The following is a 57,671-nucleotide window of genomic DNA, read 5'->3' as shown; positions in this document are numbered from 1 at the left end:
AAACCTGAGTAAAGATTTATCAGCCGTCGAATACCAAATCGAGCTGCAACCTGAGTTTGCCAATTTAGTGCGAGCTGACAGTTACTTTGTACCTGAATCTGCCTTAAGTATCGATGCCTCCCTCGATGGCGTGTCGGTCAAAACCCGCGACTTAACCACGCTAAGTAAGGGCGCAATCAGTTTAGTCCCTGGAATGAGTACGGCACCTGTTGCTACTGCAGCAATAATGCCGATTTTCTCATCACTCGACGAAGCAAATCACTTTTTCACTAAGCTGCATCGTACCTACTACACCCTCACTAGCCCAGATGGCGCAGATGTAAGTCAAGGCTCGCCTATTTACTATAAAAAAATGCAGATCGGCAGTGTAGAGTCGGTTACATGGCAAAGCAGCAGCGAAGATTTTGCAATTAAAATTGCCATCGACAAACAGTTTCAACCTTTGCTGCAAAAACCAAAAGTCTTCTGGCGTAACAGTGCCATCGATATAAACGCCAGCCTTGGTGGAATTGATGTCAGTGTCGCCCCCCTTCAAGGCGCACTTAAGGGCAGCATCAGCCTTGGACTATTAGAAAATTCAACGAGCCAACAAACCAGTGCATTTAAGTTATATGACAACAAAGCCCTGGCATTGGCTCAAGCAGAACCCATCCGTATTACCTTACCCGCAAGTGCCAAACTCACTGCTAAGTCAGCTATTCGCTATCAGGGGCATCAAGTAGGCGAAGTCACTCAGGTGAAATTAAATTCGGATCTCAAAACCCTCACGGCAACCGCTTATCTCTATGGCGAGTACGCGGCGCATTTCACGGCCAGCGATACTGAGTATCATATGGTTGATGCGCAAATATCCTTAGCCGCAATAAAGTCCCCAGAAACCTTAATCACTGGCCCTTACCTTGGGGTCTTGCCGGGGAGCAATAGTCAGACTTCGAGCCAATTCAGCGCTCGATTAGTGGAAAGCAGCTATGCCAATGTGCCTGAAGATGCACTAAAACTGACACTAGAAGATGCGGCACTTGGTTCGATGAAAGTCGGCACCCCGATATTCTTTCGCGGAATTAGGATTGGTCAACTCGATGGCTACAGCTTATCTCAGCAGGGCAATAGCGTGTTGATGCAAGCCCATATCGCTTCTGAGTACCGTCATCTGGTCAATCAATCGAGCCAATTCTGGGATGCGTCGGGCATTAAAGTGGATGTGGGGATTTTCTCCGGGGCACAGATTGAAGCAGGTTCACTTGAAACCCTGCTTGCCGGGGGCATCAATGTCGCAACCAAAGATACTACGCAGGTAGACAACCTTTTGGCACAGGGCACGGTACTCAAACTGCACCGTAGGGCACAGGATGAATGGTTGGATTGGGCACCAGCTCAGTAACCAGTACCCCTAAGTAATTAATAAAGCGCACTCTACAAGATTAAATAGAGTGCGCTTTTTTATTAGCCGTAGAACCAATAACAGACGAAAATGGCGGCGAGCATACCGGCAACATCCGCAGTTAAACCGCAGGCTAAGGCATGGCGACCGTGGCGAATGCCCACAGAACCAAAATACACCGCTAGGACATAAAAAGTAGTTTCGGTACTGCCTTGGAAAATAGCCGCAAGCCGTCCCGCAAAGGAATCCACGCCATGGTGGGACATGGTTTCGAGCATCATCGCCCTCGCCCCTGAACCACTGAAAGGCTTCATCAAGGCCGTTGGCAACGCGTCCACAAAACGAGTATCAACGCCAAAAACATTAACAAGGGCTGCAATCACGGCAAGCAGATAATCTAAAGCACCAGACGCTCGCAGTAATCCAATGGCAAGCAACATAGCAAGCAAATAGGGAATTAGCTGAATTGCTTGATGAAACCCCGCTTTCGCACCCTCAATAAATTCATCGTACACAGCGACCTTTTTAAGTCCGGCTCCTATCACAAAACTAAAGATCAACAGCAGTAGTACACCATTACCCAATGCGGTCGATACTGTGCCTATGGCCTCAACGCTCAAGGTCATTAAATAAAATCCACTGGCAACTACTGCGGCGAGGAGTACTGCACCGTAACCAAGCACCACAGTATTGAGCAGTGAAATCCGTTGAACCACTGCAACAATTAGCAAGCCCACCAAAGTCGATGCCGTTGTGGCTAAAAGGATAGGTAAAAACACATCGGCGGGGGATGTCGCCCCTTGCTGGGCACGGTATAAAAATACCGTTACTGGCACTAGGGTGACCGATGACGTATTGAGCACCAGAAACAAAATCTGCGCATTTGTGGCAACGGTTTTGACAGGATTTAAACTCTGCAGATCCTGCATAGCCTTAAGCCCCAATGGCGTTGCCGCATTATCGAGGCCGAATACATTGGCGGTCAGATTCATGGTGATACTGCCAAAGGCGGGATGCCCCCTCGGTACTTCTGGCATGAGTCGATGCAATAAGGGTTCAAATACCCTCGCGATAGCGCCAACTATGCCCGCCTTTTCACCAATGCGCATCAGGCCCATCCACAGGGATAACACACCAATGAGGCCGAGGGAAATATCGGCGGCAAGCTTCGCGCTAGAAAACAGCGCCTCAACCGATGTTGACAACACATCGAGATGGCCGCTTACCAATTGCACGCCAATAGAAAGCAGCGCCACCACAAAAAAAACTAACCAAACCCGATTTAGCACGCGCTTCCCCTAACTCTGTCCATGACGGATTTATTCCTGCTTACGAGGCATTGAATTGGTCTGTGCACCGAGGGGCATGGTACAATGCTAACATCCACTCCCCGAGGGAATATGGTATACTTGCGCCAGTTCATTCGCAGCCTTTTTTCCTTATGGTTCAACTAAATCAAAATTTTATCAATACTATTGCCCAAGAAATGCCCTCACATCTGTCGATGGAGGATTTTATCGCCGCCTGTGGTCGACCTCTGAGACGTTCTATTCGAGTTAATACCCTCAAGATAAATAGCGAAGACTTTAAAAAGTTAATGCAACCCAAGGGTTGGACCTTTGAGGCAATCCCTTGGTGCGAGGATGGGTTTTGGATTAGCTACGATGAGGAGGAACAGCTAGGCAATGCCATCGAGCATATTCAAGGCCTGTTTTATATCCAAGAAGCCAGTTCTATGCTTCCGCCAACTGCATTGTTTACGCCCAATGCCAACTGGCAATACGTGTTGGATTTGGCCTCCGCACCGGGCTCTAAAACCACTCAAATGGCTGCGTTGATGCAAAATACGGGCTTGCTGGTTGCCAATGAGTACTCAGCCAGTCGTGTTAAGGTTTTGCACGCCAATGTGCTGCGTATGGGCGCGAGTCACTGCGCCCTCACCCACTTCGATGGCCGTGTATTTGGTGAATACCTGTATGAAAGTTTTGATGCGGTATTAATCGATGCCCCCTGCGGCGGCGAAGGCACAGTGCGCAAAGATGTTGATGCCTTAAAATCCTGGTCTCTCGATGAGGTGATAGCCATAAGCGACACCCAAAAGGCACTGATAGAGTCGGCTTTTCTCGCCCTTAAGCCTGGCGGCAGTTTGGTCTATTCAACCTGTACGTTAAATCGCACTGAAAACCAAGGCGTGTGTGAGTACCTAAAACAAACCTATCCCGATGCAGTGCAGTTTGAATCCTTGAGTACGCTTTTTGAAGGAGCCGATAAAGCCACTACACCAGAGGGCTTTTTGCACGTTTGGCCGCAGATATACGACAGTGAGGGCTTCTTTGTCGCTAAGCTGACCAAAACGCAATCCGTTCCGCGCTTACAACCTGAGCCCAAATTACAAAAGAACTTCCCCTTCAGCGAGGCAAGCGCTAAACAGGTTAAGGCCATTAATGCCTACTTTGAAGAGGATTTAGGGATTCAGTTACCGGATGAGCTCATTATGGTCAGGGACGATGAGTTCTGGTTATTTCCGAATGAGTTTAAAGACTTCATCGGACGCATGCGCTTTTCCCGTATTGGGGTAAAACTTGCTGATCACAGCAAGCATGGTTTTAAAGTTCGCCACGAAGCCATCATTGCTTTAGCAAACCAATCTATAAGCCAAAGTGCTAAAGCCGTCAATTTAACTGAACAGGAAGCCCAAGCATATCTGATGGGGCGAGATATTCCGCTTAATGAAGTAAGCAAAGCCAAAGGTGAAGTAATAGTCTGTTATGGCGGCGCGCCATTAGGCATGGCGAAGCATTTAGGGAATAAATTAAAAAATAACCTTCCTAGGGACTTAGTTAAAGATAAAGTCCTGCTATTACCTGTTCTGACAAACAAGTAATAAAAAGTTTATTTTTTAGCCAGAAATAACCTAAAAAAGGGGAAGTAGAAAGTCGCCCAAGTGTAAAACTCAGCTACACTGAGTCTATTGTAAAGTGCTAACGCACTTTCACCTGTAGCGCACGGCTCTTCAATGAGCCATTCCCCTAGGCCCAAACAGTCGGACTCGTTTTGGGCCTTTTTTTATGGGCAAATTTGAATACTAAGCCCAGTGCTAAATGCAGTTACAATTGATGGTTAGCGCCCGACTAATCGCGCCGCATCTTTGAATAAATTAAAGAAGTTTTCACTGGTGTACTCGGCCAACTCTTCAAAACGCTCGCCACGCAGCTCAGCAACAAACTCAGCTACATCACGCACATAGGCAGGTTGGTTCTCCTGTCCACGGTGCGGAATTGGTGCAAGGTAGGGTGAATCAGTTTCGACTAACAAGCGATCCTTAGGCACCTTTCGGATCACAGTTCGAAGCTCCCCTGCATTTTTAAAAGTCACAATACCAGAGACAGAAATATAAAAACCTAAGTCAATGGCAGCCTTTGCCATTTCCCAGTTCTCAGTAAAACAGTGTAATACCCCGCCTACTTTATCGGCCTGCCCTGATTTGAGCATATGGATAGTATCTTCACGGGCATCGCGGGTATGCACTATCAGCGGCTTATTGACCTCGACGGCTAAGGCAATTTGCTGCTCAAAGCATTGCTGCTGCAACGCTTTAGTTTCGTCGGCATAGAAATAGTCCAAACCGGTTTCGCCAATGGCGACAACTCGTGGCTCAGTGGCAAAACGGCGGATTTCATCAACATCGAGACCCTCTTTCACATCGAGTGGATGCACACCAGAGGACAAAAATACTTGCTCAAAGGCTGCCACTTTATCGCGCATGGATTCAAATCCCTGTTGACGCACGTTCACGCAAAGCATGTAATCGACGCCACGAGACTTAGCATTAGCAAGGATTTTTTCAAGGGTTTGTTGGCAAGGAGCCGCTTTTAAGCGGTCAAGATGGCAGTGTGAATCAATTAGCACAGCAATATCCAATCGAAGTGACAAAAAGGAGCACAAGGATACTCAGCATAGCTAACGAGGTCAAATTCAGCCACTCAGCTAAACACTGCCACAGGAGTCAAAGCAAAATGTAGCACTACATAGTGCAAGTTAAGTCGCTCGAAGCAAGCTCGTGGGACAATAACTTTTCAATATGGTGTTTATGACTCTCGGGTTCAGAGACAATCTTAATCCCAATCCCGACGGGCCGTCCTCCGGAAGCCCCAAGCGGATTAATCCAAACAACTACCCCACGGAACTCATTAGTGGTCGTTGAGCCAGGTAAACGATAGGCAATGTTCAGGGGTTCACCCAAATAATGGCTTTCACTGGTGGCAACGAAAAGACCCGCAGGCTTGATAAAGGGCATATAAGCGCGGTAAAGCTGATGTAACGTATCGAAATTGACGACTAAATCTACCATGGCATGCTACTTATTTGTTATTTCTCTATATTCTAAGACATAACTTTGACACAAGCCCAGAAAATTGACAGTCGGCATGACACTGAGGCTATGCGACATGGCCATAACCTTGGCCGCTAGGTTGCCAATTTGGGCCTGTGTGAACGCATCTTGATAGCTCGATTTCAACAACACTTGCCTTAGGATTAAGTATAAAACCTTAAGAGCATCAATAATTTGTTGTTCACTTACGGTTAACAAACTACCACAGAGATGTCCTGTAGACAAACTTTGTGTCCAATCTTTGCGATAGGCCAATAATGATTGATATTGGCTGGGCTGCTGTCCATCTGAAAGCAGACTTTGTGCCAATTTGATTGGACCACCTACCACACTTAAGCACCATGTGACGTCTTCTTGAACGGCGCAATGCTCAATTAGCCAAGATTTAATTTGTTGTTTAGTCGGTAATACGAAGGGAATTCGCTGACAACGGCTGCTAATGGTGGCTAGTAGAGTCGCAGGCGAATCAGATTGCAAAATGAGCAGCGTATCTTTACCCGGTTCTTCGAGAGTTTTTAGCAGCGCGTTTGCTGCTGCGGTATTTAGCCGCTCACTCTGGTGAATAATGGCAACCCGGCGACCACTTTGCTGCGCCGTGGCCGTTAAGCGCTGGCAAAAATCACGAATTTGATCGACCTTGATTTGATTGCCGTCTGCTTCTATCTGGTAAAAATCAGGATGGTTTCCCGCATCGAATAACTGACAGGCCTTACAAAAACCACATCCCCCCTCAGCTGTCGGCTGAGTGCAAATTGCGGTGCGGGCCATAAATAGCGATAACAGTTGCCCACCGTAAGCAGAATCGATTCCCACTAACTGCGCGTGGGGCATCTTACCTGTTTGTAACTGTGCTAAAAAAGCCTGTCTAGGTGAGGCTAACCAAGGCAGAGAATCAACATTAAAGGTCTGTTGGACTACCATGCCATTGCCTGTAACACGGCTAAAATATCCTTATGAACCTCTGCCATGGTTTGACTCGCATCAATTACCGCAATGCTGTCATCTTCATTGGCAAACCTCAGATAAGTCGAGCGTGCCCTCTCAAAGAAATCAATCGCCTGCTGCTCGATTCTATCCAGTTCACCACGCTTAGCCGCACGCATTAATCCCAATTTCGGATCAATATCCAAATAAAGGGTCAAATCCGGCTTAAAACCGTGAAGCGTTGCGTTACTCACAGCCTCAACCAAAGGCATTAACCCGCGGCCACCGCCTTGATAAGCAAGGGATGACAGATTGTGTCTGTCTCCTAACACCCAATACCCCTCATTAAGCGCAGGTTTTATCACGTTCGCCACCAGCTGGGCACGCGCCGCATAAATTAGCAAGCATTCAGACTCATCACAGAGGGGATCATTGGGATCGGCAATTTTAACTAGGTCTCGGATACGCTCCGCCAGCGGCGTACCACCAGGTTCACGGGTACACACTGGCGTACGGCCGGTGTGTTTTTCAATAAAATCTCTAATAAGGGCTATCGCACTCGACTTGCCAGCACCTTCAAGTCCTTCAACTACAATGAATTTGGCGCTCGATTGGGTCATTTTTTCTTTCTCTGATAAATATCAACGGCGCGGTTATGCTCTTCTAAGGTGGTCGAGAACACATGGGTGCCATCGTTACGCGATACAAAATACAAATAACTGACTTCGGCAGGCTTGGATACCGCTTCCAATGAGGCCTTACTTGGCGCAGCAATCGGTGTTGGCGGTAAACCGAAAATGCGATAGGTGTTAAATGGTGTCTCCTCGACTAAATCCTTACGGGTGATATTGCCGTTAAAACGCTCACCCATACCATAGATAACAGTCGGATCTGTTTGCAGTTTCATGCCTAAATTCAGACGATTAATAAACACGCCTGCAATCAGCCCACGCTCGCTCGCCTGGCCAGTTTCCTTTTCAACGATAGAAGCAAGGGTTAACATTTCGTAGGGTGATTTAAGCGGTAAATTAGGATTACGCTCCGCCCATGCCTTAGCCAATTCCTGCTCCATCATCTTATAGCTTTGAGTCAGGAGTACCTTCGCATCACTTTCAGCGGTGTAATGGTATGTCTCGGGGAAGAACTTGCCCTCTGGCAGTGCCGAATCATCGCCCTGCTCCATTAATACGGCGGCAAAAATCTCCTTCGACAGCACTAAATGTGGAGCACTGGCAAGCTGTTGTTCCCACTCATTAATGGTCTTTCCTTCGACTAAGGTTAAACTGAAAATCTTTACCTTGCCCTCGGATAAATCCTTAAATAAATCCGCAATGGACTGCGAAGGCGTGATTTCATACAAACCGGTGCGGATCTTTGCAAGTTCAGGTTGTAACCTTAACAGCAATTTCAGTTTCCATTTGCTTTGAATAATGCCATCGGTTTCAAGCTGCTGAGCTAATTGATTAACACTTGTGCCACGGGCAATGGTCAGCTCTTTGGGCTCAGTTAACACCAAGGGCGTTTGACCATAGCCAATAATGGATTGATAGCCCCAATAACCCAGCACACAGGCTAGTAATAGCAAGCCCAACAGAATGGAAACCACTTTAACGAGATGTTTTTTCATAATGTAAGTGAAAGTTGTTCTCTAAGAAGCGTCGTAATGGGCGAGCGTGAAAAGCTTAAAGTATCTATCTGCTTTACATCAACCACACCAAGGACACTGTTCGTAATAAAGACGGAATCAAAATCGGCAAGTTGTTTACTCTGTATCGGTAAACACTCGATATTCATACCGTTTTCGAGCAAGTTTTGCATGACCTGCTCACGCATTACCCCTGCAACACCACAATATTCGAGTGACGGGGTACTTAACTGGTTCCCCTTAATGAAGAATATGTTCGCCATGGAAGACTCAATAACCTTGTCATGGCAATCTAAGACCAACCAATCCTCGAAGCCAGTGGCTAACGGTTGGGACTTGATAAGCACTTGTTCAAGCCGATTAAGATGTTTGATACCGGCAAGCAGCGGCTGATGCCCTAGGCGAACTGAAGAAGTTTTAAGACATATCCCATCACGCTGCCAATCGGCATAATGACTCGGAATAGGATGCACTGACACCACTTCACTCACTTTGACCTCGGCAGGCGGCGCATAACCACGACCACCAACACCCCGTGTCAGAATGAGTTTGATGCAATGATGGGGATATTGTTCGGCTATAGCGTTGAGTTGATTTTTAAGTTCGTGACTTAACCCCCACTCAAAACCCAATCTTGCAGCACCTGCGGTTAAGCGAGCTTGGTGACAATCGAAAAACAATATGCCCGTATCGCCTGTACGCATGGTAGCAAATAGGCCATCACCATAGGCAAGCCCCCTATCATAAGGTTCAATACAACCCTGTGACGTCCCATTCACCCAGTGCAAAATCATCAGTCCTGACTGATGCGGCTAGCGACCGCTTCTTGCTGATCTTTGTACTTAGCGTTTTTACGCGTGTTGTAAGGTCGGGATACAGGACCGCTTAAGCGCTCGAAGTTGAGCGCACCAATGGTCATCCCTGGGCGAAGTGCCAGTGGCAATTTACCGCTGTTGTAAAATTCGAGCACGATTTTGCCCTGCCAACCCGGATCAATACGGTGGGCAGTGACGTGCACCATTAATCCAAGACGAGCCAGTGACGAACGGCCATCTAACCAGCCGACGATATCAGCAGGTAACGTCACGCTCTCAAAGGTCACCGCCAGCGCAAGCTCACCAGGGTGAAGGAAAAACGCTTCACCCTCGGGGATTTCGATGATTTCACTCATCACACGATCGAGCGCCGCTTGCACTTCAACACTTGGACCACTCAGGTCGATATAAGGCGCGGTATGATCCTTAAAGACACGAAATTGTCCACCTAAGCGCACATCGATACTCACCCCAGAGATCGCCTCATTACTTGGACGGGGTTCCATCACAATAGTGCCTTCATCGAGGGCCTGTTCAATTTCGAAATCGGTTAAGCGCATCTTGCCTTTTACTCCCTGAGTTTTTTAAGTTGTTATTTTGCAAGTAGATGTTGGATACGGGTTTTTAATATATCGGTTGCAATACGGTTTTTCCCGCCGCGGGGAACGATAATATCAGCGTATTGTTTTGAGGGCTCGATAAATTGTAAAAACATCGGCCGAACGGTTTTCTTGTACTGTGAAATCACCGACTCCATTGTACGGCCACGCTCTGCCACATCGCGGGTTAAGCGGCGAAGAAAACAGATATCCAGAGGCGTATCCATAAAGACACTGGCATCCATCAGTTCACGTAGTTTCGGATCGGTCAGCAGCAAAATCCCTTCTAAAATGATCACTTTTTTCGGTGTCATTTGAATGGTTTCTGGCATACGGGTATGTTCGGTATAGCTGTAGCATGGAACGTTTACTGCCTGACCGGATTTCAGCATTTGTAAATGCGTACATAACAGTTGGTGATCTAACGCCTTTGGATGGTCGTAGTTGGTTAACACCCGCTGATCCATCGATAAATGACTTTGATCACGATAATATGCATCTTCATTGATGACACCAATTTCATCCGTGCCTAAATCGCGACGTAATTCATCAAAAATCGTCTTGGCAATTAGACTCTTGCCAGATGCTGACGCGCCTGCGATTGCAATAATGACACACGAACTCATATGTTTAGACCTTACTCATCATCAGAAATGCTAATAGAAACTTTGGCCTGGCTCTGTTGAAGTGCCAGCTCAGCCCCGACCTTACGGGCAATTTCCCGATAAAGTGCTGCAACTTCAGTGTCGGGCTCAGCGATCACTAGAGGTGCACCGACATCCATGGATTCACGGATATTAATATGTAGCGGCAATGCACCGAGTAAAGGTACATTGTAACGCTCTGCAATTTTGCTACCACCGAGGGTACCAAATGGGTGCTCCTTATGACCACATTCAGGGCATAAGTGGAAACTCATATTCTCAACAATTCCCAACACAGGAATGTTGACCTTTTGGAACATGGTAATGCCTTTTTTCGCATCGGCAAGGGCGATATCCTGTGGTGTCGTAACAATCACAGCGCCACAAACAGGTACCTTTTGCGAGAGAGTTAACTGAATATCACCCGTACCTGGTGGCATATCCACCACAAGATAATCCAGTTCTGGCCACTGGGTTTCGTTCAGCAATTGTGCCAAAGCTCCTGCCGCCATTGGGCCGCGCCACACAGCGGCTTCATCACCACTTAACATAAAACCAATCGATTGTGCTGCAATGCCATGGGCACTTGCCGCCGACATGTGCTTACCATCGATGGATACGGGTCTAAAATTTGGAATACCCAACATCAATGGGACCGATGGGCCATAGATATCCGCATCTAAAATGCCCACCTGCGCGCCTTCTGCCGCGAGGGCCAAAGCCAAGTTCACCGCCGTGGTTGATTTGCCCACACCGCCCTTTCCCGATGCAACTGCAATCACTTGTTTTACATTCGGAATAGGTGCAATGGATGCGGTAGCAGAATGCACTTTTGGCTGAAAATCAATTTCGCATTCCACTTCATCGATGGCATCCAAAACCGCGAGTTTATTGGTAATGGCCATCACGGTATCGCGATATTGAGTCATACAAGGGTAAGGATAGACCAAGCCAAGTTGTAAACGCTTGCCTTCAATGGCCAATTTAGTTACGCAGCCCGCGCTGACTAATCCCTGTGACAAATAGGGGTCAATATAGGCATCGAGAATGGATAAAACGGGACCGAGAAGATCATCACTTAAACGATAATCAGTATGAGTTGCAGCCAAAAGAGTCACCCCCAGCGAGAAATTTGCCCAAGTGTACCAGATAATGGCAAAAACATTAGCGCAGATTTAATCCAATTGACTCAGGTTTTGATGAAAATCATCCTGTAATCGGTTAGTATCTCTACCATTATTTTTGGCCCACCACGATATTTGAGACAAGATGGCAACTTCACAACGTAAAATTCTCGTGACCAGCGCACTTCCCTACGCGAACGGACCGATCCACTTAGGTCATATGCTGGAATATATCCAGACAGACATCTGGTCGCGTTATCAAAAACTTCGTGGACACGAATGCCACTATATTTGTGCCGACGACGCCCACGGCACGCCTATCATGCTTAAAGCACAGCAATTAGGCATGGCGCCTGAAGAGATGATCGCTCAAGTGAACAAAGAGCATCAACAGGATTTTGCCGATTTTAATATCGCCTTCGATAACTATCACAGCACCCACAGTGAAGAAAACCGTGCGCTTGCCAGCGATATTTACCTCAAATTACGCGACAACGGTTATATCAAGAGCAAGACCATTTCTCAGTTGTTTGACCCAGAAAAGTCGATGTTCCTGCCTGACCGTTTCGTTAAAGGCACCTGCCCTAAGTGTAAGTCACCGGATCAATACGGCGACAACTGTGACGCTTGCGGTGCGACTTACAGCCCAACTGAACTGATTAACCCACGTTCAGCGGTATCGGGCGCGACGCCTGTAATGAAAGATACTGAGCACTTTTTCTTCGACCTGCCAGCCTTTGAAGGCATGTTAAAGGAATGGACCCGCTCTGGCGCCCTACAAACCGAGATGGCGAACAAGCTAAACGAATGGTTTGAGCAAGGCCTACAACAATGGGACATCACCCGTGATGCACCTTATTTTGGTTTTGAAATTCCAGAAGCGCCAGGCAAATACTTCTACGTCTGGCTCGATGCACCTATTGGCTACATGGGTTCATTCAAAAACCTATGTGACAAACGTCCTGAGCTGAGCTTCGATGAGTTTTGGGCCAAGGATTCGAGTGCCGAAGTGTATCATTTCATCGGTAAAGACATCGTTTACTTCCACAGCCTCTTCTGGCCAGCCATGTTACATGGCGCGGGTTTCCGTCAGCCGAACAGCGTTTACGCCCACGGTTATGTGACGGTAAACGGCGCGAAAATGTCGAAATCTAAGGGCACCTTTATCAAGGCTCGCACTTACTTAGACCATTTAGACCCAGAATACTTACGTTACTACTACGCGGCAAAACTGAGCAGCCGTATCGACGATCTGGATTTAAATCTTGAAGATTTCGTGCAACGCGTTAACTCAGACTTGGTCGGTAAACTGGTCAACCTTGCTTCGCGCACCGCAGGTTTTATCACTAAGCGTTTCGATGGCAAGCTGGCCAAGATTGCAGATACCACTTTGACCGATGCGTTTTTAGCCAAACAAGCACAAATCGCCGAATTCTACGAAACCCGTGAATACGGTAAAGCGATGCGTGAAATTATGTCTCTTGCTGACATCGCTAACGGCTTTGTCGCCGATGCAGCGCCTTGGCAGTTAGTGAAGCAGGACGATCAGCAAGAAGCGGCGCACCAAGTATGCTCAAACGCCTTGAACCTGTTCCGTATTCTAGTGACTTACCTTAAACCAGTACTGCCACGTTTAGCGCAGGACGTTGAAGCCTTCTTCCAACAAAGCTTAACGTGGGATGGTTTAGGCCAAGATATGGCAGGTCATGAAATCGCGCCATTCAAGGCTATGATGCAACGTGTTGAGTTGGATAAGGTTAATGCGATGGTGGATGATTCTAAGGAAAACCTGCAAGTAACCGCAGAGCCTGAAGCACCAAAAGGCCCATTAGCGACAGATCCGATTAGCGAAACCATCAACTATGAAGATTTCGCCAAAGTCGATTTACGCATTGCTCGCATCGTTAAAGCTGAACATGTGCCAGAGGCGGACAAGTTACTTAAACTGCAACTCGATATCGGCGGCGAAACCCGTCAGGTATTTGCCGGCATTAAATCGGCCTACTCGCCAGAGGATCTCGAAGGCAAGCTGACTGTGATGGTAGCTAACCTTGCTCCACGTAAGATGCGCTTTGGCATGTCGGAAGGCATGGTGCTAGCTGCAGGCCCAGGTGGCAGCGACTTGTGGATTTTAGAGCCACACGAAGGCGCCCAGCCTGGTATGCGCGTTAAATAAACTAGGCTAACACTCAATATTAGGGTCGCATTCGCGGCCCTTTTTATTTCTTATTGAATCTGAATTCACCGCTCAACTTAAATAATCTTCACGCTCACCGATAATTCATATCGACCCATCTCCTTTTTATATAAACTGCCTCTGAATCAGCACATTGATAAACTGCTGCATCAAAATACTTTATGGATGCGGTTTCACGGAGAGAGCATGGGAAATATCATTGAGCAATTGCAGTTTTCTGCCTCAATTACCGGCCCGATTTGTTTGATGTTAGCCCTTGGGGTCATACTCAAACGCACCAATGCGATTAATGAAAACTTTATCGATGTCGCATCAAAATTAGTCTTTAATGTCACCCTGCCCGCGCTGCTTTTACTGGGGATTTTAAAATCTAATCACGACGTGAGTTCTAGCGCGGCGTTGGTGAGTTTTGGTGTAATAGCTAATTTCAGCTTCTTTTTACTGTCGATTTTTGTCACTCGCCGCTATTTTAGCGACCCTAGGGATAAGGGCGTTATCATTCAAGGTGGCTTTCGCGCCAATACCGCGATTATCGGTTTAGCTTATGTGTCAAACGCTTACGGTGAATCAGGTGTTGCAATGGCTGCAGTTTACGTGGCCTCAATGACACTGCTTTACAATATCCAAGCTGTCATTTGCCTAACACCTAAGGGGGAGCAATCTGGTCGGCAAGCACTTGGCGTTATCATCAAAACGCTCACTAAAAACCCGCTAATCATTGCCATTATTCTCGGCATTGTCATCTCGCTGCTTGCGATCCCTATACCCAAAATGGTAACCGATGCGGGGCAATATTTCGCCAATATGACTCTGCCGCTCGCACTACTGTGCACGGGTGGTTCTTTAGATATTGGTTCCCTTAAGCACGAGCGTTATGCCACTTGGTTTGCCAGCTTTTTAAAACTCGTAGCAGCGCCGCTACTTATTACAATTGCGGCGATGATAATCGGTTTTAGGGGGATTGATTTAGCCATTGTGTTTTTAATGAGCTCAGCACCAACGGCCGCAGCAAGTTATGTGATGGCGCGCGCCATGGGCGGCAATGCCACCTTAGCCGCCAATATCATCGCCCTTACAACGGTTTGCTCGCTTTTGACCTGTACGCTGGGGATTTTTTTACTGTCGACTTTTCAATTTATATAAGAGTTCAGAAACAACAAAAGTTTTGCCAATTATAAGGCGAGCCATGCTCGCCTTATATCGTTAAATTCAATTGCCAACTGTTGATATCGTCGAATTACACCGGATTGATGATATCCACAAAGTGATGTTTAAGACCAAACTCACGGGCTAAATGGCGGCCTAATGCCTCGATGCCATAACGCTCAGTGGCATGGTGGCCTGCTGCAAAATAATGAATGCCCTGCTCTATTGCGCTGTGGTAGGTTCGCTCCGACACTTCACCGCTGATAAAAGCATCCACTCCCAAATTGGCTGCCACATCAATATAATCCTGCGCACCACCAGTACACCAAGCAAGTTGCTGAATTTTCGCATCGCTATCGCCAATATGTAGAGGCGTTCTGCCTAAGGCTTCACCTAAAAGTGATGCAAAGTCCTTGGCTGCCATCAGTAAATCGAGCTTACCACGCCATACTAACCCTTGAGCAATCTCCTCGACGGGTTCGGCATCTAATATGCCCATCTGACGGCCGAGGGTGGCGTTATTACCCAGCATTGGATGGGCGTCCAATGGCAGATGATAACCAAACAAGTTGATATCGTGGGTGAGTAACGCCTTTATTCGGCGCTGTTTCATCCCAGTAATAACCTCTGGTTCACTCTTCCAAAAAAAACCATGGTGCACCAAAATGGCATCGGCCTGTAAACGAATTGCCTCATCGATAAGTGCTTGGCATGCAGTAACACCCGTCACGATAGTGCGGATGTCATCTCTACCCTCAACCTGCAGACCATTAGGCGCATAGTCTTTAAAAGCTGAAACCTTCAAAAATTCCGCCAAATATTGAGTTAGTTCTGTGCGTGTCATTCCATCACCAATTAACGTTTTGAATTAAATATAGTTTACTACATTGCTCGGTCTACGCGAACGCTGCCCTGTAAATACACGACTCTGACCCTATCACCCACATTAAATACCATTCCTGCATCATAGTCTTGGATCACCATAATTTGGGTGCCGTCCTCTTGATTGATCATTAATTCAACCAACTTGAAAGTCTTGATCGTGCTACCACTACCATACTGATGACCAATACCGCCGCCAATGAGCGCCCCCAATACAGTGGCAACATCTTGCCCTGAACCACTGCCGATTTGATGACCCAACACCCCACCGATTAAGGCACCGCCGAAGGTTTTCCAGCCCTGATTTCTATCCTCAACGAGCTGATTTTCTGTAATATTTCTAACAGAGTCGACATCACCATAGAGTACTTTTTCAACGGGAACAGCTTGGTTGCGGTCATACCCTGCCTGTACAGGCCAAATAAGGCAGGCACAAATGAACATAAAGCTCGCTAGACTAGGTTTCAACATATGCAAATTTCCGCTAACTTAATATAAGGGTCTATTAATGAATAATACGCAATTGTGAACTCACTGTCTTTTCTGGATCACGAATTTGAAGCTTTCCCTTCACCAGAGCTCGCCTTAACCGATCCTAATGGTTTGTTGGCGATAGGTGGAGACTTACGTGTAGAGCGATTATTAACCGCTTATTATCATGGTATTTTCCCTTGGTTTAACGCTCAAGATCCCATTCTATGGTGGTCACCGGATCCCAGAGCCATCTTTATTCCAGGAAAAGTCAAAATAAGTGTAAGCCTTCGCAAATTTTTAAAACGTCAGCCTTGGCGATTCACCATTAATCATGCCTTTACCGATGTAATGGCAGGCTGTGCCCAACCGAGAGTAAAACAAGCTGAAACTTGGATAAGCCATGAAATTCAAATGGCTTATCGAGAATTACACCACACAGGCCATGCCCACTCGATTGAAGTTTGGCAAGGCGAGCGCTTGATTGGTGGCCTATATGGCCTAGCCATTGGCCAAGTCTTCTGCGGTGAATCCATGTTCCACCGTGAAACCAATGCATCTAAGGCAGCCATGGTTGTACTACAACAGCATTTGATCAAGATGGGATTTAAATTAATTGATGCCCAAGTCATGAATCCTCACTTGGAAAGTTTAGGCGCAATAGCTATCAAGCGATCTGATTTTATTCAACTTTTAACCCAATTTAGGGACAAATTTGTTAACCCAGAGGCTTGGATACCTAGCGAGGTCAAACTTGAACTCTAATGCCAGCAGCACACCTATCGCCATTGGGATCAGTCAGAGTTTCCCCTGCAGTTATCTTGAAGGACAGCAGGAACAGTTATTGGTAATTCAAGAGGAAACCCTAGATCCCATTTTATTTGAACGCTTACTCTGTATCGGCTTTCGTCGCAGCGGCAGTGCCATTTATAAACCCCGCTGCCCCCATTGCAATGCCTGTCAGCCAATCCGTTTACCCATTAATGAATTTAAACCTTCAAAACGGCAAAAACGCACCCTGGCGAATAACCGCGATTTAACTTGGCGGGTGACGAGCGAGCACACAGACAAGCAATATGCTCTCTATGAAAAATATATCCAGCAGCGACACTTTGACGGTCCAATGTTTCCGCCGAGTAAAGCACAGTACGAGCAGTTTTTGTTTTGTCACTGGTTACCCCCCACCTTTATCGAAGTCTATGATGGTGAGCGGCTGCTTGCTGTCGCCGTGACAGATACTCTGCCAAACAGTTTATCGGCCATTTACAGTTATTTTGACCCAGATGAGGCTCACCGTTCCCTAGGCGTGTTGCTCATTTTAATACAGTGTCGACTCGCAAAATTAATGGATAAAGCATACCTCTACCTTGGCTACCAAATCGATGCTAACCGCAAAATGTCCTATAAACGCTTATATCGCCCCTATCAAATTTTAACCTCCCACGGCTGGGAGTATTCCCAAGTTTGCTAAGTACTTCCCCTTTACAGCGGGGGGAATTTGGGGCATGATACGCCCGTTTTTACATTCGAAGGCTAATGGGATAATTAATTAATGGCGAAAGAAGACAACATTGAAATGCAAGGCACTATCCTTGAAACCTTGCCAAACACAATGTTTCGCGTAGAGCTTGAAAATGGTCACGTTGTGATCGCACACATTTCTGGCAAAATGCGCAAAAACTACATCCGCATCCTGACCGGTGACAAAGTCACAGTTCAGTTGACTCCTTATGATCTCACTAAAGGTCGTATCGTCTTCCGCGCACGCTAATATTGCCCCATAGTTCAAAACCCGGCACTGCCGGGTTTTTTGTTTGCGAGAGATAACAAAAATGGCTGCCAAGGCAGCCATTTTTTTGTGGGTTGACTAAAGCTATTTAGGCTTTCGCTTTATTGGACGGTTTAACTACCCTCTCTGCACGGATCACAATCTCTCCGTCTTTAGCATCGACATGGGCGATACCACCCTGTTCAAGCGCACCAAAGAGGACCTCATCCGCTAGTGGACGCTTGATAAGGTCAGTGACCACGCGCGCCATGGGACGCGCGCCCATACTCTTATCGTAACCTTTCTCTGCAAGTAAGGTACGAGCCTCGTCACTGACATCTAAGGTCACGTGTTTAGCATCCAATTGTGCTTGGAGCTCAACCAAGAATTTATCCACCACTTTAGCAATGATAGTCATATCTAAGTGGTTGAACCAAATGATGGAATCAAGACGGTTTCGAAACTCAGGTGAGAACACCCGGTTAATTTCAGACATCGCATCTTGAGTGTGATCCTGCTGGGTAAAACCAATCGATTTACGGATGGTTTCCTGCACCCCAGCGTTGGTTGTCATCACCAAGGTAACGTGCCTAAAATCGGCTTTACGGCCATTATTATCGGTTAAAGTGCCGTGATCCATCACCTGAAGCAACAGGTTATAGACGTCAGGGTGGGCTTTTTCAATTTCATCGAGCAGCACCACACAGTGCGGATTCTTAATGACCGCATCGGTGAGTAACCCACCTTGGTCATAGCCTACGTATCCTGGAGGCGCACCAATCAAACGCGAAACTGTGTGGCTTTCCATGTATTCAGACATATCAAAGCGCACCAGTTTCATTCCAAGGCAGCTTGCCAACTGGTTTGTGACTTCGGTCTTACCGACCCCAGTAGGACCGGCAAACAGGAAACTACCCACGGGTTTCTTTTCTGTACCTAAGCCACTGCGCGACAGTCGAATTGCGGCACTGAGGCTCTCAATGGCTTTGTCTTGGCCAAACACCACCATTTTGAGGTTACGTTCAAGATTGCGGAGTAAATCCTTATCTGTTGCTGATACAGACTTCTCAGGAATGCGAGCAATTTTAGCTACTATTGTTTCGATTTCTGCCTGACCAATGGTTTTTTTACGTTTACTCTGCGGCAACATCGCCATTCGAGCGCCCGCCTCATCAATCACATCAATTGCTTTATCGGGTAAGTGTCTGTCATTGATATGTTTTGCAGACAATACCGCAGCACAATTAATCGCGGCGTGGGTATAACGCACCCCGTGGAACTCTTCGTATTTAGACTTAAGTCCCATCAGAATTTTGGTGGTTTCTGCCACTGACGGCTCGTTGATATCCACCTTTTGGAAACGGCGGGCAAGCGCGCGGTCCTTTTCGAAAATACTTTGATATTCCTGGAAGGTGGTCGAGCCCATACAACGCAGATTGCCGCTAGATAACAGTGGCTTAAGTAGGTTTGATGCATCCATCACCCCACCAGAGGCCGCTCCTGCGCCAATAATAGTGTGAATTTCATCAATGAATAGAATGGCGTGTTTATCGGCAGAAAGCTCTTTTAATAAGCTTTTGAAGCGTTTTTCAAAATCACCGCGATATTTTGTTCCCGCAAGCAATGCACCTAAATCCAATGAATACACGGTAGCCTGTGACATCACCTCAGGTACTTGATGATTCACAATACGATAAGCAAGACCTTCGGCAATCGCAGTTTTACCTACACCCGCCTCGCCCACCAGCAAGGGATTATTCTTACGGCGACGGCAAAGTGTTTGAATTGCACGCTCAATCTCTTGCTCACGGCCAATGAGTGGATCAATCACGCCTTGTTTGGCCATTTGGTTCAAATTAGCAGCAAACTGTGCCAACATGCTGCGCTCTTCACTCCCCTCTGAATGGTCTTCAATACGTTCTTGATCCTGTTGGAAATCAGGATCTTCATTTTTGGAAAAACCGTGGGAGATAAAATTCACCACATCTAAACGGGTAATATCACAACGACGCAGCAAATAAACGGCTTGGGATTCCTGCTCACTAAAAATAGCCACTAAAACGTTAGCACCAGTGACTTCGTTTCGGCCAGAAGACTGCACATGGAAAACGGCACGTTGTAAGACCCGTTGAAACCCGAGTGTTGGTTGGGTTTCTTTATCATCATCTATATCGGCGATGATAGGAGTTGTTTGTTGAATGAAACTGGCGACTTCATCACGCAGTTTATCTAAATTAGCCCCACAGGCGATCAAGGCCTCTTGAGCGGCAGGATTGTCAATTAGAGCCAATAACAGATGTTCCACTGTCATATACTCGTGTCGTGCCTCTCTGGCTTGCTGGAACGCCAGATTTAAGGTGACTTCCAGATCTTTGTTCAGCATAAGCACCCCCTAAATAAACGACTGACACAGAATAAAGCGTTTCTACGCCTTTTCTAACGAACACAGTAACGGATGTTGGTTTTCTCTTGCAAATTGATTTACTTGAATCACCTTGGTTTCTGCAATGCCATAGGGGAAAACGCCACAGATGCCCTTTCCTTGGTGATGCACTGTCAACATAATATCGGTGGCTTCCTGTTCATTTTTGCGAAAGAAGAGTTGTAACACTTCAATTACGAAGTCCATGGGGGTGTAATCGTCATTATTGAGTATCACCTTATACATCGAAGGTGGCATTAACTCAGACTCTACACGCTCTTCAACGTGTTCTATATTTCCTATCTTCGCCATTTTTTAATACTAGCCTCTCGTTTTGGCCTCTTACAACTGCTTACTTGAATTTAATTTATTGTTATCTTTTTGTTAATTTTAACTTGACTTCCGCTGCTACTCCTAACATTCTGTAGCTCAGACGGTCAAACACATCCGTCTATAAATACAGGTTTTACTATCTTACTGGTAAGTAGACAACAGAAGGAAGTTGAAGTATGGCAAGCGGAACTGTTAAATGGTTCAACAACGCCAAGGGATTCGGGTTTATTTGCCCTGATCAAGGTGGCGAGGACGTTTTTGCACACTATTCTACCATTGAAATGGAAGGCTATCGAACTCTAAAAGCAGGCCAACCAGTTCAATTTGAAGTAGAACAGGGTCCAAAAGGGATGCACGCTTCAGCCATTTCACCCACAAAATAATGTGAGTGAGGCAAATAAGCTGAGAAGGCAGGGATAAGTCCCTGCCTTTTTATTTGCTCTAACCTTTAACCGGATATAACGCTATAAATCAGATTAAACATCGCCTTACTTCAGGTATAAAAAAGGATCTGCAACTGCAGATCCTTTTTGTTAGCTATCAATCGGGCTTTAAAATTAAGCGATTAACAGTTTGTTTAAGGTTTCGCTTGGGCGCATCGCTTTTTCAGCTTTAGCCGCATCTAAACGGTAATAACCGCCTAAATCCACTGGAGCACCTTGGGCATTGTTCAGCTCTGCAACAATGACTAGCTCATTCGCAGTCAGAGACTCAGCTAATGGGGTAAAGTGCGCTTGCAGCTGCTCATCTTGCGTTTGCGCAGCTAGAGCCTGTGCCCAGTACATTGCTAAATAGAAGTGGCTACCACGGTTATCCAGCTCACCCACTCTTCTTGAAGGTGACTTGTTGCTATCTAAGAACTGACCGATTGCTTGATCTAATGTATCCGCTAACACTTGTGCCTTTGGATTGCCTACGGTTTGGCTTAAATGCTCTAAAGACGCTGCTAACGCAAGGAACTCACCCAGAGAATCCCAACGCAGGTGACCTTCTTTCTCAACCTGTTGCACGTGCTTAGGTGCACTACCGCCCGCACCCGTTTCGAACAGACCACCACCGTTCATTAATGGCACGATAGACAGCATTTTAGCGCTGGTGCCCAGTTCTAAAATTGGGAACAAGTCTGTCAGGTAGTCACGCAGAACGTTACCAGTAACAGAAATAGTGTCTTTACCTTCTTTGATACGCACTAATGAGAAACGAGTCGCTTCTTCTGGAGACAGAATGCTGATTTCAAGACCATTGGTGTCATGCTCAGGCAGGTATTGTTTTACCTTAGCAATTAACTGCGCATCGTGGGCACGGTTAGCATCTAACCAGAATACCGCTGGAGTGTTGCTTAAACGAGCACGGCGAACGGCCAATTTCACCCAGTCACGGATGGGCGCATCTTTAACTTGGCACATTCTCCAGATATCACCGGCTTCAACGTTGTGGCTCATTAATACGGTGCCAGTTGAATCAGTGACGGTTACAACGCCGTCTGCAGGGATTTCAAAGGTCTTGTCGTGGCTACCGTACTCTTCGGCTTTTTGCGCCATCAGACCCACGTTTGGCACGCTACCCATAGTTTTTGGATCAAATGCGCCATTCTCTTTACAGAAAGCGATAGTTTCTTGGTAAACACCGGCGTAGCAGCGATCTGGGATCAGCGCTTTAGTATCGTGCAGTTGACCATCTGGGCCCCACATTTGGCCTGAAGAACGGATAGCCGCAGGCATAGACGCATCGATGATGATGTCGCTTGGTACGTGTAGGTTGGTGATACCTTTGTCTGAATCGACCATTGCCAGCGCTGGACGCTCGGCATATACCGCAGCGATATCCGCTTCGATTTGCGCACGCACTTCAGCAGGCAGAGTCGCGATTTTCGCGTATACGTCACCAAAACCGTTGTTAACATCAACGCCTAATTCAGCGAATAAAGACGCGTGCTTTTCGAACACGGGTTTGAAGAATGCCTTCACTGCGTGACCGAACATGATGGGATCAGACACTTTCATCATGGTGGCTTTAAGGTGCAAAGACAACAGTACGTTTTCTTCTTTAGCATTTGCGATTTCGCGCTCGAAGAAACTGACTAGGGCTTTTTTACTCATGACTGCTGAGTCGATGATTTCACCGGCTTGCAGTTTCAGGCCTGATTTTAACACCACTTCTTGACCATCAGTTTGGGTTAGCACGATGCTCACAGTGTCAGCGTTCGCCACTGTCACAGACTGCTCGCTACCGTAGAAATCGCCTTCGGTCATGTGAGCAACGTGAGACTGAGAATCCGCAGCCCATTTGCCCATGGAGTGTGGGTTTTTCTTAGCGAAGTTTTTCACAGACAGCGGCGCGCGGCGGTCTGAGTTACCCTCACGCAGTACAGGGTTTACTGCACTGCCTTTAATTTTGTCATAACGGGCTTTGATTGACTTCTCTTCGTCAGTCTTTGGCTCGTCTGGGTAGTTAGGGATGTTATAACCTTTTTGTTGCAGCTCTAAAATACAGGCCTTTAACTGAGGGATAGAGGCACTGATATTTGGCAGCTTGATGATGTTAGCTTCTGGTAGGTTTGCTAATTCACCTAATTCAGCTAAATGATCGCCAATTTTTTGAGCGTCGTTAAGGTTTTCAGGGAAGTTCGCAATCACACGGCCAGATAACGAAATATCACGGGTTTCAACCGCAACACCGGCAGCGTCGGTAAAGGTCTTGATGATAGGCAACAGAGAAAGAGTCGCCAGTGCTGGGGCTTCGTCTGTTTCAGTATAGATAATTGTTGGTGCGTTATCTTTCATGTTACATCCTACATTATTGTAAAATATGCTATTTTTATAAGAATTTTATATCATGGCGAAGGTGTATTGGCACGGCGGAATTCTCTATTGCGGCAATCGCTTCTGCCCTGTCAACGCACTCGAGCCAATACAGTTGCTTGTTTTACTTCACCAATTTTATTGGGATCCGGTACCGCTATGCCCGCAAAGCGTTTGGCATAGATCACATTTTCAGGCGGACATCATAGAGCATTCACGCTAATATTCAAATTCCACTGTTAGTCAATGCCAAGTACACTGTGTACAAATTTAGGCTCAGCCCCCCATCAAACGGTATATTGGTATCCATTCAGTTGGAGCCATCATCAACAGCATGAACAAGAATAGAATTTCGCCAAAGCGTTCAAACACAACGCCTCCGCCCACTGGCAGCATATCGCCCCGAGAAAGCAAGAGGCACAAACAGGCACAAAAGGCTGGCGTAGAGGTCAAGCAAAACAAGACTGGTCGAACCTCTTCAAAGCAGGGACTTGACAATAAAAAATATAATAAATCGGGTTCAAATTCGGCTAAACATCAACAGGCGAGTCAAGGTGTAGTGGTCAATCCGATCATAGTGTTATTTAATAAACCCTACGATGTGCTATGCCAATTTACCGACGAACAGGGTCGCCAGACCTTAAAGGACTATATCCCTATTCCTAGCGTATATGCCGCAGGAAGATTAGATAGGGACAGCGAAGGCCTGTTACTGCTCACCAACGACGGAAAACTCCAGGCCAAACTTACAGAGCCTAAAAAGAAAACCTTTAAAACCTATTGGGTGCAAGTCGAAGGTGAGCCTAGCGAAACGGACTTAGTCAAATTACGCCAAGGTGTTGAGCTCAAAGATGGCATGACGCTACCCGCAAAGGTAAAACTCATGGATGCGCCCTCTGTGTGGCCCCGCAATCCGCCCATACGTGAACGTAAAAACATTCCCACCAGCTGGCTTGAAATCCAAATCCACGAAGGGCGAAACCGTCAAGTCAGGCGCATGACCGCCCATATTGGTTTTCCGACATTAAGGCTTATCCGTTACGCCATCGGCGAGTGGTGCCTAGATGACTTAACGACAGGTGAGTATAAAAGCATTCAGTTAGGTTAATTGAGTGCATCTCACCACCCTAAGGTCATTGTAACAGACTCCATTCTAGGAATATGCATTGAATAGCCCAAACCTCAAGTACAGGTAAAACAGATGAAAGTCAGATACAAACCCAATGTCACCGTTGCCTGTATTATCCACGCACCAAACATCCACGTACCAAACGATGACAAATTTCTAATGGTTGAGGAATGGATTGAGGGCGAGCAGCGTTTCAATCAGCCAGCGGGACACCTCGAAGCCAATGAAAGTCTCATCAGTGCCTGTGAGAGAGAGGTATTAGAAGAAACGGGCCTCAGTCTAACGCCGTCTGGCCTCGTGGGGATTTATCAATTTAGTGCAAGTGCCGAGCTTTCGTTTTTGCGCTTTACTTTTTGCGTCCAAGTCGATGAGATGCAAGACACGATTCCACAGGATAAGGACATCAGCGCGTGCCATTGGCTAACACTCGAGCAAATTGAAGCGAAAGCCACACAGCTTAGAAGCCCATTAGTGCTCGATTGTCTTAGGGACTATTTGCATCATTTCCAAAACAGAAACACTTATTCCCTTGAGTTACTCAATAGTACCCGTCTCACGATAGCCCCGAGCGGCAATGCGTGCTAGAATACGCCCCCGCGTAAATAGGCGATTCAACTGAGGCTTTTCCCTCAGTTTCGTACTGTTATTTCCGCTAAACATTTGCACTTATCCTCTTTGTTCAGTGCGTCGATTGAACTTAGTTCTCGGCCAAAACCTGGACTCTGATCCTTGGGTAGAGGCCTATTGAGGATGTGCAATGCGCGAATTCGCCTTTAGCGGCTATATAGCCACAGAATCGCTAAACTTTGAAATGAGAGGCTGCACAGATTTTCATGACTCTCTCAAACCAGACCCATTTACGCGGCCTTGAAATGCCGTCGTTATACCCACATATAGAACGACGCATGCGTGATAAGTAAGCAACACATATTAAGTAGATAATACTCAACGGTTTTTAGGATCTATGACTTCAATCGAACCCACTCATTCAGGAAAAAAAGTCATCGTCGGCATGTCTGGCGGTGTTGATTCATCTGTATCTGCCTATTTGCTGATGCAGCAAGGCTATCAGGTGGAAGGCCTTTTCATGAAGAACTGGGAAGAAGACGATAACGACGAGTATTGTGCTGCCGCAGAAGATTTAAAAGACGCTCAAGCCGTGTGCGACAAGCTTGGGATTAAACTACACACAGTCAACTTTGCCGCAGAATATTGGGACAATGTATTCGAGTATTTCCTTGCCGAGTACAAGGCGGGTCGAACCCCAAATCCCGATATCATGTGTAATAAAGAAATCAAATTTAAAGCCTTTTTAGACTTTGCCGACGATATCCTCGATGCCGACTATATCGCCATGGGCCATTATGTCCGCCGCCGCGACAACGAAGACGGCTCTGTACAAATGTTACGCGGTGTCGACAACAACAAAGACCAAAGCTACTTCCTCTACACCCTAAGCCATGAGCAAGTGGCACGCAGCCTGTTCCCTGTGGGTGAACTTGAGAAACACGAAGTGCGTGATATCGCCAAAAAAATGGGCTTAATCACCCATGATAAAAAGGACAGTACGGGAATTTGTTTTATCGGCGAGCGTAAGTTTACTGAGTTTTTAGGCACTTACCTACCGGCGCAGCCTGGCAATATCGAAACCCCTGAAGGTGAAATTATTGGTACCCATCAGGGGCTAATGTACCACACCCTTGGTCAGCGCAAAGGCCTTGGCATAGGTGGCATGAAAAACAGTAATGACAACCCTTGGTACGTAGTTGATAAAAATCTTAAGCGTAATGTTTTGATTGTGGGTCAAGGTGCACATCACCCTCGCCTAATGTCAAATGCCATGGTCGTCAATCAGCTACATTGGGTTGACCGCATTGGCCCAGCTGATAAGAGCCACATTGTGGTGAAAACCCGCTACCGCCAGCAGGATATCCCTTGCACTATCACCGTTGTGGATGCAAACAGCATAAAAGTCGTGTTCGATGAGCCCGTCGCTGCCGTGACTCCAGGCCAATCGGCAGTATTTTACGACGGCGAAGTGTGTTTAGGCGGCGGCATTATCGACCAAATTATTCGAGGATAACGGGTGAACGATCAGCTGATTAATCGCACTATGGCCTTTGCAGGAATACTGCAAGCCATTGCACAAGTTCAGTATTTAGCACGCCATGGTGAGAGTGACACCGAGGAACTCGCAGCCAGTTTGAACACCATTCTGGTGACGAATCCGGATTCTGCTGCTGACGTATATCAAGATAAACAGGCCTTACAAAAGGGCTATAAACTGGTCTTGAACCAACTGGGCGACAGTAGTCAAAAAGACGTTGAAATCACCCGCTATCTAGTGGGAATTATGGCGCTGGAGCGCAAACTTGCCCGTTCTAATTCTGGCCTTGCGATGCTAAGTGAACGCATTAATCAGGTGCATCGACAGCTACACCACTTTTCCATTACCGATGAGCAAGTGATCGCCAATTTGGCGAGTATTTACAGCGATATTATCAGTAATCTTGGACCTAAGATTCAAATTTCAGGTAACCCTATGTGCCTGCAGCGTCCAATTGTACAACATAAAATACGTGCCCTGCTGTTAGCGGCAATGCGCAGTGCCGTACTTTGGCGACAACTTGGCGGTAAGCGCAGACACTTAGTTTTTGCCCGCAAAGCTATCGTCGATACGGCTAAAAAAAGCCTTACCCTACAATAAAATAAGTTTTTATCAAGGAGCTTCACATGGATCTTTCCGCACTAACTGCTATCTCTCCGGTAGACGGCCGTTACGGTAGTAAAACAGCGTCATTGAGAGGGATTTTCAGCGAGTTCGGTCTTACTAAGTACCGTGTTCAAGTCGAAATCAACTGGCTTAAACTGTTAGCCGATTGTCCAGAAATCACTGAAGTGCCACCACTGAGTGGATCTGCTATCGCACTGCTCGACGCCATCAAAGACAATTTCAGCGAGCAAGATGCGCTTCGCGTGAAAACCATTGAAAGCACCACCAACCACGATGTGAAAGCGGTTGAATACTTCATTAAAGAAAAAATCGCGGATAACGCGGAATTAGCCGCCGTGGGTGAATTCGTTCACTTCGCCTGTACTTCAGAAGACATCAACAACCTAAGCCACGGTTTAATGCTGACCGAAGCCCGCGACCAAGTGGTGCTGCCATACTGCAACGAACTACTGACCGCCATCAAAAAGCTGGCCGTTGAATACCGCTCAGTACCATTGATGTCACGTACCCACGGTCAACCCGCTTCGCCTTCAACGTTAGGTAAGGAAATGGCCAACGTTGCTGTGCGTTTAGAGCGTCAAATCAAGCAGATCGCAGCAGTTGAAGTCATGGGTAAAATCAACGGCGCCGTAGGTAATTACAACGCCCATTTATCCGCCTATCCTGAAGTCAACTGGCATGCACTGTCAGAGCGTTTTGTAACAAGTCTTGGTCTTAACTGGAACGCATACACCACGCAAATCGAGCCGCACGATTACATTGCTGAACTGTTCGATGCTATCGCACGTTTCAACACTATCCTGATTGACTTTGACCGTGACGTTTGGGGTTACATTGCCCTAGGTCACTTCAAGCAACGCACCGTTGCCGGTGAAATCGGTTCATCGACCATGCCACACAAAGTTAACCCAATCGACTTTGAAAACTCAGAGGGTAACTTAGGCATCGCTAACGCACTCATGCAGCACTTAGCCTCTAAACTGCCGGTTTCAAGATGGCAACGTGACTTAACTGACTCAACCGTACTGCGTAACTTAGGTGTGGGTATTGCCCACTCGCTGATCGCTTACCAAGCAACTCTAAAAGGTATCAGCAAGTTACAAGTAAACGAAGAGCATTTACGTGCTGAACTTGACCAAAATTGGGAAGTATTAGCAGAGCCAGTACAAACCGTCATGCGCCGCTACGGCATTGAAAAGCCCTACGAGAAGTTAAAAGAACTGACCCGTGGTAAGCGTATCGATGCACAACAATTAGCGGTATTTATCGACGGTTTAGCACTGCCAGAAGAAGTAAAAGTTGAACTCAAGAAGATGACGCCAGCCAACTACATTGGCCGTGCTGAAGCCTTCGTTGACGAGCTTAAGTAAACTTCAGCAATGATTTTTAGCTGATAATCTAAACAGATATTTCTAAGTTAATCTCTCGCTTAGTTTCATCAGCTAAAATGGTTTATTTGACCTAAACAAGGATTAGGCGGTTACATCCTAAGATGTAGTCGCCTTTTTTGACACTATGTACAAACTTAATCTCGATATCGCCCAGTTCTTAAATGAATACTGGCAAAAGAAACCTCTGGTCATCAAAGGTGCCTTCCCACAATTCCAAGATCCGATCAGCGCCGATGAACTGGCAGGTCTTGCCTGTGAAGAAGAAATCACTTCACGTATCGTTGAAACCACTGAAAACGATTGGAAAGTGACCCAAGGCCCCTTTGAAGACTACGACAACTACGGTGAAAGCCACTGGCAGCTACTCGTGCAAGCCGTTAACCATTGGTATCCAGATTCACAACCTTTGGTTGAGGCATTCCGCTTCCTGCCGGATTGGCGATTCGACGATTTAATGGTGTCATTCGCAACCCCTAGCGGCGGTGTCGGCCCACACGTTGATAACTACGATGTGTTTATCATCCAAGGTGAAGGCGAGCGTCGCTGGACTGTGGGCGCCAATACCCCACAACAACGCCGTGGTGGCAATCCCAACTCGCCACTGGTGGAAGACTTTGAGCCGATCATCGATGTTGTGCTCGAAAAAGGCGATGTGCTTTATATTCCACCGGGTTACCCACACTGCGGTGAAACCTTAACCTTAGCGTTGAGCTATTCCATCGGTTACCGCGCCCCGAGCCAACAAGAATTAGCCAGTGAAGTCGCCGACTATCTGCTGGATAAAAATTTAGGTCAGCAACGTTTTACCTCGCAAACTGAGCCTGCAAATCCAGGGGTCATCAGCCAAGACCACCAGCAAGGCATTATGTCGCTGTTAAGCCAGTTGGCTGAAGATCCAAAGAGCTATCAAGTGGTTCTGGGTAAATTGCTCAGCCAAAACCGCTTCGAGCTCGATATCTGCGAAGGGGAAGAAGCCTACAACGCAGAAGACTTACAAGATGCCTTTGAGCAAGGCGCAGGCATCAGCCGTATTGGTGGCTTAAAAGTGCTGCGCGTGGAAAACGACAGCGAATCACGCCTCTTTATCAATGGCGAGATTTATCCGCTGCCAAATACTGACGTATCCGTATTAATCACGCTTTGCGATAACGTGAACTTAAGCTCGGACGCTGCAAAGGCGCTTTGTGAGCAACAAGAAGTACAAGCGCTGTTGCTGCAGCTTATCAATCAAGGTTTGTATTACCTGAGCGACAGTTCTGATATGGAAGATGAAGACTCAGATGATGAAGTCCTAGATGATGAAAGCACGTATGACGAAGACTAAGTCAGTCTAGCTTCATTGATGGAACGGTTTAAAAACATAAAGGCACTCGATTGAGTGCCTTTATTGTTACTTAAGTCTCTTAAATGAACTTGCTTTATATGTTGTTCAATACTGAGCAAAACCCATTTAATTGTGCTTAAGCCTGATTGCCCCACAACTTTTCATCATTGTGCATCCGGTACAGACTTTCAGCGCGTGAAACCAATAACTGGGCGAATTTAGCCTGGGTTGCATCACGGCGAGTTGCACCAGAGCGAATGAGATTTTCCGCCTGCATCTGCCACATCATTGAGAAATGTCGAATGGCGTCGCGCGCCGTTTTTGCCACTTTGACGTCCACGAAATCCGACGGTAAATCCCCAGACATTACCCAATAGGTTTTGGTGCTCGGACGCTTAGATTCCATTTTCCATATTGCTAAATAAGGTGCTAAGTAACGGCTTTCATCGGCTAACACTTTACTTGGGATCACCCCTTTTTCAGCCAGAAAACGGTTAGCCTTTTGAAATTGCGTTCTAACCCATTCTTGACGCATTTTTTCCATCTCTTCTGGGGAAATGGTCGGTTGGGCTGGTGCAGCGGCTTGTTCAGTCATACTTCCTTCCTAACTTATTGTTATTGCGTGGCTCTCATTCTTTGGAAAGTCCACGATGCATACTAATGGCTGAATGTATCTCGGCGATAGTGTATCTGCAACTATCATACTTTACGTTTACGTAAAGTGGAAACCTAGATTGCCACAAATTATCTCAATTATTCGGTCACAACGAATGGTTGAGAGTATCGCTAAATGCTATGGTTCTGCAATAAATATAACGAGCGGCCAATGGGGAAATATCCTGTTGGCCATTTACTGTGTAAAGCGGAGATCTTCACGTGGCTGTATTTAATCATGTATCCTTTGACGAACATGAACAGGTGGTATTCTGTCATGATAAAGAAAGTGGCCTAAAAGCCATTGTTGCCATCCATAACACCAACCTCGGCCCCGCCGTTGGTGGTTGCCGGATGTGGAACTATCAATCCGATGACGAAGCCCTGACAGACGTCTTACGCCTCTCCCGCGGCATGACCTACAAGAATGCCCTTGCGGGTTTAACCATGGGTGGCGGCAAATCTGTGATTATCGCCGATCCAAAGCGCCCCGATCGCGAAGCCCTATTCCGTGCCTTTGGTCGTTTTATCAATAGTTTAGGCGGTCGCTACTATTCGGCAGAAGATGTCGGTACCACAACGGCCGACATTATGATTGCCCATGAAGAAACGCCTTATATGGCCGGCCTTGAAGGTAAAAGCGGTGATCCGTCACCGTTCACTGCCCTTGGCACTTATTTAGGGATCAAAGCAGCCGTTAAACATAAGCTCGGGTTAGAAAGCTTAGAAGGGCTTAAAATCGCCGTTCAAGGTGTTGGCCACGTTGGTTACTACCTGTGTAAACACTTGCATGAAGAAGGCGCGCAGTTAGTTGTTACCGATATTCACCAGGCCTCTTTAGACAAAGTTGCCACTGATTTTGGCGCAACCGTTGTCGCACCTCAGGATATCTACATTCAAGACGTAGATGTTTACGCACCATGTGCGTTAGGTGCTACCCTGAACGATTCCACCCTGCCGCTGCTAAAGGCCAAAATTGTCGCGGGCTGCGCGAACAATCAATTAGCTGAAGTACGTCATGGCGAACAATTAAAGGAAATGGGCATTCTGTACGCGCCAGATTATGTGATTAACGCTGGCGGCATTATCAACGTATCATTTGAAAACAATTATGATGCGGCCAAATCTGAAGCCAAAGTGCGTGAAATCTATAACACCCTGTTAAAAATCTTCGCTAAGGCAGATGCAGAAAACCGCACAACAGGTGATGTTGCCGACGAAATGGCCCGTGCCATTTACCAAGCTGCTAAGGTGTAATCGCTCATTTGGGTGGGTGGCTAATCGCTGCTACTCACCCTTATTCTTCCCTCCTAACCCTTCAAAAATTAAATATCCTCTAATACCAATTAGATACCCAACCGACACGTAAATTTCACTTTTCTGTAGTGGAAAAGACTATAAAGCTCTGCTTGAATTAACCACTCGTCGCTCTGAGAAGGGATAGCTTATGGTCAGTTTTAAGTACGAGTTAAATGATGACTCTGTAGAGTTACAGGCCAGTGACTGGTTTGGATTAGAAAGGGTATTGGTGAATGGACAACAGGTATCCTCAAAATTAAATTTTGGACCTAAAAGTGTCCACAACATTTGTCTTAATGATGGCCAGCAATGCAGCTTTAAGCTGTTTATCGACCCACAAACCGATGAACTGACCTGTCGGATCTACAAACATAATCAACTTATTACCAGCTTGAAACAGGGTAAAAATAGCCTCATACAAGGCCAGCGATTACTCCAACATGGCTTACTCATAGGCTCTAGTCTGGTCTTACTCGCGGTGCTATTCCCCTATAATTGACCCATAATTACCCGAATAAAAAAACCGCTATTGCCGAAACAATAGCGGTTTTGCGTTATCCAGGGTTTGGATTATTTGAGCATGTAAACACGCATCATGGTTTGTTTAACAGAGCTGTCATCAGATTTCATTTGTACACGTAAGTGAACAAAATTGCCTGCAACAGTGCTGTTAGGAATTGTGGCAACCCATTCACCATTAATTTGTTTAACTTCTGCAACTTGCCATGAAGTTTCAGCAAATTTAGTGCTAACAGGACAATAGATAGAAACTGATGGAGTCGTTAATGAACACTCTTGGCCGTAACCATATTCAAGTGTTACATCAGACAGGTCTACTTGACCGATACCGTCCATCAGACCCGCGAGTTTAACCATGGCAGGTTCACCTGCTGGTAAGGTGTTATCAATCGCTACCGGCACATCAATTTTAGGAACCAGTACAGCTTGGGCACCTTGCTTGCCAGAGTCAGTGTTAAAGGTATAAATACCTTGGTAGAACGAACCTAAGTTATCTTTAATAGGAGAGCTACTACCTACACCGCGAGGGTACGAACGGATCTCCAACTCAACCTGTGCATTGCTATCAGGCAATGTCACCTTACCGGTATCGAGGTAAGAGTTAACACCATTCACTTTCAGCCCATATAGAGACTGTGCGTTATAGCCTGTTGTGCCATCGTGACCACTCGCATCACCAAAACGCACAATACTAAAACCAACGGTGTTAGTGTCGCGGTATGCAATTACACCACCGTTAGACAATTGGCTGCCCGCTTTAGGACCTTTTAACCAAGTTGTGGTTTCTTTACCGCCTTCAGTCATCATACGAGGACCATCAAAGTAAGCGCCTTCTGTTGTAATTGAAGAACCTGGCATCACTAAGTTAGTCCACATATTTTTAGTCGTTGCAGTGTAGTACTCATCACGAACAACCGGCGTCATCACCATTTGCGTACTACCCGTAGAGTAGAACTCACCAGTGCTGTTAGTCATTGCCATCACGTCAACAAACACGGGGCGCTCATCATTTTGTGAGTGATAAGCCGCTTGAATTTTGTTCATTTTCTGTTCTTGCAATACTACTTGACCACCATTGATATGACCATCGGTGATGTGGTTGATAGAATAAGCATAAGGTGTACGCTCTGCCGCAATCCCTTTCCAACTCACAACGTTGTTACCCGCTTGAACTTCCGCGAGTAACGCTTCACCCTGTTCAGAGCTCACTGCAACAGCTGGAATACGTGGTGTACCACCGATTGTGCCTTTATAACGTCCATTCATACCTGGACGATAGAAAATCACCCCGATTGCGCCATTTTTCAGCGCGCTATTCACCATAGTCGAAGTGAAGTAGTAAGGGTTACCAATCAGTGCAATACGACCTTGTAGATCGTAATCAGCCCATTTAGTGCTATAACCACCATCTCCAACAAACACCACTTCAGCGCTGCCCTCACCATTGAAGGACATTGCCAAACCTTGTTTATTGTAATCGAGCACTTCGCCGTTTTGCATCTTAAGTACGGTTTCTGGCGCAAAAGCACGGGTCGTCACGAATGAACGGAAACGATCGTCATGGCCCTGGGACCATGTGTACATCTCCTTCACATAATCAGGTGCTAAGTCCATCGCAGCTAATTTTGCTAGCTTGTTATCGTCAAGCGCATAGGTAAAGCCGAATGAATAGCCCTGGGGAGCTAAAGGCTTACTCGCTTTAAATTCCAGTTTTTCAGCATTACGAGCATCAAACTCAAGATGGGTGTCTTGGCTCACTTTGCGGTTTAATACCGCCATTTGAGCCGCAGACTCAACCAGACCAGTGGTCGTGGTATCATTGTCATAGGTCATGACGTTAGCCACAATAGTGTAGTTCCCCTCGGGAACTTTCAGGTTCGCTTGACCGTTAGTTAAGGTCACCGCTTGACCCCAGTCATCTTCTTCATTCATCAAATACACTTTTGATGGAGAAGCGGCTGGTTTACCGCGCATATCAGTCACATTCAGGCTTAGGTTTACTTCTGGTTGCTGGATCCAGAATGACACCGGCACTGTCACATGCACATCGGTTTTACCCGTTGTAGTGCCTTCGATACGACCAGTGATCGCACCATATGCACCGCTACGCAGGGCAACACTTGAGTCAATCCACACTGGCACATCAGCAGTACCGTTTGCTGGGACGACGATTGACTTAACGCCTAGGCCCGCTAAGGTCGCTGGCATTTGAGTTTTGCCGTCTTCACCTATCAAACTCATTTTGAGCTTCAACGTAACGTCTTTATTCGATACGTTGGTAAGAGTCACCTGAGTTTGGGTTACTCCGATATCTTGGTCATAGGCAAATGAACCTAATTCCATATTTGGCGGTGCAATAATGCTTTGGCCAACAGCGCGGTTAACATCCATAGGACCAGCACCCTGCTCTAACACATGGGCATCGGTTGGCAGAACAGAAGACGTCAATACTTCCTTCACCTGACGTGGTGTCAAATCAGGTCTTGCTTCCATCACAATTGCCGCGCCGCCTGCTACGTGTGGCGCTGACATAGAGGTGCCAGACATCGCACGGTAGGCAGTATCGCCGTTACCACCTGATGCGGCAGCAATAACATCCACACCCTGTGAAGTAATATCAGGTTTCGCTGAATGGCCATCTGGAGATGGACCACGTGATGAGAAGGTGGCAGTGTTGTTCTCTCTATCGGCAGCGCCAACGGTTAAGGCGCTTGGCGCACAACCTGGAATACCTACTGATTCACGGGTAAAGCTGTTGCCCGCAGAAATAACAAATAGCGCTTTATCACTTAACGCTTCAACCATATCAACCAGTGGACCTTGGCAGCTTGTGCCACTGCCACCGAGTGACATACTGACAATGTCAGCACCTTGGTTGACGGCCCAAATCATACCGTTAAGGATACCCGTGGTTGAACCCGAACCGGAATTTGATAACACCTTACCAACCAGTAACTTAGCGCCAGGTGCCATACCCGCATAAAGGCCATCAGACTCATGGCCAGTACCTGCAATGGTCGATGCCGTATGGGTGCCATGACTGTTTAAATCATCCACACCGTTGCTTGAGTAGCTAAAATCTTTGCTTACTAATACTTGGCCCGCAAGATCAGGATGCTCAGTATCGTAGCCAGTATCGAGTACCGCAACGAGAACACCTTTACCATTATATTTATTTGCTAAATTACCGTAAGCACCCGTTAATGGTACTGTTGGTTTTAAGTTCGCCAACGCATTTACGCCGCTAGACGTGACAGGTTCAGCCTTGATAACAGCATCTAACCACACGGCCTTAACGGTCATATCGTTGCTAAGGGATTCAATCACCTGAGCCGCTTTATCTTTGCTGATCCCAAACGAAGCACTGTCAATGAGTTCGATTTCGTCGGTTAAGGTCGCCCCTTCGATAGCATTTGGTACCGCAGATCCTGCCAGTGTGCCATCTTGGTATTCGATAATAACGGGTAATTTATCAGTTGAAGCATCATCGTAACCGGCTGCATGCAGTTTAGTGATGTTGAAAAGCTCCATGTCTACAGTTCGGCTATCAACTAGCTTCTGCGCTTTAGGCGAAATGATGTATTGACCATTTTTATTTTGGAAAACACTGGTGATCACTTCGGTACCATTCTCACCCATCAGGCGAATACCACCCAGAGTGCCATCTGTACGAACGACAGCTGTGACTACTTCACCGGTGATTAAGGTGAATTGTACGGCATTTGACTTGCTATCGATTAGCATGGCGTCATCTTCAGCCATGGCATAATTTGAAGTCAGACCCATTGCCATAAGGCAGGTCGCCGCGATACGGCTACGCTTAAAAAGTTGCTTCATCTCTTGTTCCCTGAAAATTGCTTCGTTCTCGTCAAGCTGAGGCTTGAAGATGCTTATTATGTTGAAACAGTGTGTCTCAAAGTAACAAAATGACGCGACACGCAACATTTTGGCAACAGCATAGATGTAGCATTTTGTACAACAAAGGTATTAATAAATCGCACCCAATTCGATATAGTGATAAATATCGAATATTGACATAGGGTTAAGATTTTATAGAGCTATGGCAGGGTAAAATGGTAAACAGCATGGCATTCGGCTGAGGCGGTTCAAAATTAAGCAATGCTTTAGCCTCAAAAAAATGAGGGGAAAAAGAATTTTATATGATAAATAAACCGTCTATTACTCCGATAAACGATTTATTTTGTTAAGAAGATGTAGGAATTGCGTGCGTTCTAATTCGGCTAAATTAGAAAGGAATTTTTCGTTAACACGCTCAGCTTCACGGATCAGATCCTGCTCAAGCGCCTTAGCTTCATCGGTAAGAAAAATTTGAAAAGCTCGGCGATTATCGAGTTCTTGATGTCGAGTAATAAAGCCTTGAACCTGTAATTGGTCCAAGAGTCGGGTCATAGTGTAGTTAGCGACATCACAACGTTTTGAGAGCTCAGTCTGAGTGATACCTTCTTCCTGCCACAGGGCGAATAACACTGGCCATAATTTGATGTCCAAATTATAGCGTTTTAGTCGCAAATCGAGCTCATTTTGCAGCTCAATATTCAAGTGGGAAACAAGATAGCCTAAGCTTTCATAACGGTTCAAACAGCACCTCCGAAAACGACATTTAGACCCATCAACACTCAAATTGCCGCCAATTACACGGCCAAGGTCAGATTTAATACTATCACTTAACCTGTAATAAACTAGTCAGTTTATACTGTCAATTGCAATCAATATTTCATCGTTGTTGATTAATTTTCGTTGGATAAATTGAATTCATTCACGAAATTGTAATAGCAGGCGCGACTGAGTTTTCCCCATAATCCCCGCTCTAGTGGCAAATAAATACCAAAATCGGTTATGCGCATTTGTTTGCTGTCAATTTGAAGATGCTCTGTATCAATGCTGCTTCGAACAGCAAGTAAACCAGTATTACTATCGTGACTGAAATCAACGATGATAAGTGGGACATCCTCTACCTCGACTCTCACCTTCTCAACGGGCGTAATCAGAAAATAATCGTCATTATCACAGTGAAGGATACTGGCAAATAGCTTGGCAAACTTCTTAGGGAGTGCACTGCCCTCATACAGCCAATCACCCGAAGATTGGATAAGAAATAGCGGTGTTTCACTGCAAAGTACGGGCGTACCCTGTGGCTGCATGAAATCCTTTAAAGCCTGCGTGGCGTTATGGGTCCGTGGTTCCATTACGTAATTCCTTATGTCAAACCAGCTAAAAGGCGGGCAATTAATTATCCAAAAGGGTATGTGGAATACATAGGCGCACCTACAATCTAGTGCAAAATGCGCTTTGATTAAAGCACTCTTCAATATCCAAAATCTGTCACTCGTTGTGGTGAATGCAGCAATTAAGTTTTATTGCCACATTCAGCAACATGAGAGTTAGTTTTTTAGCAATGCTAACAAGGCTTCTAATGGATGCTGAGGTTTATAGCCTGCAAAGCGCTTCACTTGGCTGCGACAGGAATAACCCGATACCAACACTTGAGTCTGTTCGGTTTTATTGAGCGTCTGTTGCCATGACATCTCAAATAGGGCCTTTGATCGCTCCAGATTTTCAGCCTCATGACCGTAAGTTCCCGCCATACCGCAGCAACCTAAGTTGACCGACGTGAGCTTAGCGCCGAAGTGGCTGAAAATTTGCGTCCACTCGTTTGCTGTATTGGGCTTAGCAGTCGATTCGGTGCAGTGACTAAACCAAGTAAATTGCTTATCCTGCATCGCTTTAGATGGTATGTCACTCAAAATACCCAGTAGCCATTCATTGGCGAGCTTCACCTCAAAGGCGCCGCGGTTAACGCCAAGAATTTCCTTATATTCGTCGCGGTAACACAGCACTAATGCGGGATCGATCCCCACCATTGGCATGCCAAGCTTGTGTACTCGATTAAGGAAATCCGCACTTGAGCGTGCCGTTTTAGCAAATTTATCCAAAAAGCCTTTAATATGGGTGGGTTTACCGTTGGGCTTAAAGGGCAATAACACAGGCTTAAAGCCCAATTTTTCAATCAATTGGATAAAGCGATAAACCAGTTCCGCATCATAGAAAGTATTGAACGGATCTTGCACCACCAGTACGTACTGAGCTCTGTCGGCGACAGGAATATCTTTTAACGCATCTAAGTCATACCCACGACTTGCGTGACCATCGAGGCGCTGTTTTAAGGTTGGCACCGATAACGCTGGCGCATCCACATAACCAATTGCCTTTTTGATAACCCATTGACTCAGGCGGTTTTGGGAGGCGAAATTGGTTAAACGTGGGGCTGCCGCCATCATAGGAAGACTGTCCTCAATACCTGCAACCAAATAGTCCTTAGCCGGACGTAAATAACGTTGATAGTAAATATTAAAGAACTGCGCCCTAAACTTAGGCACATCGACTTTCACAGGGCATTGGCTTGAACATGCCTTACAGGCCAAACAACCCTTAAGAGATTCCATCACCTCATGGGAGTAATCGTAATCACGCTTAGCGTTTATGCTATTTTGCATGCGCTGTAACAGCCCTAAGGGTTTTGCCCGTGCAAGCGCATCCACATCTACGCCCTCAGTTTCAAGCAAACGTAGCCATTCGCGCATCAGTCCCGCACGACCTTTGGGCGATTGTACCCTGTCACCCGTTACTTTAAATGACGGGCACATTGGTGAGAAGCTACTGTAGTTAAAACACAGACCATTGCCGTTACAGTTCATTACATCAGGGAAATCATCACGAACTTTCACGGGGATTTGCCTGTCGAAGCTGCCGCGTTTAGTACTGTCGACATCAAACGCTAGTCTGGCCACATTTTTAGGCGCGACTAACTTACCGGGATTTAGCTTGTTATCGGGGTCGAACAGACCTTTAATATCCTGCAATACCCCATATAGCTCATCACCAAATACCACTGGGCCATATTCTCCGCGCACCCCTTTACCGTGCTCGCCCCACATCAACCCGCCGTATTTAAGGGTTAACGCGGCAACTTGATCGGAAATCACCCGCAGCAGTTTTTCATCTTCGGCGTCGCACATATCCAGCGCGGGTCTTACATGTAATACGCCAGCATCCACATGGCCGAACATGCCGTAGTGCAGATTATGGCTATCCAGTAATGCCCTAAACTCGAGAATAAAATCTGCTAACTTTTCAGGCGGAACAGCGGTATCTTCGGCAAAGGGCAAGGGTTTACGGCGGCCTTTCGTGGCGCCGAGTAATCCTACGGCCTTTTTACGCATACCGTAAATTTTTTCAATGCTGGCTTTATCTTGGGTCACTTGATAGCCAAGCACACCACACTCGCCTAAGCGAATTTGCTCATTTAAAACGGCTTCGAGCTCGGCAAGTTTCGCACAGACCTCTTCGGTGTCCCCAGCAAACTCAACCATATTCAGACCATCGATGACTTTGCCCGGCACTTCTTGAATAAGCGCTGAAACCGAATGCCATACGATGTCCTCACGGGCCAAGTTAAGCACTTTAGAATCGACGGTTTCAACCACTGTTGCCCTTGCCGCAACTAAGGAGGGTGCGTGGCGAAGCGCCGATTGGAAGGAGTCGTATTTAATATTCACCATCGCACGCTCACTTGGTAGCTGCGTGAGGTTAAGTTTGGCTTCGGTAATGACCGCAAGCGTGCCTTCAGAGCCCGTTAATATCCGCGATAAATCAAACTGACTCAGATTGTCATTCCAGACATGCTTTAAATCATAACCCGTTAAAAAGCGGTTCAATTTCGGGAATTGTTTTTCAATCAAATCACGCTTGTCGCGGCACACCTTAGCGATGGCCTTGATTAAACCGTGGCCTAATGGATTATCACTTAGGTTTTCATCTTGGCTTAACCGCTCGGCGGCAAGCGGCGCCGTGTCTAACACACTGCCATCAATCAATACACTTTTAAGCGCAAGCACATGATCCGAAGTTTTACCATAAACTAAGGAGCCTGCACCTGAGGCATCGGTATTGATCATTCCACCAATGGTGGCGCGGTTTGACGTGGACAAGTCAGGACTGAAGAAAAATCCGTGAGGGCGCAGCGCATCGTTGAGCGCATCTTTAATCACACCCGCTTCTACCCTCACCCAGCCCTCTTGTGGATTAATTTCAAGCACCCGATTCATATAACGGGACACATCCAAAATTAAACCGTGAGTTAACGACTGACCATTGGTACCGGTACCGCCACCTCTAGCGCTGAAGGTGATTTCTTTAAATTCATCCTTTGCCGCTAAGGCGAGTGCAATTTGAATATCCTTCTGATTTTTAGGATAAAGCACCGCTTGGGGCAAAAACTGATAGACGGAGTTATCCGTAGCCTGCACTAAACGCGCACTGTAGCGTTTATCGATATCGCCAAGGTAATCGCTTTGCGCTAGAGCATCAAGGTAGGCCAAATACACTGGCTCAAGGGTTTGCTGGTGTGATAACAGAGGTAACATGGGCCGCTTCAGTAATGATTGTTTCGGCCATTATAAACAAAAAAAAGCCGCTAAAAAGCGGCTTTTTTAACACCTTTATAAAATTACGGTAAAGATTAACCGTGTGCTTCGGCTAGATATAACCAAGTATCAATCACTGTATCTGGGTTTAACGATACGGTATCGATACCTTGCTCTACTAACCAAGCTGCGAAATCTGCGTGATCCGATGGGCCTTGGCCACAGATACCGATGTACGCGCCCTTAGCTTTAGCGGCTTTGATTGCCATAGACAGTAACATCTTAACTGCGTCGTTACGCTCATCAAACAGGTGGCTGATGATACCTGAGTCACGGTCAAGACCGAGTGACAGCTGAGTTAAGTCGTTAGAACCAATTGAGAAACCGTCGAAATGCTCGAGGAACTGCTCGGCTAATAAAGCGTTTGACGGAACTTCACACATCATAATAACGCGCAGTCCATCTTTACCACGCTCCAAACCGTGCTCTTTTAACAGTTGGATCACTTGCTCAGCTTCACGAACGGTACGTACGAACGGGATCATCACTTCTACGTTTTTCAGACCCATCTCATTACGAACACGTTTGATGGCTTCACACTCGAGGGCGAAACAATCACGGAATGATTCAGAGATATAACGGCTTGCACCACGGAAGCCCAGCATTGGGTTTTCTTCGTGCGGCTCGTAACGGTCACCACCGATTAAGTTAGCGTATTCGTTAGACTTAAAGTCTGACATACGTACGATCACTTTCTTCGGATAGAAGGCTGAACCAATCGTCGCGATACCTTCTACTAAGCGTGCAATGTAGAACTCAACGGGTGATTCGTAACCTGCAATCATCTCGTTGATTTGCTGTTGCAGCTCAGCGTCTTGCTGGTTGAATTCAAGCAGCGCTTTCGGGTGAATACCGATCATACGGTTGATGATGAACTCAAGACGGGCAAGACCCACACCTTCGTTTGGTAAACGGGCGAAGTCGAATGCGCGGTCTGGGTTACCCACGTTCATCATAATTTTCATTGGTAATTCAGGTAGTGAGTCAACGCGGTTTGACACGACTTCAAACTCTTGTTTACCTTCGTAGATGTAACCAGTATCACCTTCAGAGCAAGAGACAGTCACCAATTGACCATTTTTGATACGGTCAGTTACGTCACCACAACCTACAACTGCTGGTACCCCTAATTCACGGGCGATAATCGCCGCGTGACAGGTACGACCGCCACGGTTAGTCACGATGGCGCTCGCGCGCTTCATGATAGGTTCCCAATCAGGGTCAGTCATATCAGTGACTAACACATCGCCGGGTTGGATTTGATCCATATCCGCGATGGAGTTCAGGACTTTAGCCACACCACTGCCCACTTTATGTCCAATCGCACGACCTTCAGAGATCACAGCGCCACGGCTCTTTAAGTGGTAACGCTCAATCAGCTGCACGTCTTCACGGCTACGGACCGTTTCTGGACGGGCTTGAACGATGTACAGTTTGCCGTCGTTACCGTCTTTTGCCCATTCGATGTCCATCGGACGACCGTAGTGCTTTTCGATAACCATGGCTTGTTTAGCCAGCTCCATGACTTCGTCATCGGTAATTGAGAATTGACGGCGTTTTTCGCCAGCCACGTCTTCAATTTTCACTTGTTTGCCGTGAGAAGCATCATCAGAGTAAACCATTTGGATGAGCTTGCTGCCGATATTACGACGCACAACTGCTTTGTGACCTTGAGTCAGGATAGGTTTGTGAACATAGAATTCGTCAGGGTTAACTGCACCTTGAACAACCATCTCACCAAGGCCGAAAGATGAAGTGATAAACACGACATCGTTGTTGCCTGATTCGGTGTCCATAGTGAACATAACACCCGAAGCGGCTTTGTCTGAGCGAACCATGCGTTGTACGCCGGCAGACAGAGCAACACCGTGGTGTTCGTAACCTTGGTGGACACGGTAAGAAATAGCGCGGTCGTTAAAGAGTGACGCGAACACGTGCTTTATTGCGACGAGTACTGAGTCAAATCCTTTCACGTTTAAGAAAGTTTCTTGCTGACCAGCAAATGAAGCATCTGGCATATCTTCTGCGGTAGCAGAAGAACGCACTGCGAATGATGCGTCGCTAGTTTCAGCGGCAAGTTTATCGTAAGCTTCACGAATGGCTTGCTCGAGGGCTGGTTGGAATGGAGTATCGATTACCCATTGTCTGATCTGTGCACCTACTTGTGCCAGTGCATTGACATCGTCTACATCCAGTGTTGCTAGGATGTCATAAATCTTCTGGTTAACACCACTTTGTTCAAGGAATTCGTTGAACGCATATGAAGTAGTTGCAAATCCGCCAGGTACTTGAACACCGGCATTAGCTAGATTGCTGATCATCTCGCCAAGTGAAGCATTTTTACCGCCAACTAAGTTGACGTCACCCATGCCTAATTCCTGATACCAGAGTACGTATTGCTGCACAGTTCTATCTCCGCAAGTTTATTTTTGTGGCCCCTTCACACGGGAGCAGGGGCATTTTACACTCCCTCCAAAGCAGCGTAAATCTATAATTTTATTTGTAATTTTATTACTACAAGAGGTCAGTATGGCACCAAAGGTATTTTATATCTCCGACGGGACAGCAATCACTGCAGAAGTTTTTGGTCATGCGGTACTCTCACAATTTCCGCTAGAATTTGAAGCACTTACAATTCCTTTTGTCGAAACTTTGAAAAAAGCTGAGCACGTAAAACGCCAAATTAATGATTGTTTTATTACAACAGGTGAACGCCCTTTGGTGTTCCATTCCATCGTAAAACCGGAAATTCGAGACATCATTTATTCGAGCGAAGGCTTAGATTACGATTTTTTAAATACCTTCGTTGCACCACTTGAACAACATTTGGGCGTGAAAGCCACACCGGTGCAACATCGCACCCACGGAAAAGCCAATCACGGCTACGAAGCCCGTATCGATGCGATCAATTTTGCGATGGATAACGATGACGGCCAGACATTAAAGCACATGGACAGTGCCGATCTTATTCTCTTAGGTGTATCACGCTGCGGTAAAACCCCCTCAAGCCTCTACTTATCGATGCAGTTTGGTATAAAGGCAGCGAACTATCCCTTCACGGAAGACGATATGGATAACTTAAAATTGCCAGAGGCGCTCAAGCGGAATAAGAAAAAACTCTTCGGCCTGACTATCGATCCCGTGCGCTTACATGAAATTCGCCAAAGTCGCATGGAGAACAGCCGCTACTCTTCACTGAAGCAGTGCCGCTTAGAAGTCAAGGAAGTCGAAATGATGTTTAAGCGTGAACGTATTCCTTACATCGATACCACTAACCACTCGGTGGAAGAAATCGCCACTAAAATCCTCGATGTAACGGGTCTAGAACGTCATATGTTTTAACAAGACTGTTATAAAGCAACAGTTTTAGGCCATTTTTACGCTAAATAGGTCTAACTTAAATCAAATTCATTGCACAGATGTCGACAATTAACACAATTGACGCTGTGCAATGCTGCTCGATTCGTTATAATCCGAGGCAATCTGGCGAAAAGCGCCGCATGCAAGCTCGGTATTTTGAATGACCATTAAAACAGACGAATTACGCACTTCCCTCTTAGCAAAAGTCATCTCACCTGCACAACTAGCATCTGAGTACCCTTTGACCCAAGATGCAGCCGATTATCTGGTACAGCAACGCCGTGAAGTCGAAGCCATTATTATGGGTGAAGACCAACGTCTGCTGGTCATTATTGGTCCTTGTTCTATCCATGATACCGAGGCGGCTCTTGAATACGCTAATCGCCTCGCCGCACTGCACCAAGAGTTAAAGAACGACCTGTGCATTCTAATGCGGGTTTATTTTGAAAAACCTCGTACCATCGTCGGTTGGAAGGGCTTAATTTCTGATCCTGATCTCGATGGTAGTTTCGAACCCAATAAAGGTTTACGTATTGCCCGTCAGTTACTGCAGCAAATCACCGAGTTAAAACTGCCGATTGCCACCGAATTTTTAGATATGGTGAACGGGCAGTATATTGCCGACCTCATCACCTGGGGCGCTATTGGCGCGCGCACCACTGAGAGTCAAGTGCACCGTGAAATGGCCTCTGCCCTTTCTTGCCCGGTCGGGTTTAAAAACGGCACCGATGGCAACATCAATATTGCAGTCGATGCGGTGAGAGCGGCTAAAGTGCCGCATATTTTCTACTCTCCCGATAAAGATGGCGCAATGTCGGTTTACCGCACCCACGGTAATCCTTACGGTCACATCATTTTACGCGGCGGTAAAAAACCGAACTACTTCGAGCAAGATATTGAGCAAGCCCGCTTAAAACTAGAATCTGTCGATGTGACACCTCGGGTTGTTGTCGATTTCAGCCATGGTAATAGCGAGAAAAACCATTCAAAACAATTAGTGGTTGCAGAAAATATCATGGCGCAAATGCGCGCAGGCAGCACTGCAATTGCTGGGATTATGGCAGAAAGCTTTTTACAGGAAGGCAATCAGAAGGTCGTCGATGGTCAACCTTTGTGTTATGGCCAAAGTATTACTGATGCCTGCTTAAGTTGGGCTGATTCTGAAAAACTCTTAAGGGATTTGGCACAAGCCTCACGTGACAGACGCACCCAATTAGCTAAATAAGCAGATGTTTACTTAAAAGGCTTCCCTATTTAGGGGAGCCTTTTACTTTTGAAGAATTTTAACACCTCTTAAACTCCCAATTTGTATCAATTAAATGCAAACCTCACTATAATCGCGCGTTTTCAAATGCATAACCTCAGGTTGCCGTATGTCTAACACTCTCGATTCGACCCGCCCCCCTTTTTCAGATGCCATTGAGCAGCGGATTAATCAATCTGAAGCCCGTGTGATCAAAGCCGTTTTCCCCTCCATCACAAACCATCACAATACCCTATTTGGTGGTGAAGCCTTAGCGTGGATGGATGAAACCGCCTTTATCGCGGCGACCCGCTTTTGCCGTAAAACCTTAGTAACGGTAAGCTCTGATCGAATCGATTTCAAAAAGCCTATTCCTGCGGGCTCCCTTGCCGAACTGATTGCTCGAGTTATCCATGTAGGCAATACTTCGCTCAAGGTGGAGGTGAATATTTTTGTTGAGGATATGTACCAAGATCTCCGTGAACACGCCATTCGCGGCGTATTCACTTTTGTCGCCGTCGATGAAGCTCGCCAACCCACTCAGGTTTGGACTGGCGAATAATCCTAACTATCTTCGAGTTTAAATCTATGCCCTCAAATCCAACGATTTGAGGGCTTTTTAATTTAACACTCTGTATTTCTTTGCTGTTTCAAACGATAACGGACAGAAAAATATCAAAAAATTAGTCTCCAATAAGAATAAAGCAATAGGATCCTAAATGATTTTTCTGTTACATTGGGGTTAATCTTCACGCGCCACGAACATAATCAAAAAGCCATGAAGCTAGAAAATCTCAATATCATCATTGCCGACGACCATCCATTGTTTCGCAATGCACTGCGTCAGGCGCTTAGCACCGCCTTCGATAAAACCCAATGGTTTGAAGCAGACAGTGCCGATGCGTTGCAATCTGTGCTAGATACGCCTAATGTCAGTTTCGATCTGGTGCTTTTAGATCTGCAAATGCCGGGATCACACGGTTACTCAACCCTAATTCACCTGCGCTCCCACTACCCAGACCTCCCAGTTGTGGTGATTTCAGCCCATGAAGATATCATCACTATCAGTCGCGCCATCCATTACGGCGGCAGCGGTTTTATTCCCAAATCTGCTTCGATGGAAACCTTGAAAGAAGCACTCACCGCCGTATTGTTTGGGGATATATGGCTGCCTGCAGGGGCTGAAATTGTGCCTATTGAAGATGATGATACCGATAAGATGGCGACTAAACTCTCGGATCTCACGCCGCAACAATATAAAGTACTGCAAATGTTTGCCGAAGGTTTACTGAATAAACAAATTGCCTATGATCTCGGTGTGTCTGAGGCGACCATTAAAGCCCATGCCACCGCAATTTTTCGAAAACTCGGCGTCCGAAACCGCACCCAAGCGGTGATCGCCCTAGGTCAGCTTGAAATGGAAAAAGTGGATTTGAATTGAATCTGTGAATTCTGACTTTAACCAAGGCTAAATCCAATAAAAAGCCGCTCAACATTTTAAATATTGAGCGGCATTTTATTAACTTAAAAACAGCATTAACGCATCGGCAAGTGCTTCTCGGCAAACATCTCATCGATGAGTTGTTGATCGCGAAGCGCTACCGCTTTTTCAACCACATCTCGGGTTAAGTGAGGCGCAAAATGCTGAATAAAATCGTACATATAACTACGTAGGAAACTGCCCTTTCTAAAACCGATTTTAGTTGTACTATGGGCAAACAAATGACCCGCATCAATCGCCACTAAATCTTTATCTATGTTGGGGTCAATCGCCATAGAGGCTATCACACCCACGCCTAAGCCTAAACGTACGTAGGTTTTAAGCACATCGGCGCTGGTCGCACTGAACACCACCCTAGGCTCTAAGTTTGCCCGATTAAACGCCTTTTCGATTTCAGAAGCCCTATCGAATCCAAACACATAGGTGACAAGAGGAAAACGGGCCAAATCTTCGATACTAATGTGGCTTCGAGTTGCCAGCGGATGATCCTTTGGAACCACTACTGAGCGGTTCCAATGATAGCAAGGCAACATGATTAAATCGGAATAGAGATGCATGGCTTCAGTCGCAATGGCAAAGTCAGCATCACCACGAGCGGCCTGCTCGCTGATCTGTGATGGCGTGCCTTGGTGCATATGCAGGTTGACCTTAGGATAACGCTCAATAAATTGGCGAATAATTTGCGGTAGTGCATAACGGGCCTGAGTATCCGTAGTTGCGATGTTGAGCTCCCCTTGATCGGGCTTAGTGTATTCCTCGGACACTTTTTTGATGCTTTCAACTTTACTAAGGATGTCGTTGGCGATGTTAATCACCTGCTGACCGGCTGGTGTCACATGGGTAAGGTGCTTGCCACTACGACCAAAGATCTGAATGCCAAGTTCATCCTCTAGCATTCGTACTTGCTTGCTGATCCCAGGTTGCGAGGTATACAAATTTTCTGCCGTGGTCGATACATTCAAATTGTGTTTTACGACCTCAGAGATATACCTGAGCTGTTGCAGTTTCATCTTATTTCCTTGTCAAAAAAACGCTGAATACCCATCAGTAAAAAGCATTACTCAGCCTCATCTATAATCAATCGTTATAGTACATTGTAAAAACTAAAGCAAACAGGAATATAGGCTAAACGCAAAAACTTTCATACGACAGACGCAACAAGCTAAACTAAGATAACTATGCTAGTTTATTGATTTATTGTAGCATTAGCTCAATTCGACAAATAATGGAATAGCTATGACATTCACCCTAGTTCTGATCCTCATCGGTGCACTTTTACTGCTTGTTATCGGAATTAACGTTATTCAGCAACAGAAAGAACGTGCAGAGGCTGAACGTCGGATTGAGTTAGCCCGTCAACGGGCCATTATTGATGAGACTGAGACGGTATTATCAAATACCGGTATGATCCCCTGCAGTAGTCATATCATGATGATTCTGTACCGCCGCGTTCAAGATGCCCTCGAAATCGCAACAACCTTGAGTTCGAGCCAACAAAAAACAGACTATCAGCGTCGCCTTGCGGATTTAAAAAACCAAATTGCCAGTTTGCAAAATTCGGCGGCACAAATTCCCGCTATTGAAAGCTTCAAACTGCCAGATAATGACAAGCAAATTTTAGCCCTAGTACAAATGCTAAAAAAATTAAAAGCCATACTGAGGGCCGAGCACAATAAAGGGAAAGTCGACCCGAATGTCTTTAGCCAAGAAGAAGGCCGCGTCGATAACCTTCAACTGCGAATTAACGTTGAATCCATGCTCTCACGCGCACGCGCTGCTAGTTTTATGAAGCAATACGGCTCTTCCAAGCAAATGGTAACTAAGGCCCTCTCAACCCTGCATGCAATCAAAGCACAAACCCCAAATGATCCCTTTATTGCCCGTAAAGTTGATGAGGCTAAATTACTGTTAGATGAGATTATGGGCGCGCAAAAAATGTCAGCCCCAAGTGGGCAGAAACTTAAAAATGAAGAAGATGATATCGATATGCTGTTTCAACCGAAGAAGAAATGGTGATATCACTGCTTTAGCTTATTTTGCTATAAACAATATCAAAAAGCCCAGTCATCGACTGGGCTTTTTGTTGCCTTAAGAGGCGAGCTTATAAAAGTGACGTGCTTTCGCCTTAAGCGCAGTAGCAAACAACTTGTCTGTTTTAAAGAAACCCTATTCACTAAAAACTGACACGATTAAACACCGTACTGATTTAATGTCGCTTGACAGTTACAGGACTCAAACAAAAAGTGCATATCCATAAAATGAATATGCACTCATCAGATTTTGACTGAATACGTCCGTTTTTAAAGCAATTTGACGGACTAAAACGGATTAGCGATTAAGCCTTTTTCGCTTTTTTAGCAGAGGATTCACTCACCCACTTGCCATTCACATAATGCGCTGTCCAACCTGTCGCTTTACCATCAATTTCGGTCGCAACGTATTGCTCTTTGGTCTTACGGCTAAATTTCACCGCCGCCTTATTACCTTCATCGTCAGAGACGGGCGCATCGGCTAGATACTGGTATTTAGGCCACAAAAGCTCACGGTATTTCACTAACTCTTCCACTAATGGTGCCCGAGTTTCACGGGATTTAGGGAAGGTACTTGCTGCTAAGAAAATCCCAGCCGCACCGTCACGCAATACAAAATGTGCATCGGACTTGCTACATTTAAGTTCAGGCAAGTAGATAGGGTCTTCTTTTGGTGGTGCTGCTTCACCGTTTTTCAACAGCTTACGGGTATTTTTACATTCAGTGTTCGTACACCCAAAGTACTTGCCAAAGCGACCGTTTTTGAGCTCCATATCGTGACCACAGCGGTCACACTCAATCAATGGACCTTCATACCCTTTGATCTTAAACTGCCCTTCCTCGACTTCGTAGCCTTCACAAATCGGGTTATTACCACAAACGTGCAGCTTACGTTTCTCATCGATTAAGTAGCTGTCCATCGCAGTACCGCAAATACCACAGCGGTGTTTTGCACGCAGGGCTTCAGTTTCAGCATCTTCACTGTCACTGATGGCTTCAATGCCTGGCGTGAGATTCATCGTAGTTTTACAGCGCTCTTTAGGCGGTAATTCGTAGCCTGAGCAACCTAAGAACACGCCGGTAGTACCGGTTCTAATCCCCATTGGACGACCGCAGGTTGGACATTTGATATTCGTCATTACCATTTGGTTTAAACGCATACCGCCCTCTTCGGGCGCTAGCTCGGCTTTATCGAGCTGCTTAGTAAAGTCGCTATAGAAACCGTCGAGTACTTTTTTCCAGTCGAGCTGACCGTTGGCAACATCGTCTAGTGTCTGCTCCATACTTGCAGTAAAATCATAGCTCATCAGCTCAGCAAAACTGCCAACCAAACGCTCACTCACGATTTCACCCATTTTCTCAGCGTAAAAACGACGGTTCTCAACTCTGACGTAACCACGTTCCTGGATGGTCGAGATAATAGTGGCGTACGTTGATGGACGACCGATACCACGCTTCTCTAATTCTTTCACCAATGACGCTTCGCTATAACGTGCCGGTGGCTTCGTAAAATGCTGCTTAGGATCTAATTCGATGAGCGATAACTCATCACCTTCGTTAACAACAGGTAGGGTGTTATCTTCTTCATTTTTCTTCTTAATTGCCGTTTGAACACGTGTCCAACCGTCAAATCTTAAGGTACGACCGGTTGCTTTGAGTTCATAATCACCGGCTTTGACCGTTAACTTGGTGGCATCGTATTGGGCAGGTGTCATCTGACAAGATACAAACTGGCGCCAAATCAGTTCATATAAGCGCTGTGCATCTCGTTCCATATCGGATAATGCCGCAGCTTCAACTAATACATTTGATGGTCGAATCGCTTCGTGGGCCTCTTGTGCGCCTTCTTTAGAACCATAACGAATCGGCTCTGCGGGTAAATACTTGGCGCCGTATTCCTTTCCAATCATGTCGCGAACACTATCCAGCGCTTCTTGGCTCAGGTTAGTCGAGTCAGTACGCATATAGGTGATATGTCCAGCTTCATATAAACGCTGAGCCATCATCATGGTTTTCTTGACCCCAAAACCTAAACGGGTACTGGCCGCCTGCTGCAGGGTTGAGGTAATGAAAGGGGCAGATGGTTTACTTTGGGTGGCTTTATCTTCACGGGCTAGAACCTTAAAGCTTGCCGAAGATAATGATTGCACCGCCGCTAACGCTTGCTGCTCATTGATAGGCTCAAAGGCTTTGTCACCTTGCTTTACCACTTCCATTCGCAGAGCTTGGCCTGCTGGAGTATTTAAATCGGCGTGAACATCCCAAAATTCTTCTGGAACGAAGGCTTTAATTTCGCCTTCACGCTCAACCACTAAACGCACCGCAACCGATTGCACACGGCCAGCCGATAAACCACGGGCAACCTTTTTCCACAATAGTGGCGACACCATAAAGCCAACCACGCGATCAAGAAAACGACGCGCCTGCTGTGCATTGACCATATTAGTGTCGAGTGATGAAGGCTTACTAAAGGCGTCTTGAATCGCGGATTTGGTAATTTCGTTAAAGACTACACGCTGATACCGTGAAGGATCGCCACCTATCACCTCCTGCAAATGCCAGGCGATAGCTTCCCCTTCACGATCCAAGTCCGTTGCAAGGTAAATTTGATCAGCGGAATCAGCTAGGGCTTGTAGCTCTTTGACCACCTTTTCTTTACCTGGAAGAATTTGATATTTTGCCGCCCAATCCTTTTCAGGATTCACGCCCATACGCGACACCAGCGCTTGCTGATCCTTCACCTTTTTATAGCGAGCCTTTTCTTCAGGCGACATCTTTTTCACTTCAGCGGCGGATTTAACTTTCTCATTGCCTTCGGATGATGAAGATGTGGGTAAGTCACGGATATGACCCACGCTCGATTTAACGATGAATTCTTTGCCAAGATATTTATTAATAGTCTTAGCTTTGGCCGGTGATTCGACAATAACTAGCGATTTACCCATAGTTTGATTTGCGCCAAAAAATCTCAAAAAGGTGGAAATTGGCTCCATATATAGAGGGTTGCATTAAGACTTTCAAGCTAATCCCTCTTTTATATGTACCAGCGAGTCACTTTTCATACAAAGTTGAAAAAATGTAAAAAAATAATATTGCGTTATTAAAAACTAATATTTCATTATTTGCCAGCAAGCAAGAAATAGTTATGCATTTCTGACGAAAAAGTCGCTTAAAGCACAAAATCGGTCGCTTGTGCGCTTAAAAACCGTCTGTATACTGAGTCCCTTCAAAGGCGTATTTGAGCAAATAATCACCTTCCCTTTCACAAGGATATGCAATGAAGCATTTTGAAGCGAATTTCGATGGACTTGTTGGGCCAACCCATAATTATGCTGGATTATCCTTTGGTAATGTGGCCTCACAAAACAATGCCGCACTGATATCAAACCCCAAAGCGGCTGCAAAACAAGGACTACAAAAGGCCAAGGCACTAGCCGATTTAGGTCTCATTCAGGGCATACTAGCACCACAGGAACGGCCCGATCTTTATACATTACGCCGTATTGGTTTTTCAGGCACAGATGCCAATGTGCTGCAGCAGGCAGCGTTAAAAACACCAGCGCTGCTCAATGCTTGCTGCAGTGCATCCAGTATGTGGACGGCAAATGCGGCAACTGTTTCGCCCAGCGCCGACACCCGTGATGGCAAGTTGCATTTCACCCCGGCTAACCTAGTCGATAAGTTACACCGCAGCATCGAGCCGATAACGACGGGGCGCATCTTAACAGCAACTTTCAATGATCCCCACTACTTTCATCATCATAACCACTTACCTGAGCATAATAGCTTCGGCGATGAGGGCGCAGCTAACCATACTCGTCTCTGTAAGGAATATGGCCATGCGGGGGTTGAACTCTTTGTTTATGGCCAAGAAGCCACGAATCCAAATGCACTAAAGCCTAAAAAGTACCCTGCAAGGCAAACCTTAGAAGCCTCTATGGCAGTGGCTCGCCTGCATCAATTAGATGATGAAAACTGTGTATTCATCCAGCAAAATCCCGAAGTAATTGACCAAGGGGTTTTTCATAATGATGTTATCGCTGTTGGTAATCAAAATGTGCTCTTTTACCATGAGCAAGCATTTTTAAATACCAACAACAAACTAGATGAAATCAGACGTAAGCTTGATAGTGAATTATATTTTATTGAAGTCCCAACGGCTCAAGTGTCTATAAATGATGCGGTTAAAAGTTATCTCTTTAATACCCAAATCGTGACGCTACCTTCTGGGGATATGGCGATTATTGCACCGACGGATTGTCAAGAAAATCCTGCCGTTAATGCCTATTTAAATGAGCTGTTAACCTTAAACACACCAATTAAACAGGTGAAGTATTTTGACGTTAAACAAAGTATGCAAAACGGTGGCGGCCCTGCTTGTTTACGTCTTCGCGTGGCCATGAATCAAGATGAACTTGCCGCAGTAAATCAACACACACTATTAACCGATGCGCTATTTAATCGCTTAAATATCTGGGTAGATAAACATTACCGCGACAGATTATCGACCCAGGATTTGGCCGACCCACAATTAATTATTGAGTCTCGCACCGCGCTCGATGAACTCAGCCAAATCATGAAATTAGGCAGTGTTTATCAATTTCAGCGCTGAATAAAGTAATTGCCGAATTAATGAATCCAATAAAAAGGTGCCGAATGGCACCTTTTTTAATTAACTGAATTCGATTTAAGTTTATTGCACCACAATCGGAATATTCAGTACTTCAGTCGTCGTGCCTTCAATACCTGAACCGCTGATACCAGGGGTTGTGACGGTTACAATAAAGTTACCCGAATCTGCTTGATCGCCGCCTTTTAAGCTGACCACAAACTGACGACCACCATTATAGTTCGTGCTAGGCCAAGTATAACTTGCAGAACTTGTCACAGTCGCACCGGTTGCTTTAAAGCTCACGACTGTACCCGCAGGCATCTGTTGGTTATTCACATCAGAAATCGTAAATTGCACTGAAGCTGTGCCTTTGATGGCAATATCAATCTGACCATTACCAGCAAGATTATCGACGACGCCCACATTTGCAGCCTGTGTTGCATAGGCATCGCTGCCCGACATCACTAATACAAGTGACCGACGAACCGAAATAGAAGCCTGTGGACTACATTTCACGCCTGATACCGATGCATCACAGAGCACGCCACTATATTCACCATCTGCGTCATTAAACTCGCCCTGGCCCGTTGGGTTTACTGGATCGATAAAATCGGTGAAGGTTTCACGGGCACCCGAAGCATCAGTAGCTGTTGACGTTATATAGCTTGGCGTATAGATACCATCCTCGTTGTGGTCAACGAAAGCCTCACTCATATCATAACAATCACCGCTATTATCACGGCCACAGTCAGTACTGGTACCAACGAAACTATTGAACTCAGTTGCCGTATCGAGGATGTTGTTACTGTTTAAGTCAGGGAATGATTCTTCACCAATCGCCGTCGCGGTAATAGTGACGCGACCGCCATAGGGCTGACCGAAATAGTTCCCATAGTAAGTTTGGCTTGCTAAGTTAGTCTCAGCCTTAAGTGTTGCTTGTGGATCTTGAGTCTGAACACCCGATACATTAAATAATGGACCATTACTGTCGACCCCCACTGGGCGAGGTTGCTGGCTTGTCCAAACAACAGAACAAACACCATTCTGAGTTTGACATGAGCTGTCAATCGAACCACCTTCTGCAGTGAAAACTACCGCTGTACCATCAGGTACTGGGTTGTTAAAGGCATCGGCTAAGCGCGCTGTGATAGTCACTTGTGCACCGTCATATTGCCAACCTTCAACGTTTAAGACAGAGGCAGATAATGAGAAACTGTCTTGATCAGGCTTGCCAGTCGAAACGACCAACACACTAGACTGGCTTGAAATCACTGGATTTGTACCATCGATACTGGCTGTCACACGAACAGAAGTTGCCACTGTGCCAGAATTCACGACTGTTTGGACGATACCTTCATTATTGGATGTCGCATTTGAAGGGGTCAAACTTAATCCTGCTGATTGATTATTTAGCACAAAGCTGACCGCTTTATTTGCAACAGGGTTGCCATTGGTATCCAGTACTTTAAAACGTAGAGTTGATGACTCATCACTACCTGTACCCTTAATACCAATATTTTCAGGCGTTGCGTCGAGGAACACAATACTCCCCGCACTGGCTGATAATACTTTAATTGTGCCTGTTGCAGATAAGGTTTTTCCGCCAACATCAGCAGTCACAGTAATACTATCATCACCCACACAACCTTTAGCAAGATAGGTACTAGTTGCTTGACCGCCAACCGCAGTTACAGGGGTACTGAGTACGGCCTCAGGTGTTGCTTTGTTAGCACAGGTAGATGAAAACTTCACATCAACAGGTTCGGTAAAAGCAATACCATCACTATCCTGCAGCACAACTGAAACTGTCGCAGTACCACCTGCAGACAGCGTAGTTGCACTCACATCCGCTTTACCAGAGACAAAAGGAGTGCCACTTCCCATCAACACATTAGTTGCACCAACCACAAAAACTTGCTCACCAAACTCGCCAGTATTTAATGATGCCTTGGCGGTACCTGCACCTGGCGTGCTACCCGCGTATAAAGTGACACTCGCTTTGCCATTTGAATCTGTGATTGCTGTTTTAACAGGTAAGTCACCAATAGTACTTTCAAAGGTCACAATAGCTGCTTTGGTTAAACCAGTAACGGTTGCCGTTAGCACACCAGGTGTTGTTGAAGTAATAGAGTCTATGGGCGTACCAGATGAATCCGTTAGAACCAAGCTAACTTGAGCGCCGCCCGTGGCAGCACCGCCATCGCCTTTCATCACAAAGCCAATTTTACCCGACTCACCACTGTCAATTGTTGCAGTGACAGTCCCTGCACCTGCAATGGTGGCAGTATTTAGAATAATGGTCGCCTCACCATCGCTGTTGGTTAATGCTGTTGCCGCAGCAGGAGTAAATGACCCCATCGCGCTGTTACTTAAACTGAAGGTGACTAGCTCGCCTGCAAGTGGTCCCACGAGGGAATCAGTCACTTTGGCAGTCACTGTTGCGGGGCTAGCCGCAGCGATATCGGTATTAGAAATACTCAGTGTAACGCTAATAACACCGGTGTCTGTTGAATTTCCTGAACCGTCATCGGTGATATTTCCTCCACCACCACATGCGACCAAGAAAAGTGAAAACAATCCTGCAAGAAAAACCTTATACGCTGACTTCATTGTCAGGCTCCCTGTTACTCTGATGATATTACTAAGATTAACGCTTATAACTTATAGGCTAACATTACACAATTTTCACGTAACTTTTCCATCACTCTCTTATTTTATTTCATATTTTTTGTAGCGAGTTTAACGTTTCCACTCATTTAAACTTGCCCGATTTCTTGCTACGCTTGTTGCGCCAAATTTAGAATGTATAAAAAACAAACAGGAATCCCCATGGCAAGCTCATTAAAAAATAAACTCGGCCTCACCAGTAAAATTCTCCTAGGCATGGCCGCAGGGATTGTATTTGGACTGCTACTGCGTAATTTATTTCCCGAAAGCAACTTCGTTAAAGACTATATTACTGAAGGTTTTTTAAACGTTATAGGGACAATTTTTATCTCAAGTTTAAAAATGCTCGTAGTACCACTGGTATTTGTCTCATTAGTATGTGGTACCTGCTCATTAAGTGAACCATCAAAATTAGGGCGTCTAGGTGGTAAAACCTTAGCCTTTTATTTATTTACTACAGCAATCGCCTTAATTTTAGCCATTTTGACGGCAGTATTAGTTCACCCTGGCAGCGCCTCCTTGGCATCGGAAAATATGCAATATGTCGCCAAAGATGCCCCGAGTTTAGCGGAAGTAATTATTAATATTGTTCCCACCAACCCAATGAAGGCAATGACTGAAGGAAACATGCTGCAAATTATTATTTTTGCAGTAATTTTTGGCTTTGCAATTGCCCATATTGGTGAACGTGGTAAACGTGTAGCTGCACTTTTTGAAGACTTAAATGAAGTGATCATGCGCGTGGTAACCCTTATCATGCAATTAGCCCCCTACGGCGTTTTTGCCCTGATGGGTAAACTGGCACTTACCCTCGGGGTTGAAACCTTTGGCAGCGTAGTCAAATATTTCTTCGTTGTATTAGTGGTTTTACTGATCCATGCCTTTATCGTTTATCCAACACTGCTTAAATTATTCTCAGGTTTAAATCCGCTGATTTTCATTCGCAAAATGCGTGATGTGCAATTATTCGCATTTTCTACGGCAAGTTCTAACGCTACGCTGCCAATTACGATTGAAGCGTCTGAGCACAGATTAGGTGTCGATAATAAGATTGCATCATTTACCCTGCCATTAGGAGCGACCATTAATATGGACGGCACCGCAATCATGCAGGGTGTGGCAACCGTATTTATTGCTCAAGTCTTCGGCATTGAATTAT

Annotated in this window: 46 protein-coding genes and 1 pseudogene (2 of these 47 only partly in view); 23 read left to right on the top strand and 24 right to left on the bottom strand. The window is 46.0% G+C overall.

Annotated features, from left to right (window positions below; all coding sequences use genetic code 11):
• Positions 1–1,381, top strand: partial view of an MlaD family protein gene (locus K0H61_RS07690; protein ID WP_220052100.1) — the 3' portion only. 1,256 nt of this gene lie to the left of the window's left edge; 1,381 of the gene's 2,637 nt are visible here — the last part of the coding sequence; the start codon falls outside the window, past its left edge; its stop codon occupies positions 1,379–1,381.
• A gap of 62 nt (positions 1,382–1,443) precedes the next feature.
• Here K0H61_RS07690 and K0H61_RS07685 read toward each other — a convergent pair whose 3' ends face one another.
• Positions 1,444–2,670 (bottom strand): nucleoside recognition domain-containing protein, encoded by a 1,227-nt coding sequence (locus K0H61_RS07685; protein ID WP_220052099.1) that lies wholly within the window; start codon positions 2,668–2,670, stop codon positions 1,444–1,446.
• Between the two features lie 152 nt (positions 2,671–2,822).
• On the opposite strand from K0H61_RS07685, the gene rsmF reads away from it, so the two are divergent.
• Entirely contained in the window at positions 2,823–4,265 is a 1,443-nt protein-coding gene (rsmF, locus tag K0H61_RS07680; protein WP_220052098.1) for a 16S rRNA (cytosine(1407)-C(5))-methyltransferase RsmF, read from the top strand.
• A gap of 236 nt (positions 4,266–4,501) precedes the next feature.
• Here the strand turns inward: rsmF and K0H61_RS07675 are convergent, their stop codons facing one another.
• From K0H61_RS07675 to apbC, 9 genes are all read right to left on the bottom strand, one after another.
• Entirely contained in the window at positions 4,502–5,290 is a 789-nt protein-coding gene (locus tag K0H61_RS07675; protein ID WP_220052097.1) for a TatD family hydrolase, read from the bottom strand.
• A gap of 115 nt (positions 5,291–5,405) precedes the next feature.
• Entirely contained in the window at positions 5,406–5,732 is a 327-nt protein-coding gene (locus K0H61_RS07670; RefSeq protein WP_220052096.1) for a PilZ domain-containing protein, read from the bottom strand.
• Between the two features lie 6 nt (positions 5,733–5,738).
• Positions 5,739–6,695, bottom strand: coding sequence for a DNA polymerase III subunit delta' (gene holB, locus K0H61_RS07665; protein WP_220052095.1), 957 nt, complete (start codon positions 6,693–6,695; stop codon positions 5,739–5,741).
• Complete coding sequence (gene tmk, locus K0H61_RS07660; RefSeq protein WP_220052094.1) at positions 6,689–7,318, bottom strand: dTMP kinase; 630 nt, start codon at positions 7,316–7,318, stop codon at positions 6,689–6,691. The genes holB and tmk overlap by 7 nt, the downstream gene beginning before the upstream one ends.
• Positions 7,315–8,325, bottom strand: a complete 1,011-nt coding sequence (mltG, locus tag K0H61_RS07655; protein ID WP_220052093.1) for an endolytic transglycosylase MltG — start codon at positions 8,323–8,325, stop codon at positions 7,315–7,317. The genes tmk and mltG overlap by 4 nt, the downstream gene beginning before the upstream one ends.
• Positions 8,322–9,131, bottom strand: coding sequence for an aminodeoxychorismate lyase (gene pabC, locus K0H61_RS07650; RefSeq protein WP_220052092.1), 810 nt, complete (start codon positions 9,129–9,131; stop codon positions 8,322–8,324). Before pabC ends, mltG begins: the two co-directional genes overlap by 4 nt.
• 5 nt (positions 9,132–9,136) lie before the next feature.
• Entirely contained in the window at positions 9,137–9,718 is a 582-nt protein-coding gene (gene dcd / locus K0H61_RS07645) for a dCTP deaminase (RefSeq protein WP_220052091.1), read from the bottom strand.
• A 32-nt stretch (positions 9,719–9,750) separates the two neighbouring features.
• Positions 9,751–10,383, bottom strand: a complete 633-nt coding sequence (udk, locus tag K0H61_RS07640; RefSeq protein WP_220052090.1) for a uridine kinase — start codon at positions 10,381–10,383, stop codon at positions 9,751–9,753.
• 11 nt (positions 10,384–10,394) lie between these two features.
• Positions 10,395–11,510: an iron-sulfur cluster carrier protein ApbC gene (gene apbC / locus K0H61_RS07635; protein WP_220052089.1), complete on the bottom strand. Its 1,116-nt coding sequence runs from the start codon at positions 11,508–11,510 to the stop codon at positions 10,395–10,397.
• Between the two features lie 160 nt (positions 11,511–11,670).
• Between apbC and metG the strand changes: the two genes are divergently transcribed.
• Both metG and K0H61_RS07625 read left to right on the top strand, forming a co-directional pair.
• Positions 11,671–13,701, top strand: coding sequence for a methionine--tRNA ligase (gene metG / locus K0H61_RS07630; protein ID WP_220052088.1), 2,031 nt, complete (start codon positions 11,671–11,673; stop codon positions 13,699–13,701).
• Between the two features lie 207 nt (positions 13,702–13,908).
• The gene (locus K0H61_RS07625; protein ID WP_220052087.1) at positions 13,909–14,865 is read left to right on the top strand and encodes an AEC family transporter; all 957 of its coding nucleotides are present in this window, start codon (positions 13,909–13,911) and stop codon (positions 14,863–14,865) included.
• Positions 14,866–14,959: 94 nt separating this feature from the next.
• Here the strand turns inward: K0H61_RS07625 and K0H61_RS07620 are convergent, their stop codons facing one another.
• Both K0H61_RS07620 and K0H61_RS07615 read right to left on the bottom strand, forming a co-directional pair.
• On the bottom strand, positions 14,960–15,712 hold the full coding sequence (locus tag K0H61_RS07620) for a Nif3-like dinuclear metal center hexameric protein (RefSeq protein ID WP_220052086.1): 753 nt from the start codon (positions 15,710–15,712) through the stop codon (positions 14,960–14,962).
• A gap of 38 nt (positions 15,713–15,750) precedes the next feature.
• Positions 15,751–16,221, bottom strand: a complete 471-nt coding sequence (locus K0H61_RS07615) for an outer membrane lipoprotein (protein ID WP_220052085.1) — start codon at positions 16,219–16,221, stop codon at positions 15,751–15,753.
• 54 nt (positions 16,222–16,275) lie between these two features.
• Here K0H61_RS07615 and aat point away from each other — a divergent pair, with 54 nt between their 5' ends.
• The 3 genes from aat to infA all read left to right on the top strand — a co-directional run bounded on the left by aat (position 16,276) and on the right by infA (position 17,992).
• Positions 16,276–16,986 carry a leucyl/phenylalanyl-tRNA--protein transferase gene (aat, locus tag K0H61_RS07610; RefSeq protein ID WP_220052084.1) on the top strand — a complete coding sequence of 237 codons (711 nt, stop codon included), beginning with the start codon at positions 16,276–16,278 and terminating at the stop codon, positions 16,984–16,986.
• Positions 16,976–17,692 carry an arginyltransferase gene (locus K0H61_RS07605; RefSeq protein ID WP_220052083.1) on the top strand — a complete coding sequence of 239 codons (717 nt, stop codon included), beginning with the start codon at positions 16,976–16,978 and terminating at the stop codon, positions 17,690–17,692. Before aat ends, K0H61_RS07605 begins: the two co-directional genes overlap by 11 nt.
• 81 nt (positions 17,693–17,773) lie before the next feature.
• The gene (gene infA, locus K0H61_RS07600; protein WP_006081934.1) at positions 17,774–17,992 is read left to right on the top strand and encodes a translation initiation factor IF-1; all 219 of its coding nucleotides are present in this window, start codon (positions 17,774–17,776) and stop codon (positions 17,990–17,992) included.
• 106 nt (positions 17,993–18,098) lie between these two features.
• Here the strand turns inward: infA and clpA are convergent, their stop codons facing one another.
• Positions 18,099–20,372, bottom strand: a complete 2,274-nt coding sequence (clpA, locus tag K0H61_RS07595) for an ATP-dependent Clp protease ATP-binding subunit ClpA (protein ID WP_220052082.1) — start codon at positions 20,370–20,372, stop codon at positions 18,099–18,101.
• Between the two features lie 42 nt (positions 20,373–20,414).
• Positions 20,415–20,723 carry an ATP-dependent Clp protease adapter ClpS gene (clpS, locus tag K0H61_RS07590; RefSeq protein WP_220052081.1) on the bottom strand — a complete coding sequence of 103 codons (309 nt, stop codon included), beginning with the start codon at positions 20,721–20,723 and terminating at the stop codon, positions 20,415–20,417.
• A 197-nt stretch (positions 20,724–20,920) separates the two neighbouring features.
• Between clpS and cspD the strand changes: the two genes are divergently transcribed.
• A complete protein-coding gene (gene cspD / locus K0H61_RS07585) occupies positions 20,921–21,127 on the top strand; it encodes a cold shock domain-containing protein CspD (protein ID WP_011072576.1) in 207 nt (68 codons plus the stop codon).
• 174 nt (positions 21,128–21,301) lie between these two features.
• Here the strand turns inward: cspD and K0H61_RS07580 are convergent, their stop codons facing one another.
• Positions 21,302–23,527: an NADP-dependent isocitrate dehydrogenase gene (locus tag K0H61_RS07580; RefSeq protein WP_220052080.1), complete on the bottom strand. Its 2,226-nt coding sequence runs from the start codon at positions 23,525–23,527 to the stop codon at positions 21,302–21,304.
• A 352-nt stretch (positions 23,528–23,879) separates the two neighbouring features.
• Here K0H61_RS07580 and K0H61_RS07575 point away from each other — a divergent pair, with 352 nt between their 5' ends.
• The 6 genes and pseudogenes from K0H61_RS07575 to K0H61_RS07550 all read left to right on the top strand — a co-directional run.
• Positions 23,880–24,653 carry an rRNA large subunit pseudouridine synthase E gene (locus K0H61_RS07575; protein WP_220052079.1) on the top strand — a complete coding sequence of 258 codons (774 nt, stop codon included), beginning with the start codon at positions 23,880–23,882 and terminating at the stop codon, positions 24,651–24,653.
• Between the two features lie 93 nt (positions 24,654–24,746).
• Positions 24,747–25,259 (top strand): NUDIX hydrolase, encoded by a 513-nt coding sequence (locus tag K0H61_RS07570; RefSeq protein ID WP_220052078.1) that lies wholly within the window; start codon positions 24,747–24,749, stop codon positions 25,257–25,259.
• A gap of 379 nt (positions 25,260–25,638) precedes the next feature.
• Positions 25,639–26,757, top strand: coding sequence for a tRNA 2-thiouridine(34) synthase MnmA (mnmA, locus tag K0H61_RS07565; RefSeq protein ID WP_220052077.1), 1,119 nt, complete (start codon positions 25,639–25,641; stop codon positions 26,755–26,757).
• Between the two features lie 3 nt (positions 26,758–26,760).
• The gene (hflD, locus tag K0H61_RS07560; protein WP_220052076.1) at positions 26,761–27,381 is read left to right on the top strand and encodes a high frequency lysogenization protein HflD; all 621 of its coding nucleotides are present in this window, start codon (positions 26,761–26,763) and stop codon (positions 27,379–27,381) included.
• A gap of 26 nt (positions 27,382–27,407) precedes the next feature.
• Positions 27,408–28,778, top strand: a complete 1,371-nt coding sequence (gene purB, locus K0H61_RS07555; protein WP_220052075.1) for an adenylosuccinate lyase — start codon at positions 27,408–27,410, stop codon at positions 28,776–28,778.
• 145 nt (positions 28,779–28,923) lie between these two features.
• Positions 28,924–30,060, top strand: a pseudogene (locus tag K0H61_RS07550) (ribosomal protein uL16 3-hydroxylase); the annotation flags it as partial.
• A 199-nt stretch (positions 30,061–30,259) separates the two neighbouring features.
• Here K0H61_RS07550 and K0H61_RS07545 read toward each other — a convergent pair.
• Complete coding sequence (locus K0H61_RS07545; RefSeq protein WP_220052073.1) at positions 30,260–30,718, bottom strand: DUF4826 family protein; 459 nt, start codon at positions 30,716–30,718, stop codon at positions 30,260–30,262.
• A gap of 281 nt (positions 30,719–30,999) precedes the next feature.
• On the opposite strand from K0H61_RS07545, the gene K0H61_RS07540 reads away from it, so the two are divergent.
• A complete protein-coding gene (locus K0H61_RS07540) occupies positions 31,000–32,034 on the top strand; it encodes a Glu/Leu/Phe/Val dehydrogenase dimerization domain-containing protein (RefSeq protein WP_220052072.1) in 1,035 nt (344 codons plus the stop codon).
• 190 nt (positions 32,035–32,224) lie between these two features.
• Positions 32,225–32,575: a hypothetical protein gene (locus K0H61_RS07535; protein ID WP_220052071.1), complete on the top strand. Its 351-nt coding sequence runs from the start codon at positions 32,225–32,227 to the stop codon at positions 32,573–32,575.
• Between the two features lie 71 nt (positions 32,576–32,646).
• Here the strand turns inward: K0H61_RS07535 and K0H61_RS07530 are convergent, their stop codons facing one another.
• The 5 genes from K0H61_RS07530 to ppsA form a co-directional block, all read right to left on the bottom strand.
• Positions 32,647–36,432: a S8 family serine peptidase gene (locus tag K0H61_RS07530; RefSeq protein ID WP_220052070.1), complete on the bottom strand. Its 3,786-nt coding sequence runs from the start codon at positions 36,430–36,432 to the stop codon at positions 32,647–32,649.
• A gap of 342 nt (positions 36,433–36,774) precedes the next feature.
• Positions 36,775–37,194 (bottom strand): MarR family winged helix-turn-helix transcriptional regulator, encoded by a 420-nt coding sequence (locus K0H61_RS07525; RefSeq protein WP_220052069.1) that lies wholly within the window; start codon positions 37,192–37,194, stop codon positions 36,775–36,777.
• Between the two features lie 149 nt (positions 37,195–37,343).
• Positions 37,344–37,802 (bottom strand): DUF1285 domain-containing protein, encoded by a 459-nt coding sequence (locus tag K0H61_RS07520; protein ID WP_220052068.1) that lies wholly within the window; start codon positions 37,800–37,802, stop codon positions 37,344–37,346.
• Between the two features lie 195 nt (positions 37,803–37,997).
• Positions 37,998–41,039, bottom strand: a complete 3,042-nt coding sequence (ydiJ, locus tag K0H61_RS07515) for a D-2-hydroxyglutarate dehydrogenase YdiJ (RefSeq protein ID WP_220052067.1) — start codon at positions 41,037–41,039, stop codon at positions 37,998–38,000.
• 95 nt (positions 41,040–41,134) lie between these two features.
• Entirely contained in the window at positions 41,135–43,504 is a 2,370-nt protein-coding gene (gene ppsA, locus K0H61_RS07510; RefSeq protein WP_220052066.1) for a phosphoenolpyruvate synthase, read from the bottom strand.
• A gap of 124 nt (positions 43,505–43,628) precedes the next feature.
• On the opposite strand from ppsA, the gene ppsR reads away from it, so the two are divergent.
• The 4 genes from ppsR (at position 43,629) to K0H61_RS07490 (ending at position 47,143) form a co-directional block, all read left to right on the top strand.
• Entirely contained in the window at positions 43,629–44,441 is an 813-nt protein-coding gene (gene ppsR, locus K0H61_RS07505; RefSeq protein ID WP_220052065.1) for a posphoenolpyruvate synthetase regulatory kinase/phosphorylase PpsR, read from the top strand.
• A gap of 178 nt (positions 44,442–44,619) precedes the next feature.
• Positions 44,620–45,684 (top strand): 3-deoxy-7-phosphoheptulonate synthase, encoded by a 1,065-nt coding sequence (locus tag K0H61_RS07500; RefSeq protein WP_220052064.1) that lies wholly within the window; start codon positions 44,620–44,622, stop codon positions 45,682–45,684.
• A gap of 148 nt (positions 45,685–45,832) precedes the next feature.
• The gene (locus K0H61_RS07495; protein WP_220052063.1) at positions 45,833–46,264 is read left to right on the top strand and encodes an acyl-CoA thioesterase; all 432 of its coding nucleotides are present in this window, start codon (positions 45,833–45,835) and stop codon (positions 46,262–46,264) included.
• A gap of 216 nt (positions 46,265–46,480) precedes the next feature.
• A complete protein-coding gene (locus tag K0H61_RS07490; RefSeq protein ID WP_220052062.1) occupies positions 46,481–47,143 on the top strand; it encodes a response regulator transcription factor in 663 nt (220 codons plus the stop codon).
• A 95-nt stretch (positions 47,144–47,238) separates the two neighbouring features.
• On the opposite strand, the gene cysB is transcribed toward K0H61_RS07490, so the two are convergent.
• Positions 47,239–48,213, bottom strand: a complete 975-nt coding sequence (gene cysB / locus K0H61_RS07485) for an HTH-type transcriptional regulator CysB (RefSeq protein ID WP_220052061.1) — start codon at positions 48,211–48,213, stop codon at positions 47,239–47,241.
• 226 nt (positions 48,214–48,439) lie between these two features.
• On the opposite strand from cysB, the gene K0H61_RS07480 reads away from it, so the two are divergent.
• Complete coding sequence (locus K0H61_RS07480) at positions 48,440–49,219, top strand: hypothetical protein (protein WP_220052060.1); 780 nt, start codon at positions 48,440–48,442, stop codon at positions 49,217–49,219.
• A 319-nt stretch (positions 49,220–49,538) separates the two neighbouring features.
• On the opposite strand, the gene topA is transcribed toward K0H61_RS07480, so the two are convergent.
• Positions 49,539–52,178 carry a type I DNA topoisomerase gene (gene topA / locus K0H61_RS07475; RefSeq protein WP_220052059.1) on the bottom strand — a complete coding sequence of 880 codons (2,640 nt, stop codon included), beginning with the start codon at positions 52,176–52,178 and terminating at the stop codon, positions 49,539–49,541.
• A gap of 332 nt (positions 52,179–52,510) precedes the next feature.
• Here topA and astB point away from each other — a divergent pair, with 332 nt between their 5' ends.
• Complete coding sequence (gene astB, locus K0H61_RS07470; RefSeq protein ID WP_220052058.1) at positions 52,511–53,845, top strand: N-succinylarginine dihydrolase; 1,335 nt, start codon at positions 52,511–52,513, stop codon at positions 53,843–53,845.
• Positions 53,846–53,926: 81 nt separating this feature from the next.
• Here the strand turns inward: astB and K0H61_RS07465 are convergent, their stop codons facing one another.
• Positions 53,927–56,455, bottom strand: a complete 2,529-nt coding sequence (locus tag K0H61_RS07465; RefSeq protein WP_220052057.1) for an Ig-like domain-containing protein — start codon at positions 56,453–56,455, stop codon at positions 53,927–53,929.
• 219 nt (positions 56,456–56,674) lie between these two features.
• Between K0H61_RS07465 and K0H61_RS07460 the strand changes: the two genes are divergently transcribed.
• A protein-coding gene (locus K0H61_RS07460; RefSeq protein WP_220052056.1) for a dicarboxylate/amino acid:cation symporter crosses the window boundary here: on the top strand, positions 56,675–57,671 show its 5' portion. 320 nt of this gene lie beyond the right edge of the window; only the first 997 of its 1,317 coding nucleotides appear in the window; the start codon lies at positions 56,675–56,677; its stop codon lies off the right edge, out of view.

Source organism: Shewanella acanthi (assembly GCF_019457475.1).
GTDB lineage: Bacteria > Pseudomonadota > Gammaproteobacteria > Enterobacterales > Shewanellaceae > Shewanella > Shewanella acanthi.
The sequence above is the reverse complement of the archived record's forward strand: the minus strand, read 5'-3'. Positions and strand labels throughout refer to the sequence as shown.

Coding starts and splice junctions, on each gene's coding strand:
- rsmF (WP_220052098.1), top strand. CDS start 2,823: ATGGTTCAACTAAATCAAAATTTTATCAATACTATTGCCCAAGAAATG.
- K0H61_RS07670 (WP_220052096.1), bottom strand. CDS start 5,732: ATGGTAGATTTAGTCGTCAATTTCGATACGTTACATCAGCTTTACCGC.
- holB (WP_220052095.1), bottom strand. CDS start 6,695: ATGGTAGTCCAACAGACCTTTAATGTTGATTCTCTGCCTTGGTTAGCC.
- tmk (WP_220052094.1), bottom strand. CDS start 7,318: ATGACCCAATCGAGCGCCAAATTCATTGTAGTTGAAGGACTTGAAGGT.
- mltG (WP_220052093.1), bottom strand. CDS start 8,325: ATGAAAAAACATCTCGTTAAAGTGGTTTCCATTCTGTTGGGCTTGCTA.
- dcd (WP_220052091.1), bottom strand. CDS start 9,718: ATGCGCTTAACCGATTTCGAAATTGAACAGGCCCTCGATGAAGGCACT.
- udk (WP_220052090.1), bottom strand. CDS start 10,383: ATGAGTTCGTGTGTCATTATTGCAATCGCAGGCGCGTCAGCATCTGGC.
- metG (WP_220052088.1), top strand. CDS start 11,671: ATGGCAACTTCACAACGTAAAATTCTCGTGACCAGCGCACTTCCCTAC.
- K0H61_RS07625 (WP_220052087.1), top strand. CDS start 13,909: ATGGGAAATATCATTGAGCAATTGCAGTTTTCTGCCTCAATTACCGGC.
- K0H61_RS07620 (WP_220052086.1), bottom strand. CDS start 15,712: ATGACACGCACAGAACTAACTCAATATTTGGCGGAATTTTTGAAGGTT.
- K0H61_RS07615 (WP_220052085.1), bottom strand. CDS start 16,221: ATGTTGAAACCTAGTCTAGCGAGCTTTATGTTCATTTGTGCCTGCCTT.
- infA (WP_006081934.1), top strand. CDS start 17,774: ATGGCGAAAGAAGACAACATTGAAATGCAAGGCACTATCCTTGAAACC.
- clpA (WP_220052082.1), bottom strand. CDS start 20,372: ATGCTGAACAAAGATCTGGAAGTCACCTTAAATCTGGCGTTCCAGCAA.
- clpS (WP_220052081.1), bottom strand. CDS start 20,723: ATGGCGAAGATAGGAAATATAGAACACGTTGAAGAGCGTGTAGAGTCT.
- cspD (WP_011072576.1), top strand. CDS start 20,921: ATGGCAAGCGGAACTGTTAAATGGTTCAACAACGCCAAGGGATTCGGG.
- K0H61_RS07580 (WP_220052080.1), bottom strand. CDS start 23,527: ATGAAAGATAACGCACCAACAATTATCTATACTGAAACAGACGAAGCC.
- K0H61_RS07575 (WP_220052079.1), top strand. CDS start 23,880: ATGAACAAGAATAGAATTTCGCCAAAGCGTTCAAACACAACGCCTCCG.
- K0H61_RS07570 (WP_220052078.1), top strand. CDS start 24,747: ATGAAAGTCAGATACAAACCCAATGTCACCGTTGCCTGTATTATCCAC.
- mnmA (WP_220052077.1), top strand. CDS start 25,639: ATGACTTCAATCGAACCCACTCATTCAGGAAAAAAAGTCATCGTCGGC.
- purB (WP_220052075.1), top strand. CDS start 27,408: ATGGATCTTTCCGCACTAACTGCTATCTCTCCGGTAGACGGCCGTTAC.
- K0H61_RS07545 (WP_220052073.1), bottom strand. CDS start 30,718: ATGACTGAACAAGCCGCTGCACCAGCCCAACCGACCATTTCCCCAGAA.
- K0H61_RS07535 (WP_220052071.1), top strand. CDS start 32,225: ATGGTCAGTTTTAAGTACGAGTTAAATGATGACTCTGTAGAGTTACAG.
- K0H61_RS07530 (WP_220052070.1), bottom strand. CDS start 36,432: ATGAAGCAACTTTTTAAGCGTAGCCGTATCGCGGCGACCTGCCTTATG.
- K0H61_RS07520 (WP_220052068.1), bottom strand. CDS start 37,802: ATGGAACCACGGACCCATAACGCCACGCAGGCTTTAAAGGATTTCATG.
- ydiJ (WP_220052067.1), bottom strand. CDS start 41,039: ATGTTACCTCTGTTATCACACCAGCAAACCCTTGAGCCAGTGTATTTG.
- ppsR (WP_220052065.1), top strand. CDS start 43,629: ATGGCACCAAAGGTATTTTATATCTCCGACGGGACAGCAATCACTGCA.
- K0H61_RS07500 (WP_220052064.1), top strand. CDS start 44,620: ATGACCATTAAAACAGACGAATTACGCACTTCCCTCTTAGCAAAAGTC.
- K0H61_RS07495 (WP_220052063.1), top strand. CDS start 45,833: ATGTCTAACACTCTCGATTCGACCCGCCCCCCTTTTTCAGATGCCATT.
- K0H61_RS07490 (WP_220052062.1), top strand. CDS start 46,481: ATGAAGCTAGAAAATCTCAATATCATCATTGCCGACGACCATCCATTG.
- cysB (WP_220052061.1), bottom strand. CDS start 48,213: ATGAAACTGCAACAGCTCAGGTATATCTCTGAGGTCGTAAAACACAAT.
- K0H61_RS07480 (WP_220052060.1), top strand. CDS start 48,440: ATGACATTCACCCTAGTTCTGATCCTCATCGGTGCACTTTTACTGCTT.
- topA (WP_220052059.1), bottom strand. CDS start 52,178: ATGGGTAAATCGCTAGTTATTGTCGAATCACCGGCCAAAGCTAAGACT.
- astB (WP_220052058.1), top strand. CDS start 52,511: ATGAAGCATTTTGAAGCGAATTTCGATGGACTTGTTGGGCCAACCCAT.
- K0H61_RS07465 (WP_220052057.1), bottom strand. CDS start 56,455: ATGAAGTCAGCGTATAAGGTTTTTCTTGCAGGATTGTTTTCACTTTTC.